This window comes from Thermasporomyces composti, from assembly GCF_003386795.1.
In the GTDB taxonomy this organism is placed as follows: Bacteria; Actinomycetota; Actinomycetes; order Propionibacteriales; family Actinopolymorphaceae; genus Thermasporomyces; species Thermasporomyces composti.
Genome location: NZ_QTUC01000001.1, coordinates 1263279 through 1318806 on the forward strand (window position 1 = coordinate 1263279; position 55528 = coordinate 1318806).

Here is a 55528-nt window from a genome sequence, read left to right on the forward strand (position 1 = left end):
GATGCCGCGCGTGGCCGCGGCTCTGCTCGCCGGAGCGGCCCTAGCGATCGCGGGCGTCACCGTCCAAGCCGCCTGCCGGAACCCTCTCGCCGAACCGGGGATCCTCGGGATCACCGCCGGCGCCAGCCTCGGCGCGGTGTCCCTCCTCACGTTCGTCCCTCTGGCGAGCGTGGTGGCCATGTCGGTGGCCGCCGGGGTCGGCGCGCTCGTGGCGTTCGCGCTCGTCTACGGGCTGGCCTGGCGGCGCGAGCTGAACCCGGACCGCCTCGTGCTCATCGGCATCGGCCTGTCCGCCGGGTTCACCGCGCTCACCACGCTCATCGTGGTGGTGCACGACCCCTGGAACACCGCCAAGGCGCTGACGTGGCTGTCCGGCTCCACCTACGGGCGGACCTTCGCCCAGGTCGTGCCGGTGCTCGTCGCACTGCTCGTGCTCACCCCGGTCGTCGTGACGCTGCGACGAGAGCTCGACTTGATGGCGCTGGACGACGACACGCCACGCGTTCTCGGTGTCCGCCTCGAGGTCACCCGACTCGCCGTCCTCACCGGTGCGGCGCTGCTCGCCTCCACCGCGGTCTCCGCTGTCGGGGCGGTGGGGTTCGCCGGACTGGTCGCACCGCACGTGGCGCGCGCCTTGGTCGGACCTCAGCACCGCCGGGTCATCCCCGTCGCGGCCGTGGTTGGCGCGCTCCTGGTCAGCCTCGCCGACACCCTCGGCCGGTTCGTCATCGCGCCCGCCCAGGTGCCGGCCGGCCTGCTGACGGCCCTGCTCGGCACGCCCTACTTCGTCTGGCTCCTGTGGCGCTCGCGGGCCTGACGGTGTCCGGCCCGTCGTCTGCGGAGGGCGGGACCCGCAGGCTGAGGGTCGGGTGATGACAGGATCTGCTCGTGCGCCCCGTGCTTCCGCTCCACGTCCCGCCACCCCGGCCCGAGCTCGCGGACGAGTTCACCGACGGCGAGTGCTACCCCGAGGCGCTGGTCGAGTGCTTCCTCGCCGAGTACACACGCCCAGGGGACGTGGTTTTCGATCCGTTCGCCGGCTCAGGGACGACGCTCGTCGTCGCCGAGCGCATGGGACGTCGCCCGCTCGGCCTGGAGATCGACCCTGACCGCGTGGACTTCGTCGCGGGCAGGCTCGCCGATCCGACCGCGATCCGACTGGGGGACGCCCGACGGCTCGACGAGTACGGCCTCCCACCCGTCGACTTCGTGATGACCTCGCCGCCGTACATGACGCGTCTCAACCATCCCGAGAACCCGTTGACGGGCTATGCGACGCGGGACGGCGACTACGAGCGCTACCTGGAGGAGCTCACCGACATCTTCCGGCGGCTTGGTCGACACCTGACCGCCAAGGCCCGGGTCGTGGTCAATGTCGCGAACCTGACCTACAACGACACCGTCACCCCACTGGCGTTCGACGTCGCGCGGTCGCTGTCGACCGTGCTGCGCTTCGAGCGGGAGATCGTGCTCGACTGGGACCGGACGATCGACTGGATCACCAACGACTACTGCTTGGTCTTCTCGACCATCCCCGCGGGCGCGCGGTGAGCAGGTCGCGGGCCCAACTGACCGGCCGAGCCGGCGCGCTCGATACTCGAGACACACGTCGCCATGTGAGATGGCACCCAGCGGTCGCCCGCGACCGGTTACGTTTCCCGCCTATGAGCGAGAGGTCCGCCACGTACGTCCACGGCCACCACGAGTCCGTGCTGCGCTCCCATCGTTGGCGCACGGCGGAGAACTCCGCCGCCTACCTCCTGCCGTCCCTCACGCCTGGGCAACGGCTCCTCGACGTCGGCTGTGGACCGGGGACGCTCACCGCCGACCTGGCCGATCGCGTGGCGCCGGGCACCGTCACAGCGATCGAGCCGACCGCTGACGTGCTGGAGATCGCCGCAGAGGAGGTATCCCGGCGTGGGCTGACCAACGTCGACTTCGTGGTGGCGGACGTCCACGCGCTGGCCTTCGCTGATGACGAGTTCGACGTCGTCCACGCGCACCAGGTCCTCCAGCACGTCGCCGACCCCGTGCAGGCCCTGCGGGAGATGCGACGCGTCTGTCGGCCGGGCGGCGTGGTGGCCGCACGTGACAGCGACTACGCGGCGTTCGCGTGGTATCCGCGCGTGCCGGAGCTGGACGAGTGGCTGGACCTCTATCGCACCGTCGCTCGCGCGAACGGCGGTGAGCCCGACGCCGGACGTCGACTGCTGTCCTGGGCTCAGGCCGCCGGTTTCGACGACGTCCGCCCCTCGGCCTCCGTCTGGTGCTTCGCGACACCGGAGGACCGCGCCTGGTGGGGAGGCATGTGGGCCGACCGCATCGTCGAGTCCGCCGTGGCCCGCCAGGCGGTGGAGATGGGGGTGGCGACCGAGGCGGACCTTCGCCGCCTGTCCGACGGCTGGCGGACCTGGGCCGGCGCGCCCGACGGCTGGCTCGTCATCCCGCACGGCGAGGTGATCTGCCGCGCCTAGTGGCTCGCGGGTGCCTTCGTCGCTCAGTTTTCGTGGGCCATCCGCTCGTCACGGCCTCGTTCGTGAGGGTCACCATGTGGTGATTCACAATCTCGGGCGTGGAAGCGACCGAGATCCGATTGCTTCGCGGCCTGCCGATTGCGCTGAGCCTCGGCAGCCTGACCCTTGTCGCCATGTGCGTCGCCGCCATGTTCGACCCACAGTCGGCATGGATCGCCATAGCTTTCACGCCGTTCGCTCTCATCGCCGCGGTGGTATGCGCGCTCCCACTCCTGGAAAATCCCCGCCTCCGTGTGGGACCTGACGGCGTGTCGGTTCGAGGACTCCGCCACCACGTCGCGTTCACCTGGCCGGAGATCCGGAGCGTGGGGATCGCTCGCTCGTCCGGCACGGAGTGCCTCGCTGTCTGGCTCGCGCCCGGTGTCAAGCCACCCGCACGCGAGAAATGGCTGTATCCGTCCTGGTCTCCGCGAGTCGGCGCGGTCATCATCGGGCGCCTCGACATGTGGGACACCACCCGGAGCGAGTTCCGCGCCGCCATATCGAACCACGCGCCGGACAAGTGGCGCGACGACTCCGCGCGCTGACGCCTTGACCTAAGGGAGGCGGCTTTCCCGGTAGGTCGACGTGAGTCGTGTGAGCGATTCGGAGCCTCCCCAGGTCATCCGACATCCGACGTAGGTCAACGTCCGCCATCGAGCCCACCGAGATCCGGGTGTTCGAAGTCACAATCCACCGGGCGCCGACCTGCGTCTGGCCCAGCGTCTCCTCGCCCTCCCCTCGTCGGCTCGACGATCCAAGCCGGCACGGAGCCCATGGCGCTGGCGTGTCTCACGCTGTCCCCGGGTACCGACACGTCGTCGACCGCGCGGCACGCAAGGAGGTCTCAATGTACGCAGTGGTGAGACGGTACGACGGGGTGACCGACCCGGCTGAGGTGGGACGCCAGGTGCGAGAGGGGTTCGTGCCCCTCGTCCGCCACGTCCCGGGCTTCGTGGCCTACTACTGGGTCGACGCGGGGGACGGGGTGCTGATCTCGACCAGCGTCTTCGAGGACCGCGCGGGCGCCGACGAGTCCACGAGGATCGCCGCCGACTTCGTGCGGGAGCACCTCGCGTCCCTGCTCCCGAACCCGCCTGAGGTCATGGCCGGCGAGGTCCTCGCGTCCGGGTAGGACTCTGTGAACGGCTCGCGGTCCTGGCTGGACCGCCCTACGACGGTGCGGCCGGCCGCCAGGAGGATCGCGCATGACGAAGGCGTACATCCTCTTCGACCACGACGGTGTCCTCGTCGACACCGAGTACTGGTACTTCGAGGCCGCGTGACGCGCCCTGGCCGACGTGGGCATCACCCTCGACAAGGACCACTACCTGCGGGATGTCGGCCAGGGCTTGGGCTCCTGGGCACAGGCCCGGGCGGCGGGCATCGACGAGCAGACCATCGCCAGGCTGGCCAAGGCGCGCGACGAGTACTACCAGGAGTACCTGAGAACGAAGGACATCGAGATCGACGGCGTCCTCGACACGCTCGCTGAGCTCTCACGCTACGCCCGGATGGCGATCGTGACGACCGCCAGCGTGCGGACTTCGAGCTCATCCACGCCGACCGTCGCATCACGCGGTTCATGGACTTCGTTCTCGTCCGCGAGGACTACCAGAACGCCAAGCCTCATCCCGAGCCCCACCTGACTGGCCTGCGACGCTTCGGCGCGGCCAGGGAGGAGGCGCTGGTGGTCGAAGACTCTCTCCGAGGGCTGAGGTCAGCCGTCGCGGCCGGCACCGACTGCGTCGTCGTCCGCAACGACTTCGCCAACGCCAGTGGGTCCGCTGACTTCTCGGCGGCCCGCTACCGCATCAACGCCTTGAGCGAGCTCACCGACATCGTGCTCGGTCGGGTGTGACGCGCCGCGCTCCGCCAGGCCAGGGGCCCTCAGACCGGGTCGCCCACGGCGGTGACCAACGGAGCCTGGGAGGGCCCTGATCGACATCGCTGGGGTGGGAGGACTCGAACCCCCATCATCAGATCCAAAATCTGAGGTCTTGCCCTTAGACGACACCCCATCGTCGGCGTCCCACAGCCTACGCGGGTACCGCCGCGGCCGTTTCACCCGGTTTGGCCGCAACGACCGGTTCGCCCAGCGTCACACGCAGGCGCTCCGCGTCGGCACGACCGCCGGCGAGCACGCTCCGGCGCTCGCTCGCACCGGGTGACAAGCCGCAGTCTACGCGGCGGGCCCCGCGCACCGGTCCGCCGACCGATCACGGCCGACCGTCGTGGCGGACCACCGGCGCCTCTGGTCCGGGCTCTGGGAGCACCGCCTATCCAACCTGCCAGGGTAGACGACACAATCGGAGGTCATGACCTTCCCAGACCAGCGCCGCCCCGACTCGCCGGACGACGAGCCGATGCCACCCGGCCACGGCTCGGTGGACCGCGACAGTGACCTCGGCGAGGAGGCCCTCCCTCAGCGGAAGCCCCTCAACCTCTCCGGGTGGGTCGCTCTCGTCCTCGGGGCCGTGGCGTTCGCCGGGAGCTTGCTGGTCGCCTGGACCGGCGCTGTGCTGCTCGCCGCGATCGCTCTCGCCTTGTCGATCACCGGCATGGTGCGGGTCTACCGTGGGCGCGCGACCAACAAGCGGGCGGCGGTCACGGCGTTCGCGCTGGCCCTCGGCACGGTCATCCTCGGCTTCATCTGGGCGGACCGGGCCCAACCGTGCATCCCCCTGGCCAACGACCCGGAACGCTTCACCGCCTGCTACAAGGAGCGCACCGGGCTGTTCTGACCGCCTCGCCTTGGTGGTCACCACACCGCTTCGGCCGCTCCGGCCACGCAGCAGTGTCCGACGACGCCATACCCTGACGACGCAGCACGTCACGGGAGCCAGCCGAGGTGGTCGCGCAGCAGGGCGTACCCCACGAACGCGACCACGTCGAGCAGGGTGTGGGCGATCACCAACGGCCACAGACGGTTGGTCCGCTGCCACAGGCGGCCGAAGATCAGCCCCATGAGGACGTTGCCGACGAAGCCGCCGAAACCCTGGTAGAGGTGGTAGGAGCCGCGGAGGATCGCGGACGCCACCAGGCTGACGTTCTCGGTCCACCCCCGTTGGCGCAGCCGGGTGAGCAGGTACCCGACGACCAGGACCTCCTCGGCCCAGGCGTTCCCTGCGGCCGCCAGCACCAGGACAGGCGTCCGCCACCAGTGATCGCCGAGCGCTGACGCCTGCACGGCGAGGTTGAGGTCGAGCGCCTGGGCGGCGAGGTAGAGGCCGAGGCCCGGGATGCCGATGAGGGCGGCGAGCCCGACGCCGACGGCCACGTCACGCCCCACTCGGGTCCTGTCGAGACCGACGAGCCGGGGGCCGATGCCGCTCCGCCACAGCAGGTACAAGCCGAGGCCTCCCCACGCGGCGAGCTGGACCACCCCGGCGAGCTGGAAGCCGAGGTCGACCAGGTGCTGCGCCGCGCGGGAGACGTTGAGCGCCACCGACTGCTCGCCGAGCGGCTCGGGCGCGAGCAACGCGTCGAGCAAGGACAGCACGCTGCGGAACCCGGACAAGCCGAGCGTCATGCTGAAGACCAGCACCAGCTCGACGAGCAACGCCCGCCGCTCGGCGGAGTCGGTGACGACCTCCGGTCGGTCCGGTCGCGACGGGGACAGCCAGGCGTGGACGACGTTCGGCACGAGCGCACGCTACCGATTCCTCGGCGGGACTGCCGCTCGACGGACGAGCCGGTCCGCGACGGCTGCACGCCCACGACATCGGTCAGCCACCGCCCGGGGACCACTCCACCTCGACCGCTGGTCGGGTGGTCGTCGTGCACCACCCGAGCCAGGGGTCGTCATCCGCCCGTCGCTACCGGCTCCCGTCGCGCGAGCCGTAGAGCATCCGGGCGATGTCGTCGGCGAAGCGCCGCTCGGAGTCGTCCTGCGGCTGGTAGCCGATCACCCGCCGGGCGTTGGTGATGCTCCAGAACGTCCGGGCGTTGTTGGAGACGCCGTAGAAGATGTGGAACGGGACGCCGTACTCGTCCGCGATGTCGGGCGTCTCGATGGACTTCACGAACAACTGCTGCAGGTCGCGTTCACTGATGTAGCCGGCGAGCTCGCGCACGTAGCGATAGGTCGGCTGGTCGACGAACTTGGCAGCGTCGACCTCGCGCGGCACCACGATCCGCACCTGGATCACGTCGAGCTTGCGGCCGAGGCTGCCGCAGGCGTAGAGGAAGCCGAGCGACTCGTACGCCGCCTTCGCCCAGCCGTAGAAGCTGTCCGGCCGGGGATAGTCCTCGGGACTCACCCGGTCCCGCAACCCTTGGAAGTACGGCTGCTCGTACCACTTCGCGGCCTGGTTGGTGCTGGCCGCCACCACACGCCGGACGCCCGTCTCGAGGGCAAGCTGGTACACCCGCTGCATCATGTCGACGTTGCGGCGTTCTCCCTCGTACCGCGACTGGGGGTCGTCACCGGTCGGCCGGTGGTACGCGGTGTGGACGACGGTGTCGACGCCGTCGAAGAGCCGCCGGAGATCGTCGGCGGGGTCGCTCAGCAGGTCCGCCACCTCGACACCCTCACCGGGGCTGAGGTCGACCAGTCGCAGGTCGTAGCGCTCCCGGAAGGCTGGCAGCAGCTGGCTCGCGATGTACCCCTTCGCGCCGGTCAGCAGGACCCGCCTCCGGGGTGCCGTTTCGTTGTTCGCCATGCGCGCAGCGTGACCTCTCGGGGGCCAGGACCTCCACCCGGTTGCCGTTGCCGTCCGCGGTGTAGAAGCGGCGGTAGCCAGGCAGGAGGTCGTCCCACTCAACAGGGAACCCGGCGCGGGCCACCTTGTCGGCCACGGCGTCGATGTCGTCGACGCAGAGCGCCGGATGCGCCTTGCGCGCCGGCCGGAAGTCCGGCTCGACGCCGACGTGAATCTCGACGTTCCCGTCAGCGGACCGGAACCATACTCCGCCGCGCGCCGCGAGGACTGGCGGCTTCTCGACCTCGGGGAGGCCGAGGGCGTCACGGTAGAAACGCCGGGCGGCGCCCTCGCCACCGGCCGGACAGGAGACTTGGACGTGGTGCAGCTTCACTCCTCCTCCTTCCCGACTCCTCCTTCCCGACGTGGCGCGTCATGGCGCGCCGAGGTAGAGCTTCATACCGACGTGGCTGGCGACGAAGCCGAGCCGCTCGTAGAACCTGTGGGCGGCCACGCGCGCGGCGTTCGACGTGAGCTGGAGGCGGACCGCACCACGTCGCCGGGCTTCGGCGATGACCCACTCCATGAGCGCCGTGCCGATGCCCCGCCCCCGCAGGTCGGCGGCGGTCCTCACCGACTCCACTTGGGCGATCAGCCCGCCGTGGTAGATCAGGTGCCGCTGGAAGTTCACCTGGCAGGTCGCGACGACCCGGCCGTCCAGCTCGCCGACGAGCAGCAGCGCCTGTGGGTCGGCCGTGATCTCCTCGAACGCCGCGACGTACTCGGGCGCCACCTCCTCGCCCGTCCCGACGTCCTCGGCCACCTCGCGGATGGCGTCGGCCGCGATGAGCGCCACGACGGCGGGGAGGTCGGCCCTCCGGGCCGCCCTGATGACCAACCCGCCAGCCGTCGTCGTGCCACTCATCGCGCCCTCCGCTGGGCGACCGCGAAGACGCGGCGGAACGGCAGGACCGTGCCGAACTCCTGGCGGGGGTAGGCCTGGCGCAACCGCGCCTTGTACTCCCGCTCGAACGCGGGCCGCACGTCCTCGGGCAAGGCCTGGAGGACGGGACGCGCGCCGGTCCCCTTGATCCACTCGAAGACGGGATCCTCGCCCTGCAGCACGTGGAGGTAGGTCGTCTCCCAGGCGTCGACGACGCAGCCTGCTCGGGCGAGCACCGCGAGGTAGGTCTCGGGACCGGGCGCATGGGCACGTTGGCGGACCTTCCCGTCGAGGTAGCTCGCCCAGGGCTCCTCGGCCGCGAGCGTGGAGAGGATCTGGTGGCTGGGACTGTCGAAGTTGCCGGGCACCTGCAGCGCCAGCCACCCGCCGGGCGCGAGGACGTCGACCCAGCGGGGCAGCAGCTCGAGGTGGCCGGGCACCCACTGCAGGGTGGCGTTCGTGACCAGGACGTCGACGGGCCTGTCCGGCTTCCAGTCCCGAACGTCGCCGAGGGTGAACGTCAGGCGACCAGGCTTGGTCAGTCGCTGGGCACGGGCGATCATCTCCGGCGAGGAGTCGATGCCCTCGACGTGAGCGCGCGGCCACCGGTCGCACAAGGTGGCGGTCAGCGTGCCGGGACCGCAGCCGAGGTCGACGACGAACCTCGGGTCGTCGGCCGCGATACGCGCGACCAGGTCGGCGAAGGGCCGGCCTCGCTCGTCGGCGTACCGGAGGTACTGGCCCGGATCCCACCGCACTCCAGCGGGCTCACCCACGGCCATCACGCCTCTCTCCAGGTATCTCCGGCGTATCTCCGGGTATCTCCGGCACGCTCTGGTGCCGCGACGCCACTCCGCATAGCTCTCCTCCAACGTGGTCCTCGTCGCGAGCGCCGTGACGGTCCACGGCGCCGGTGGTCGCCTGGCCGATCAGAGCGCTCGCGGTCGGGCCGCCGCGCCATTTGTCTTGACGTCGAGATAGCTTGCCGAAGCGATTGTCTTGATGTCAAGATTCTCGACCGCCGAGATACGCTTGGCGTTCGTGGAGACCGTTGCCCACGGGGAGGGTGGCCCGGAGCGCGAGGACGAGGTCGACCGCCTGGTGGCGGCGTGGCGCCGGGAACTCCCCGACCTCGACGTCTCACCCCTCGAGGTGCTGTCCCGCGTCACCCGACTCGCGCGCCATCTCGACCGCGCCCGGCGAAACGTCTTCTCCGCCCACGACCTGGAGCCCTGGGAGTTCGACGTCTTGACCGCGCTGCGGCGCGCGGGTCCGCCGTACGAGCTCTCGCCCGGCCGGTTGATCACCCAGACCCTCGTCACCAGCGGCACCATGACCAACCGCATCGACCGGCTGGCTGCCAAAGGGCTCGTCGAACGACGACCTGAGCCAGCCGACCGCCGCGGTGTACGGGTCCGGCTCACCCTCGAGGGCCAGCGCCGCGTGGATGCCGCGCTCGCGGCCCTCCTCGATCACGAGCGCACACTGCTCGCTGGACTCCCCGACGACGACCGCGCTCACCTGGCCGCGCTCCTGCGCAGCCTGCTCCTCCCCTTCGACGAGCGCACCTGAGGACACCTCCGAGCGACTGCCGGGACCTCGGCTCAGCACACGGCACCAGCCCCGGATGGCGCTGGCCGACAGCGCGGTAGGCCATGATGTGCGCGTGCAAATCTCGGCGCGAGCGGACTATGCGGTGCGAGCGATGCTCGAGCTCGCCGCCACCGATCACGTCGTGACCGCGGCTGCCCTAGCCGACGGGCAAGGGCTGCCTCACAAGTTCCTGGAGGCGATTCTCAGCGACCTGCGCCGTGCCGGGCTGGTTCGAAGCCAGCGAGGCGCCGACGGTGGGTACCGCCTGACCGCGCCCGCGGACCAGATCGCCATCGGCGACGTCATACGCGCCGTCGACGGCCCACTGGCGGGAGTGCGCGGCATGCGCCCGGAGGAGGCCCGCTACGACGGCGTCGCGGAGCACCTGCAGACCGTCTGGGTGGCGACCCGGTCCGCGATCCGCAGCGTCCTCGACGAGACCACGCTCGCGCACGTGGTGAGCGGCGATCTGCCCGAACACGTCCGTGGCCTGGCTGACGCTCCGGGCGCCTGGCAGCCCCGGTGAGTCAGCGCGGCGCCACGGCGAGGCAATACCGGTCCAAGGCGGATCGCTTCACAGGCGAGGGCTCGAGGCGATGTGAGCGCCTAGGTGAGGCGCAGAGTGGTGACGCACGTCGCACCCTCGTCGGTGGTGGTGAAGTCGGCGGTCCCGATGCGCCCATCGTGGCTGACCGTGATCGTGCCGTCGATATCACGAGGCAGCCAGAAGCCGACGAATCCGTTGTCGAAGGTGGTCGTCCGCTTGTCGACGAGAACCTCGCCGGTCTCGTCGTCGACGATCCGAACGTGGATTTCCTCGCCGGTGAGCTCGCCCTGGCACGTCGTCAGGCTGTGGTAGAAGCAGTCGTGCGTCCGGTCCACGTACGGGGCGACGGACAGGTAGTAGCGGTCCCTCGGCATGTCCAGGGCTACCTGTCGCTCTCCGTCGGAGAGCAGCAGCTCATCAGGGCGGACGGAGGCCGTAAGCTCCGTCGGCCGGTCGTCGGCTTCGATCCGGTCCAGGTGATCGATGATCTCCGTGACGTCCATCCCGCCGAGGCCGTAGGCGTCGAGGAAGCGTGCCTCCGCGCCCGTACTCGCGGGCTTTGCGGTGGAGTCCTCCGCCGAGCAGCCGGCAAGGATCATCAGGAGCGCCGCACCCGCTATCGACAGCCGCCTCACGTCGGTCTCCCTTGTTCTGGCCTCGAACTCGTGTGAGCAGCTCAGACGATAGCGAGGGGCCTCAGTGACGCCGATGTCAGGCCGGTTCCGGGCACGTCGACGTCGCACCGGCTTTGTGGGGCAGACATAGCCCGGTTCTGAAGCAGGATGAGCGGTATGGCCGCCCCACTGAAGATCACCGACGTCGAACGGATCGTTCTCAACGTGCCGTTCACTCCGCGCTGCGAGGAGTGGAACGCCCTGCTCGTTTGGAACTGGACCGTCGTCGAGGTCATCCGCGTGACCACCGACGCGGGTCTGGTCGGCTACGGCGAGACCCTGCTCCACTACAGCTGGGGCCGTGTGTCCGACGAGGCGGTCGCGCGTGTCCGTGGCGCGAACCCCGCTGACTTCCTGGGCGACGACTCGCTCGGGCCCGGCCTCCAGATGGCCATCTACGACGTGGTCGGCAAAGCGCTCGAGGTGCCGGTGTCGTCGCTGCTCGGGCCTCGCGTGCGCGAGTGGTGTCCCATCGCCTGGTGGAACACCAAGATGACGCCGAGGGCGCTCGCGGAGGAGGCACGCGAGGCGGTCGCGGCGGGCTACACATTCCACAAGTTCAAGGCCAGGCCGTGGATCGACGTCTACGAGCAGGTGGCCGCCGTCCGTGCGGTGACGCCGGACAACTATCGCCTCGACATCGACTGGAACGGCATGCTGCTCGACGCCGGCAACGCCGTACCGGTCCTCCAAGAGCTCGACCGCGACGACCGGGTGGCCATCTACGAGACGCCCATTCCCCACCCTGACCTGGAGGGTTACCGCCAGCTGCGCGGCAAGGTGGCCCGGCCACTCGCCGTCCATCTCAAAGCCCAGCCGTTCCAGGCGATGATTCGACAGGAGACGTGCGACGGCTTCGTCGTGGAAGGTGGCGTCGGTTCGATCCTCCGCCAGGGCGCGATCTGCGCCGAGTTCGGCAAGCCGTTCTGGCTCCAGATGGTCGGAACGGGCCTCACGACAGCGCTGTGCGCGCACCTCGGCGCGGTCCTCACCCACGCGCGCTGGCCCGCGGTCACGGCCCTCAACAACTACGCCGACGACCTTCTGGTGGAACCGTTGACGATCCGGGGCGGCTACCTCCGCGTCCCCGACGGACCGGGCCTTGGGGTCGAGGTGGACGAGGCGGCACTCGACCGCTACCGGATGACCGAGCCATACGAGCGTCCGGAGCGTCTGCACATCCTCACCGTCCGCTGGCCGAACGGTCGGGCCGTGCACTACGCGCGGATGGCCGACATGTGGACCGACTTCCTCGCCGGCAACCAGCCGGTGCAGGAGCGGGGCGTGTCGTTCGAGGTGTGGGTGGACGACGGCTCACGAGAGTGGGCGGACTTGCACTCCCGCGCCAGCCGGGGCCCGGTGCACAGCTGGTGGCGCTGATTCGAGGAGACAGACTGACTCGAGGAGACAGGCAGCCGACGAGCGGCGTCCGAGAGGCCGACGGGGACACCTGACGACGGGCGGCGATGAGGGGGCCCTCGGGCGTCGTCGCCCACCACCCGAGGGCCCGATGTCCTACTAAATGCTGAAATTTTGCCCGAAGTTGAGTGCGCTCAGCGCAGGTTGAACGTGCCCTTCTTCGCACCCTCGAGGAACGACGCCCACGCGCTGGCGCTGAAGACCAGGGCCGGGCCCTGAGGGTTCTTGGAGTCGCGCACCGCGAACGCCGAACCGAGGTCGGCGACCTCGACGCAGTTCTGGAAGCCAACCGATGCGCTCGCCTTGCGCCACTGAGCGCGGTGGAGATCAGGTGTCATGTTCGCCTCCTTGTGTGGTGGCCATCTCCGACACGATGGCCAAGATCTTCTTCGCCGACTCCGCGGGGCTGAGGGCGATGGCGGCGATGTGTCCGAACGCCACGTTCGCTCGCTCCACGTCGGCGGATTTCTCGAGGTAGGTGATGCCGGCCTGCCCGTCGGTGTAGACCACCGGCGAGTGGACGTCCTCCTCGAAGTCGAAGATGGTGAACGGTCCGATGGTGCCGGGATAGCTTCCAGCGTTGAACGGCACCACCTGCAAGATGCATCGCTCGCCGAGCTCCAGCAGTCGCATGAGCTGGCTGCGCATGACGTCCGGCTGCTTGCCGACCGGGCGGCGCAGCGCGGCCTCGTCGATGATCACCCAAAGTCGGCTGGGGTCGGTGTTGCCCTTCCAGAACGCCTCCTGACGAGCCAGCCGGATGGCCACGGCCCGCTCCTGCTCCGCCGGTGACGCGAAGGTGCACATGGCGTCGAGGGCACTCGCGTACTCCTCGGTCTGCAGCAGCCCGGGAATGATGAGCGGTTCGAACATCCGAATCCGCTGCGCCTCGGACTCCAAGGCGACGAAGACCGTATACGCCTTGGGCATGGAGCCGAGCGGCGCCCACCAGCCACGCTGCTTGCCGACCCGCTGGAGCTCCCGAAGCAGGTGCTTCATGTCGTCGGGGGCCTTGTAGAGGTCGAGCAAGACCTCGAGCTCGGCCTTGACGATGCCGACCTCGGCCGCCTCGATCTTGCGGATCTTCGACTCAGAGCACCCCAGCCGCTCGGCCGCATCGGTGAACGTTCGCCCTGCCTGTTCGCGCAGCTGCTTGAGCTCCTTGCCCAGCCGCCAGCGGGCGATCGTCGGACCGCTCACTCTAGGCATCCGAACCTCCCCGATGCGTAACTACGCCCAGTCTGGCCCTTTTGTGCCAGACGTGGCAAGCGTTTTCGCCCTACCCAATCGGGTCAGACCAGACTGAAGATCACTATCAGGGAGGACCGGTTGGGATCACGAAAATTTACATTGGAAGAGATACTTGACCTTACGTGGCGATCCTGTCACTCTAGGAGTCCCTACGGGCCGTCGTAGACCCCGGCCCATTCCCTGCGCGGCGGCCCGTAGGACTCCAATCTCACTGGAGGCCACCCAACAGGAGGCGTCCTGTGTCTCGACGGAGGGTTCTATGCCCGTCGCCACGTCAGCCATGCCGTGCCGGTTTCAGCTCTATCGACACCGTGATGTGAGCGGGGTATCGGGAACAGGCGTGGTGGCCTGGGGCACGGTGTATCCCAACGGGAAAGTGAGCCTCGTCTGGTGCGGTCCACGTCCGTCGGTGAACGTGTACGAGTCCCTCGCTGACGTGACCGCCATCCATGGCCACGACGGCTCGACCCAGATCATCATGTACGACGAGCTTCCTGACTCCGCGGCCGTGGGCTGGTGAGCCTCTCCCACCTCGGCACTGAACGCGCTCCCGCGCCGTCACCGTGTCCACCCGTACCAGCTCGGGCGTGCCCGCCAGACCACAAGCTGGCGTCACGCCAGTCCGGCTTCGGAAAGCACGAGGTCGACCAGCGCGTTCGGGTCCGCGACATCAACCGACAGCCCACGTGCGGTAAACCATTCACAGATCCGGCGCGCGTCCCGCTCGAGGAACGGGCGTCCCTGCGGGTTGACGGCCAGGTCGACGAGCTGCGGCACGTCGATGAACACGAGGTCATCGCCGTCGGCCAACACGTTGTACGCCGACAAGTCCCCGTGGGTGTAGCCGAGCCGCCCCATCGCCACCATGGCGGCCCGCATCACCTCCCACCAGTGACGCAGCTGGCCAGGTTCGGGGCGAAGCTGCGCCAGCCGGGGAGCCGGTGTCCCGTCCTCGTCACCGATGAACTCCATCAACACCTCGGTTCCCAGGCACTGCACCGGATACGGGACAGGGACGCCGGCCGACCAGAGGTGGCACAGCGCGGCGAACTCCGCGGTCGACCACTGCTGGGCGATGAGGTTGCGACCGAAGTTGGTGCGGCGGTCGATCGCCCGTTGGTCCCGCACTCGTCGCAGTCGCCGCCCCTCCAGGTAGCTGGCGTCACGGTGGAAGAGCCGGTGGTCGGCTCCCCGATAGCGTTTGGACGCCAACAAGCAACGCCGGTCAGAGCCGGGAACACCCCGTTCGAGTAGGTGGACGTCGGCTTCCTTGCCCGTCTTGAGCACGCCGAGGTCGGTGTCAACGGCGGCGAGCTCGGTGACCAACCATTCCGGATACGGCTCGGGGCCACGAGAGCCGTCATCCCACGTCGACCACCGAATCCCCGCCGGCGGCGCGTCGGCGGTCGCAGCGGCCTCGCGCTCCCGGGCGAGGCGCGCCCGCTGCTCCTCGGTCAGCCGCCCACGCGTGCCAGGAGACGGCTCGTTGTCGGCGCGACGGCGCCGCATCCGCACCGTCGTCGGCAGGTCGGCATCGACGTCGGCGAAAGGATCGATGTCCCCGTCGCTTTCCCACCACGACGCGACTCGCGGGCGGTAACGGCGAGGAAAAGAACTGCGCTCACGCATGAAAAGCTCCTTCGGAGAACACGTCCTCCGAAGGGCGATCAGCCTGGCGTCAGCCTCCCGGAGGACCGTCGAGCGAGGTACGTGCTCACCTGAGTCATGGCAGTGACGCACCTCCTCTCGAGATCTCCGGACACCTTGGGCACCGCCGAGTCGCGGGCCTTGGAGCAACCTTGCTGCATGGCTCGTCTCGCGCACAACAGGTTTCTCAAGCGTCCCGTGCCGCGGCGGCCCCTTCCTGGGCCATGACGTGTTGGGCGCGGCGTAGGCGACGCGCGGGTCGTCACTGCTCGGAGACGATGCGCGCGCCTGGGACCGGGCCGGTCGCGATCCGCACCGACGCGCACAGGCCCGACCCGGAGAGCCTCGCCGCGAGATCCGCCGCGTGGTCGGCGTCGCGAGCCAGGAAGGCGCAGGTCGGGCCGGACCCGGACACGATCGCGCCCACGGCTCCGTACTCCACGCCAGCACCGAGCAGGCCCGCCAGACGCGGCCGGCGCCGCAACGCCGCCGGCTGCAAGTCATTCGCGAGCGCCCGACCGACGCCTTCGGTGTCGCCGCTCCGCAGCGCGGCCATGAGCGGTCCAGGGACGCGAGGTGGGAGAACGACCAGGTCCCCGCGCATCCGGTCCAGCTCGGCGTAGACCTCGGGCGTCGACATCCCCTCGGTGTCCAGGCAGAAGACCCAGTTGTAGTGGCCACGCGCCAACGCCGGCGTCACCACCTCGCCATGGCCGGAGCCCACCGCTGTGCCACCGACCAAGCAGAACGGCACATCACTACCGAGTTCGGCGGCCAGCTCGACCAGTCGTGACCGGTCCAGTCCGGTGTTCCACAGGGCGTCGCAGGCGACGAGCGCCGCGGCGGCGTCGGAGCTGCCGCCCGCCATCCCACCCGCGACCGGGATCCCCTTGCGGATCTCGAAGCGGACACCGGCGTCGACGCCGGTCCGCTCCGCCAACAGCCTCGCCGCACGGATCGCGAGGTTGCTCGCGTCGACCGGAACCTGCGCGGCGCCCACACCGGTCACCGTCACCGTGAACTCGCCCGCCGGCGCGAGCGTCGCCCGCACATCGTCGAACAAGCTCACCGCCTGGTAGACGCAGGCCAGGTCGTGGAAACCGTCGGGACGGCGCGGGCCGACCATGAGCGCGAGGTTCACCTTGGCCGGCGTGCGGACGACCACCACACTCACGGTCGCTCGTTCCTCTCTGTGGACGACATACCCCGGTCCAACGCTTCCGCGATCCGCGCGAACGCCTCGATGTCCAGCCGTTCGCCACGCGTGGACGGATCCACACCGGCCGCCCGCAAGGCTTCTTCGGCCCTCGCCGGTGAACCAGCGAGGTGTGCGAGCGCGGAGCGCAACGTCTTCCGGCGTTGACCGAAGGCGGCGTCGACGATCTGGAAGACACGCTCGCGGGAGGCGGTCGTGCGCGGCGGCTCACGGCGGGTGAAGGCGACCAGGCCCGAGTCAACGTTCGGCTGTGGCCAGAAGATGCTCCGACCGACGAGGCCAGCTTGTCGAACGTCGGCGTACCACGCCACTTTGACGCTCGGCGCTCCGAAGATCTTCGAACCAGGCGTCGCTGTCAAACGCTCGGCCACCTCCACCTGGACCATCACCAACCCGTGACGGACGGAGGGAAGCCGCTCCAGCACCTCCAGCAGGACCGGCACCGCGACGTTGTAGGGAAGGTTGGCGACGAGTGCGGTCGGCATCACCGGTCCCTCTGGTCCGGGCACCGCGAGCGCGGACGCGGGGATGTCCTGGAGCCGCGTGGCATCGGCGACGATGACCGACAGACGCTCGGCTCGGTCAGGGGCGTAACGTCGGACCGTCTCCGGGAGCGCCTTGGCGAGGACCTCGTCGATCTCGACGGCGACGACGTGCCTGGCCACCTCCAGCAGAGCCAACGTCAGCGAGCCGAGGCCTGGACCCACCTCGAGGACGACGTCCTCGGGACCGATCCCCGACGCCCGAACGATGCGCCGGACGGTGTTGGGGTCGGTGACGAAGTTCTGGCCTCGCTGCTTCGTCGGACGAAGCTGAAGCCGCCGAGCCAGCGAACGCACGTCTGCTGGCCCGAGCAGCCCGACGGAGGTCTCCTCGCTCACGCCGGAACGCTACCGGGTCCCCCGGTACGTACGTGTCGACCGCCAGGGTCGTCACCAACAGCGTCAGGTGAACAGGCGACTCCCGCACACCGGCCACTGTCCGGCACCGGCCCTCTTGTAGAGCAGCTTGGCGCGGTAGGTCTGCTCCTCCGGTGAGGCGTCGATCGGATTGCCGGTGCCTCCGACGGACCGCCAGGTGGGCAGCGAGAACTGGTAGAGGCCGTAGTAGCCGGCCGGGTTGACCGCCCTGGGGTTTCCGCCCGACTCGCACTGGGCGAGCGCCGCCCAGTTCAGGTCATCGACGCCACCGCCGACCCGTCCACTACTCGAGGGTCGTTCCTTGGTGCCGACCACGACGATCTTGTCGACCGGCTTGGCGAGCACCCGCTCGGACAGAACCTCGACCTTGGCCTTGCGGCCGTCGACGTAGGTGACGCGCAGGACGCGCGCCCTGGTGCCGGGCTCCCCCGCACGCTCGACGCGGCTCTCGTCCTCATACATCGAGGAGTCGGTCCGGCGGATCGTCTTGAACGGGATGCGCTGGGTCACCGACTGCGTCGTGACCTTGATCCGGGTGATCGTGATCGTGTCGCCGTCCTCGAGCTGGGTCGGCGCCGGCGGCCGCACACGGTCGTCGGAGTCGACCCGGAGCCCGGCGGCCGCGAGCGCGTCGCGGACGGTGAGGACGGGTGCGGACAACGTCGTGGTGGTCTTGTCGTGCTTGATGGTGATGTCCTTGAGCGTCCTCAGCTCGACGTCCAGCCCACGGCGCGCGATGCCCATGGACCGGCTCACCGACAGCGTCCCGCCCGTGGCGCGTACTCCGAGGTCCTCGAGGGCTTGCCCGACGTTGCGCGCCGTCACCCAGTGGGTGCGGGTCTCGCCGTCGATGGTGAGCGTGAGAGGACGTGCGTACCGGACGGCGATGCGAGTGCCGTCGCTGATCGAGGCGGAGGGTGCCGGTGCCACCACGTCACGTGGGCCGACCGAGATGTCGGCCTCCCGAAGGGCGTCGGCCACCGTGGAGCCGAAGGTATGGTGGGTCTGGACTCTGCCGTCAACGGAGATGGTGACGGCCTTGTCGAGCGCCGCGTACACCGCGCCTCCGATCCCCAGCGCACCGAGGATCCCGAGGCCGATGGCGGCGACCAGTCTCTTGCTTCGCACGCTGCTCCGATGCTCGAAGGTTCCGGGCACGGGGCTCGAAGCGGCGACCGGCGGGGTGCCCCACACCCGCACCGGACACCGGTCATCGGACCGGCACGGTGGGTACGGCATCCCCCTGGTAAGCCGCCCGAGGCCACCCGACCCCGGCCAGCGTGTCGCGACACTAATCGAGCATCCGGCATCGAGCAACCCAGTGTGAAAATTGTCAGTCGAAAATATTACTCTGCGTAATCAGAGCGCCATGATGTCGTGAGAACGACGGCGAGCACAGCGGCTCCGCGTCCGCTCTTGGTCGTCGTCACAACCGCTCCTGCCCGGCGTCGTACACGAGGCCATCGTCGGCCCGGCGGGCCAGCTCGCTCGGTTCGTGCCGAACCAGCCGACCGTCGTGAAAGAGGTGCCAGACATCGACGTCGCGCACCAGCACGAGGTAGTCGGCGACCATCTGGCGATGGCAGCGCCACCACACCGCCTCCGCGCACATGACCGCCGTCCGCTGCTGGCTCGCCTCGCTGAGCAGGTCATCGATCGCCGCCGCGAACTCGGCCGAGCGCATGTGCGCGGCGTACCCCGCGAACGCACGGTGCCGCAACGCGACGTCAGGGCTGTCGGCGGGCGCCTTCCGCCAGCCGCCGAGGCGGCGTTCCCACCGGTAGCTAATGCCGTGCGCGGGCAGCCACTCCTCGAGCGCGGCGCGGGCGACGTGGGGGTTGCGCCGACTGCCCGGTGCGGTGCGGATGTCGACCAGCCGCTCGACCCTCGCGTCCCGAAGCAGGTCGACGATCCGGTCAGCGCTCGCGGTGCCGTGCCCGAAGGTGAGAACCTCCACCGCACCCCCTGCGCTGGTCCCCGGCGCCGCGACCCCTCGTCCCAGGACTCCCGTCTCAGGCGGCTTCCCAGCTGCCGAAGACCTCCTCGGTCGCGGCCGCGATCGCCGCGCACAGGGTCTCCTCGTCGACGTCCTTCACCCGCGCCATACACCGCACGGTGAGGGGGATGAGGTAGCTGGCGTTCGGCCGACCTCGGTACGGCACCGGCGTGAGGTACGGGGCGTCCGTCTCGACCAGGAGCCGCTCGAGGGGGACGACGGCGAGCGCGTCCCTCAAGTTCTGGGCGTTCTTGAACGTCACGTTGCCCGCGAACGACAGGTAGTAACCACGCCGGACACACTCCCGCGCCATCGCTGGGTCGCCCGAGAAGCAGTGCATGAGCACCCGGTCAGGTGCGCCCTCCTCGGCCAACACCCGCAGGACGTCCTCGTGGGCGTCGCGGTCGTGGATCACCAGCGTCCGGTCGTACTGCTTGGCCAACGCGATGTGGGCGCGGAACGCCTCCTCCTGGACCTTCCAGCCCTCCTCGGTGGTCCGGAAGTGATCCAGGCCGGTTTCGCCGACCGCACGGACCCGGGGATTCGACCGGACGAGCTCCTCGATCTCCGCGAGCGCGGCGTCCAACTGCCCAGCGGCCGCAAGGCGAGGGGCCTCGTTGGGATGCAACGCGACCCCCGCCAGCAGGGCGGGGTGTCGGGTCGCCGCGTGCGACGCCCACCGAGCGCCGCGCACGTCGCAGCCGATCTGGACGACGCGCGGAACCCCGACCGCCGCTGCCCGCTCCACGGCCGCCTCGACGGCCGCCCAGTCGTCAGGCCCTTCCGCGATGTCGAGGTGACAGTGGGAGTCGGCCACCGGGACCGGCAACGGCTCCGGAGGCTCCGGTCGCCCACCGCGGCGGCTCGACGCCTGCGTCACGACGTCTCGGACTCCTCGATCCGCGGGAACAACGGCTCACCCTTGGTGAGCACAGACCCCGGCGGCAGGATGCCCCACCGACCCGCGTTGGTGAGCGGCTGAGCCTCGATCGGACCGAGGTCGGACTCCGCGCCGAGCTGCTTCCACAGCGTGGTGGTGGCCTTCGGCATGAACGGATGGTGGAGCACCGCGATGCCCCGCAGCGCCTCGGCGGCCGTGTAGAGGATGGTGGCGAGGCGCTCCTGAGCCTGCGGGGAGTCGTCCTTGGCGACCTTCCACGGCTCCTGCTCGGTGAGATAGCCGTTGACCGCGTCGACGAGCTCGTCGATCGCCGCGAGCGCCTCGTGGAACCGAAGCCCCACCACCGCGTCGTCGGCCACCCGCACGGTCTCGGCCAGCTTGTCGGCGATCGCCTGCTCGGCCGGTCCGACGCTGGCGGCGGCCGGGAGCACGCCGCCGAAGTAGCGCCCCACCATCGCGGTCACCCGCGCGGCGAGGTTGCCCAACCCGTTGGCCAACTCGGAGGAGTAGACGGCGCTCAGGTGCTCCCACGAGAACGAGCCGTCGGAGCCGAACTGGATCGCCCGCAGGAAGTAGTAGCGCAGCGCGTCGGCGCCGAAGGTGTCGACGATCTGGCTGGGCGCGATGCCGGTCAGCTTCGTCTTGCTCATCTTCTCCCCGCCCACGAGCAGCCAGCCGTGGGCGAAGACGGTCTTCGGCAGCGGAAGGCCCGCCGCCATGAGCATCGCCGGCCAGATGACCGCGTGGAAGCGGAGGATGTCCTTGCCGACCAGGTGGACATCGGCCGGCCACAGCCGCTTGAACAGCAGCGGATCGGTGCGATACCCGGCCGCGGTGACGTAGTTGAGGAGAGCGTCGATCCAGACGTAGAGGACGTGGTCATCGTCCCACGGCACGGGGATACCCCAGTCGAACGTCGACCGGGTGATCGAGAGGTCCTGCAACCCCTGCTTGACGAACGCGATGACCTCGTTGCGAGCGCTCTCCGGCTGGATGAACTCCGGATGCTTCTCGTAGTGGTCGAGCAGCTTCTCGGTGTACTCCGAGAGCCGGAAGAAGTAGTTGGTCTCCGACAGCATCTCGACCGGACGACCGTGCACCGGGCACAGGCGCGCGCCGTCCTCCCCCTCCACCAGCTCCGAGGGGATCTTGAACTCCTCGCAGCTGACGCAGTAGGGCCCCTCGTAGGTACCCGGGTAGACCTGACCGGCGTCGTACAGATGCTGCCAGAACTCCCGGACCCGCTCGGTGTGCCGGCTCTCGGTGGTTCGGATGAAGTCGTCCGGACTCGCCTCGATCGTGTCGAGCACCGGCTTCCAGGCGCTCTCCACCAGCCGGTCGGCCCACTCCCGGGGCCGCATGCCCTTGGCCTCGGCACTGCGCATGACCTTCTGGCCGTGCTCATCGGTGCCGGTGAGGAACCACACCGACTCGCCGCGCTGCCGATGCCACCGGGCCAGGACGTCGGCCGCGACAGTGGTATAGGCATGCCCGATATGCGGCGCGTCGTTCACGTAGTAGATCGGGGTCGTGACATAGAACGCCTTGCCTTCGCCGGCGTTCGGGCGCTGCTTCGCGGCGGCATCCTCCATATGCGCGATCCTAGGGACTCCTGTCACACTCACTCGACCGGGTCAGGGTTTCGCGGTGAGTCACCGCGTTCGCGGGCGGTGACGACCGCTGCGTAGACCTCGCGCCTCCGCACACCAGTCTCGCGCGCCACGTCGGCGATCGCGTCCCGCTGGGTGGCGCCGTCGGCCACGCGGGCGGCGACCAGGCGAGCGAGCTCCGCTTCGTCGACCGCGGCCGGCGCTGTCGCCGGTGCCCCTCCGACCACGACGGTCACCTCGCCGCGCACCCCCTGGCGAGCCCAGTCGAGCAGGTCGGCGAGCGAGCCGCGGCGCACCTCCTCGTGCATCTTGGTGAGCTCGCGGCAGACGGCAGCCGGGCGGTCCGCGCCGAAGGCCTCGACCATCGCCTCCAAGGTCGCCGCCAGCCGGTGCGGCGCCTCGAAGAAGACCATCGTGCGGCGCTCCTCCGCCAGCTCGCGCAGCCGTGTCCGCCGCTCACCCGCCTTGCGGGGAAGGAACCCCTCGAAGCAGAACCGGTCGACCGGCAGGCCGGAGACCGCCAAGGCCGTGGGCACCGCCGACGGGCCCGGGACGGCGGTGACCGGAATCCCCGCGTCGATCGCAGCCGTCACCAGCCGAAACCCCGGGTCGGAGACCGACGGCATCCCGGCGTCGGTGACCACGACGACCTGGAGCCCGGAGCGCAGCGCCTCCACGAGCTCGCGGGTTCGACGCGCCTCGTTGCCCTCGAAGTACGAGACGATCCGTCCCTTCGCGGTGACACCTAGCCCGGCCAGCAGTCGGGACAGCCGACGGGTGTCCTCCGCGGCGATGATGTCGGCCTCGGCGAGCGTGCTCCGCAGCCTCGGCGAGGCGTCGTCGAGCGTCCCGATCGGGGTCGCGGCCAAGACCAGGACGCCGGCGCCGTCACCGGCCGGCACCTCGCCGCCCTCCTCTCGGTCGCGAGCGGACAGGTCGCACAGCAGCCGTCACCGCCCCATCGTCCCACCCGGAGTGGCGCCCGCATCGCCCGACCGAGGTCCGTACGATGGCCCGGATGACGACCACGGCCTCCGATCACCTAGGCGAGTCGTCCTCCGGCCCTCCGGACGCGTGGGTCGTGGCGGGCCGCGACGTCGACGGCCGCCCGCTGCCGTCCCTGCGCCAGCGTCTGTGCCCTCCCATGCCGGAGGACCGGCCGTGGGACTGGCTCGGGCCCGTGCTCGTCGCCCTCTTCGCCGGCCTGGTGCGGCTGTGGGACCTCGGTCGGCCGGCGAGGTTCGTCTTCGACGAGACCTACTATCCCAAGGACGCCTTCGGCCTGCTGCGCTTCGGCGTCGAGCAGCAGTTCGTCGACAAGGCCAACGAACGCATCCTCGCCGGCGACCTGGACGTCTTCGCCGGTCCAGCGTTCGTGGTCCACCCGCCCGCCGGCAAGTGGATGATCGCCCTCGGCGAGTGGGTGTTCGGCATGAACCCGTTCGGCTGGCGCATCGCGGTCGCCCTCCTCGGCACGGTGTCCGTGCTCGTCATGGCGCGCGCGGTCCGTCGGCTGACCCGATCCACGCTCCTCGGCTGCTTGGCCGGGTTCCTGCTGGCCATCGACGGTCTTCACCTGGTCGAGAGCCGCATCGCCCTGCTCGACCTGCCGACGATGGCCTGGACACTCTTCGCCTTCGCGGCCCTCCTCGTCGACCGAGACTGGGCGCGGCGACGACTGGCCGACGCGGTGGAGCCGGACGGCCAGGTTCCGCCGGACGGCTGGGGCCCACCTCTGCTGTGGCGGCCGTGGCGGCTGGTCGCTGGCCTGTGCTTCGGTGTCGCGGTCGCGACGAAGTGGAACGCCGCGGTGGTGCTCGCCGCGTTCGGCCTGCTCACCTGGGCGTGGGACATCGGTGCCCGCCGCGCGATCGGAGTGGCTTTCGACCGACTCTCCAGCTGGATCCGGCTGGCCCTCGACACGCTGGTCGCGTTCGTCACCGTCGTGGGCAGCGCGCTGGTCGTCTACATCGCCTCGTGGGCCGGTTGGTTCGCCTCCCCCCACGGCTACGGACGTCACTGGGCCGAGTCCAACCCCGCGAGCGGCCTCGCGAGCCTCGTGCCCGACGCGCTGCGCTCGCTGTGGCACTACCACGCCGAGATCATGTACTTCCACACCACCCTGACCGACGAGCACCAGTACGCCTCGTCGCCGTGGGGCTGGCTCATCGTGGCCCGGCCGGTGTCGTTCGACTGGGTCGACAACATCGGTCCCGACCAGGGGTGTCCCACCGACCGCTGCGTCCAGGAGATCCTCGGCATCGGCACGCCGGTGCTCTGGTGGGGCGCGGTCCTCGCCCTGGTGGCGAGCTTGGTCTGGTGGCTGGGCGCACGGGACTGGCGGTTCGGCGTTCCTGTGGTGGGCGTCGCCGCCACCTGGCTGCCGTGGTTCCTCTACACCGACCGGCCCATCTTCTACTTCTACGCGGTCATGATCCTGCCGTGGCTAGTCATCGCGGTCACCCTGGTCTGCGGCAAGCTGCTCGGGCCTGAGGACGCGTCCCCGCGACGACGCGTGTGGGGCGCGGCGGCGGTCGGCGGGTTCACCTTGCTCGTGCTGGTGAACTTCGCCTACCTGTATCCCATCCTCACCGACCAGGTGATTCCGTACGAGGACTGGCTGCGGCGGATGTGGTTCCGCTCCTGGGTCTAGCGCTGTCTCGTCACGGCTGTCGCCGCTCGGATCGACCCTTTCCACAGAGGACCTTCGGCCCTACGTCGTCCACGCATCGACGGCGAAGGTGGCAGGTGCGCGCGAGGTGTCCGACATACCTCGCCGCTGGCCGTTCTAGGCGGAGGGCGGCCGACATGGCGCTTGCCTCGCTGTGGTGAGCGTCCGCGGAGGAACGGCAACCGATCGCGCGGAAGAGGGCCGGAGAATGCACGCCTCGATCGGCGACCGAATCATCGTTCAGACCGAAACCCTCGGCAAGACTCCGCGTCAAGGCACCGTCGAGGAGGTCTTGGCCGGATACGACGCCGAGCACTACCGCGTCCGTTGGGACGACGGTCATGAGTCGCTTCTCTTCCCCGGGCCGGACACTCGGGTACTCAAGCCGGCCGAGTCGACGAGCGGGACCGTCATACCGGAGCAGCGTCAGGCTCCCCGGCCCAGCGCGCCGACGCCCGACGATCCGGTACGGCGCATCATGGGAGCCCCGCTCATCACCGTCGACGCCCACGACAGTCTCCGCAACGCCGCCCGCACGATGGCCTACGCCGACGTGGGCGCGCTGGTCGTCCTCAGCGACGAGGTCACTCCGCTCGGCATCGTGTGCGAGCGGGACATCGTGCGCGCCCTGGCCAGCGAAGGGGACCCCGACGAGGTGTGGGCCGCGGACGCAATCGGCGCGGACACGGTGTGGGCCGATCCTTCCGACTCCATCGCGGACGTGGCACGGCTCATGCGGGATTCCGGAGCTCGGCACGTCCCGGTGCACGTCCAGGACGCCGTGGTCGGGATGGTGTCCATGCGCGACGTCCTTGACGTGATGGGGCGCCGATGAGTGCCGGCCTGCTGGTCTCAGCCGGCCGGGTCACGGGCGCTCCCGCGTCCTGTCGCTGGCCCGGCGCCCCAGTTCGGCGCGGACCATCCGGGCCACCGCCGCGACCGCGGCGTCCGCGACCGGCGAAGCGGGATGCTCGACCGCCTCGTCCTGGTCAGGCTGGCCGACCTCGACGGAGAAGATGACGACTCTCCGCGGCAGGCCGGACGCCGCCAGGAGGCTGAGCACCCCGATCCCGGCGTGAGCGCCGGGACCGCCCCCGGCGCCGACCTCCAACACGGTCTGGCGCACCATCCCGGCCAGCCCACCATGGGAGATCCCCTCGATGACCACGAGGCGGTCGAGGTGGGGGATGCTGTCCCACAGCCGACCGGGAACCGTCGTCTCGGTTCGCAAACAGACGTCGTCGAGTTCGTCCACTGAGTCGGCTGCGAGGAGCTCGACCACTCGGGGACCGATCGACCACGGGCGCCGGGTCGTGCCACCGATTCCCACGACGAGGGTGGACATGGCCATCCCCTCTCCCGCGCGAGCCCGCGGCAGGGCGAGCTCGTCGACGACGTCGACAACCCTGCCACGGCAGGACCCTGCCGGTGAAACGAGGAAAACCTCTTCGGCGCGCCAGGTCGGACACTACCTCGTACCCCCCGCTGCCCGAGCCAGCGCCGAAGAGGTTTCCCTTGTCCCTTACTTCACCATTGCGGGGGTGCGGCCGCGCAGAGCCATTAGTCCTGGAAGCCGGTGACGTTCGGGTGCGCACGGTCGGTCACTGCGTCACTACCAGGCATGGCGGTCAGAACGCTCGTGCCGGACGTACCGCAGCGGAGCCGGCCCTCGTCACCAGCTGGTCTCGAGCGGCATGCCCTCGGCGAAGCCGGCGTGGGTCTGGACGCCGACGACCGCACGGGCGTGGAACTCCTCGAGGTTCGCCGCGCCGACGTAGGTGCACGCACTACGGACCCCGGCGACGATGGTGTCGATCACGTCCTCGACGCTGGGACGCTCGGGGTCGAGGTACATTCGCGCGCTGGAGATGCCCTCTTCGAACAGGCCTTTGCGGGCCCGTTCGAACGGCGTGTCGGACGCCGTCCGCAGGCGCACCGCACGGGCCGACGCCATGCCGAAGCTCACCTTGTACATCCGGCCCTGGTTGTCGCGCTGCACATCGCCGGGCGACTCGTACGTGCCGGCGAACCACGAGCCGATCATCACGTTGGACGCGCCCGCCGCCAGGGCCAACGCGACGTCCCGCGGGTACCGGACACCGCCGTCGGCCCAGACGTGCTTGCCGAGCTCGCGCGCCCGGGTGGCGCACTCCAACACGGCGGAGAACTGCGGACGTCCCACCGCGGTGCGCATCCGGGTGGTGCACATGGCACCGGGACCGACGCCCACCTTGACGATGTCGGCCCCCGCCTCCACGAGGTCCGTCACACCCTCGGCGGTGGTGACGTTGCCGGCGACCACGGGGACCGGAGGCGACAGGGCGCGGACTCGCCTGAGCACCTCGAGCATGCGCTCCTGGTGGCCGTGTGCGGTGTCGATGACGAGCACGTCGATCCCGGCGTCGAGCAACGCCTTGGCCTTGGCCTCGACGTCCCCGTTGATGCCGATCGCGGCGGCCACGCGCAGCCTGCCCTGGGCGTCGACTGCCGGCCGGTAGAGGGAAGCGCGCAGCGCCCGCTGGCGGGTGAGGATGCCGACGATCCGACCGTCGCCGTCGACGACCGGCGCGAGCCGGTGCCGGCCGCTGTGGAGAGCGTCGAAGGCCTCCTCGGCCGCGATCCCCGCGGGAAGCGTCAGCAGCTCGGTCGACATGACGCTGCTGAGCTGTGTGTAGAGGTCGACGCCTTCACAGTCGGCCTCGGTCACCACGCCCACGGCCCGACCGTCTTCGACGACGATGACGGCGCCGTGGCCACGCTTCGGCAGGAGGTTGAGCGCTTCACCGACCGTCCCGGTCGGCGCCATCGTGATCGGCGTGTCGTAGACGGTGTGGCGTGACTTGACCCAGGACACGACCTCAGCCACGACATCGACCGGAATGTCTTGTGGGATGACGGCCATTCCCCCGCACCGGGCGATCGTCTCGGCCATCCGGCGGCCGGACACCGCCGTCATGTTGGCCGCGACGACTGGGATCGTGGTCCCGCTGCCGTCGTTGGTGGCGAGGTCGACGTCGAGCCGGGAGGCCACCGCGGAGCGGTTGGGGACGAGGAACACGTCACTGTAGGTGAGGTCCTGCTCGGGAACCCGGTCGTGAAGGAAGCGCACGTCCACCTCTCAGCGGGCGGTCCGGTTGGGATCGACGAGCACCTGGGACGCCGGCCACCGCACGCGGAGCCCGACCTCAGGTGCAGCTGTCGCAACACTATGAGGTCTGTCGGAACACTACGAGGTTACGTCGGGCGTTCGGCAGGTGGACGGACTGCCCGGGACGAACCGGACGCTCGGCTCCCGCGACGGTCGTCGCCGCTAGGCGGACCGAAGACGCCGGCACGGGCGGCGCGGGCGGCGGCCCGCGCGGCACGGACGGCAACGTCATGGTCGACGGGTTCACGGGTGAGGAGGAGCCGGTAGTACAGCGGGGCGACGGTCGCGCGGATCACCTCGTCGGCCTCGGTCTGCGGTGGAAGCTCGCCACGATCGATCGCTCGAGTCACGACGACGGCGGCCTGGGCGTGTCGCGCGGCGAAGAACTCCGCGAGCGCGTCCGCGGCCACCCGCGACCGGGAGGCCGCCCGAATGGCGGCCATCGACATGGCCCCGACGTGCGGGTCGGTGAACGTATCGACGACGAGTGCCGCGAGGCCGCGGAGGTCGCCGTCGAGTGAGCCGGTGTCGGGAACGGGCCACGGTTCACGGGCCGCGTGCCGCAACGCGTCGGCGACCAGCCCGTCCACTCCGCCCCACCGACGGTAGATCGTCGCCTTGTGAACCCCGGACCGGGCCGCCACGCCCTCGACGGTCAGCTGGTCATACCCGTGTTCGGCCAGCTCCTCGAAGGTCGCCGCGACGACAGCCGCGCGCACCCGGGCGGTGCGTCCACCCGGTCGCGTCGAACGAGGCGCACCGGTCGCCACGTCGGCTCCTCCGGGTAGGTCGGACGGCGAGGTCGTGGACAGGGCACGGCGCTCGCGCGCAATCGGGTTGCACGGGAGAGGGCTGTCTGGCAGCGTTCAGCTTAACGCGACTCCAGTCGCAATTAGCTCTCACCGTCCGACGGGTTCGGTACTCGTGGACGACGCTCAAGGAGGCCCGGTCACCGATGCCCGTGATCCCCGACCCCACGACCCGCCATCCCGTCCCGGGCCAGCGGCGGGTGGTGTTCTTGCGGTCCGTCGTCACCGACCCACGCGTCGAGGTCGGCGACTTCACCTACTACGACGATCCCGACGGCGCGACGAACTTCTGCGAACGCAACGTGCTCTACGCCTACGGGCCCGAGCGGCTCCGCATCGGGAAGTACTGCGCCCTCGCTACCGGGACCCGATTTCTCATGGCCGGTGGGGCCCATCCCACGGTCGGTGTCTCCACATTCCCGTTCACGATGTTCGGCGGCGAGTGGGCCGATCGGACGCTCGACGTGGTGACGTCCCTGCCCAGCAAGGGCGACACGATCGTCGGCAATGACGTGTGGTTCGGGTACGGCGCCCTCGTCATGCCCGGTGTTCGCATCGGGGACGGCGCCATCATCGGCGCGGGATCGGTCGTCACCTCCGACGTTCCGCCGTACGCCGTCGTCGCCGGAAACCCGGCGCGCATCGTCCGGCAGCGCTACGACGACGCCGATGTGGAGCGCCTGCTCCGCGCCGCGTGGTGGAACTGGCCCGTGGAGGTCGTGACTGAGCACGTCCGGACGATCATGGCCGGCACGCCCGCCGACATCGAGAAGATCGCCACATCGTTGTGAGACCTGGGGGTGCCGTCCGTCACGGAGCGGGCGGCGCCACGTCGCCGCAGGAGCCTTATCTCAACGGCGCCGACGCGGCGGGCGCGGCCTGCGGAACCGATCAGAGACCGCACTCGAACTCGGTGAGCCGAGCGGGGTTGGCGGCCGCGAGTCGATCGAGCGCCTTGGCGATCGTTCGCAGCTCTTCGGTGTCGAGATGGTCGGCGAAGAAGGTGGAGACCACCGCGTCGACGACGGGTTGTGCGGCGGCGAGTTTCTCCCGACCCGCGGGAGTGAGCTCCGCCCAGGTGGCCCGCCGGTCCGTGGGACTGCTGGTGCGGGCGACGAGGGAGTCCTTCTCCAGCTTGGCGACCAGACGAGTGGTGCCGCTGCGCGAGATCATCAACTCGTCCGCCAGGGGCGCCATGCGAAGACGTCCACCGGCCCGATCGAGAGCCGCCAGGACCTCGCGCTCGAAGTACGTGATGCCGAGCTTGGCGCGCAGCTGGTGGTTGAGGTGGGCGAACAACAGCGTGTCGGCGCGGTACAGCGCGCGCCACGCCGCCAACTGCGCCCGGGTCGCCCGCGTGGTCACCACGTCCTGAGCCTACAGACCAACTGTTGACACGTGAACTATCGGCACCTATCGTTCACATGAGAATTGTTCACATGCGAACTATGGAGATCTCGTGACCCATGCCGGGTTGTGGACCGTCCTGGAGCACCGGGTCGAGGGCGACGACGCCCAGCGAGCACTCATCGACGCGCTCGCTGTCGTCCACGAGCGCTGGCTGCCCAGGTTCCCCGGCTACCACTCGACCCAATTCCTCGCCAGCCCAGACGGCCGCCGCGTGCTCAGCATCGTGCGCTGGACGAGCGAGGCCGACCTCGCGAGCTTCGAAGCCTCTGGCGACCACCAGGCCGTCATGGCCGACGTCGAGGCCGCGCTCGCGACGGTCCCTGGCCTGCTCGACGCCAACCTCAGTCGCTTCCATCCCGTGCGCCAGGTCCAGGCCCTGACCGACCCCACCCGACCATGACCCAACCCGTCCCAGCAGCCAACGGCCGCGTCGACGTCTACTTCGACGTCATCTGCCCCTGGTGCTACATCGGCCACCGTCGCGTGCGGACCGCGCTCGCCGCCATGCCGGACGACAGACGCCCGCTCGTCGTTTGGCGAGCGTTCGAGCTCGGGCCGGATCTCGGCCGGGTACCCGGCACGACCGCGGCAGAGCAGATGGCCGCGGAGTCGTGGTGGGGCCCGGACGCCACCGCGAGAATCGCTCACATTCGCGGCGTCGGCGCAGCTGAAGGGCTGCGGCTCAACCTCCACCTCGCCCGACCGGTCAACTCCTTCGACGCTCACCGGCTGGTCAAGCTCGCCGCCGCGCGTGGCCGCGTCGACCATGTCCTCGAGGCCGTGATGCGGGGCTACCACACCGACGGCCTCAACATCGCCGACCATGCCGTCCTCGAACGCATCGGTGCCGCGAGCGGACTGGACCGCGACGACATCCGCGCCATGCTGAACGGGGACACCTTCGCCGTGGACGTGCGAGCCGACGAGCGTCTCGCCCAGCGCATGGGAGTCGTCTCAGTCCCTTCTCTCGTGGTCGGCGGCCGACCACCAGTCAGCGGCGTTCTGGCCGCTGACGCGCTGCGGCGAATCCTTTCCACCGCGACCTCGGTGTCAGCACCCTGACGCACACGCCGGCGCCTGTTGGGTGGCCGAGGTCTGAGCGGTAGCCGAGGCGCAGCAAGCAGCGGTCTTCTCCAGCCGGTCAGAGTCGGCCTTCACGGTGTAGAACTCCCACGGTTCACCACCGGGTCCGCGTACCCAGACCTTGTCCTGGAGGGCGTAGCAGCACTCCGTGTCCTTCTCCTCCACCGCGACCAGGCCAGCGTCGGAAAGACGCTTGGTCGCGGCGTCGACGTCGTCGGTGCTGAACACCTCCACGCCCAGGTGGTCCATGACGGTGGGCTGGTCAGGCTCACCCTCGAGAAGCACCAGCTTCAAGGGCGGGTTCTCAACGGCGAAGTTGGCGTAGCGGGGACGACGCTTGGCCGGCTCCACTCCGAACAACGTCGTGTAGAAGGCGACGGACCGATCGAGGTCGGACACGCGCAGGGCGAGCTGGACACGAGACATGACGTTCCCCTCACGAGCTCGGCGGTCGTCGGACGATCACGACACCGCTGTCTAGAAGTTCATCGAATCAATGCCTCGCAGCATGGCACCCTGCTTTGAAGTTTGTCAAGATAGAGGCATGTCGAAACAATGGTTGCCGATGGTGGACCTCAACGCGGTGGCCTGCTGCCCTCCGCTCGCAGCCCGCCCACTCGAGGCGGAACAAGCGGCGCTCATCGCCCCGATGTTCAAGGCCCTCGGCGACCCAGTCCGGCTACGACTGATGTCGATGATCGCGTCAGTGCCGGAAGTGTGCGTCTGCGATCTGACCGCGGCCTTCGACCTGTCCGGGCCGACCATCTCCCACCACCTCAAGGTGCTGCGAGAGGCCGGCCTCGTCGACGCCGAGCGGCGCGGCACCTGGGTGTGGTACCGCGTGAAGCCGGACGCGCTTCGCCAGCTCAGCGCACTGCTCGACGTCTCCTCTACCACTCGGGTGCGCGCCCGAACGACGAGCCGCCCGTGATTGCGGCACGGCTCGACCGTCTCGTCCGGCAGGTCCTGCTCAGGCCTCCGCGGTGACGAGGGATTCGAGCACAGTGGCGATTACGTGCTCAGAACGCCATCTCGTGGCTAAGGAACGCTGGCGCGACCGAGTGGCGGAGGCACGCGACCGCGAGTCCCGCTCACGGTGACGGGACAGGCCGGGCCTCTCGTATCGGTCACATCACCGCCGGTGCGCCGTGCCTCGTCGTCGCTCTTGGTGCAACCTCGCCGCGTGTGGTCTCATCGAACGCGGATGCTTCGAGGCCATGTCGAGGAACTGCGTGCGGCTCCGTTCCCGGAGTGACCACCCACGAGGGCCCTACCGCCCGAAGGAGGACATGATGGCCAAGTACCTGCTCCTCAAGCACTACCGGGGCGCGCCAGCACCGGTCAACGACGTGCCGATAGACCAGTGGACGCCGGAGGAGGTCGCGGCCCACCTCCAGTACATGAGCGACTTCGCCGATCGACTCAAGGACACCGGCGAGTTCGTCGACGCCCAGGCGCTGGCACCGGAGGGGACGTTCGTCCGCTACGGCGGCGACGGCCAGCCGCCGGTCGTTGCCGGCCCATTCGCGGAGACCAAGGACCTGATCGCCGGCTGGATGGTGATCGACGTCGAGAGCTACGACCGCGCGCTCGAACTGGCCGCCGAGCTGTCCGCGGCTCCGGGCGCGGGTGGACGGCCGATCCACGAATGGCTGGAAGTGCGCCCATTCCTGACAGTGCCGCCCACCCCCACCACGTGACCCACTAACACGGCAAGGCTCCCTTGCTCACGTCCGACCGTGAGCCACATCCTCGTCCCCCGTCGAAGCGGTCCGCCGCTCGCGCTCAGCCCCCGTACATCTCGGCGACCGCGGCGAACGCGGCCTTGGGTTCCCACCGCATATCTGGGTAGGTCCGGCCGTACCGGTCCTCGAAGACCTTGACGATGCCGGGACTGGCGAGGTCGAGGTCGTCGCGAGGATCGCCGTCCGGCCGGTGGGGATGGGTCTCCAGCGCGAACAGGTACACGAAGGCACCGTCGACTCCTTCGGTCTCAAGCACCTCCAGCACCTCGCGGAGATAGGTGGCCTGACCGACCTCGTCGCGGACGTAGTCGCCGTTCAGACGGAGAGGCGTGAGCGTGGACGTGTCGTACTCGGCGATCTCCATGCCGCGAGCGCCCGCGTCACCAGCGCCCTGGTAGGTGGACGCACCGAAGCCGGTGATCGCGACCGGCATCCCCTGCGCGGCAAGGGCACGGACACCCGCTCGGTATCGATCGGCGACCTCCGCGGACCGGATCAGCTCGACGGACATGATGTCGAAGCGGGTCCAGTCGATACGTTCGAACGGGATCGCCGCATAGGTGACCCGACCGTGGAAGTGCTCGCGCACCGCCGCCACGGCCCGGCCGAGGAAGTCGTCGAGTCGGGCGCTGGCCTCGCTGATCCGCTCCTGCCGGCCATCGGCCTCGTTGAGGAGGCGCGACAGTCGTTCGTGAAGGCTGTCGCCAGGCAGGAAACCGTGGTTCATGATCGTCAGCTCAACGCCCGTGACGAAGACGATCTCGGCTCCCGCCTGGCGCAGCCGCTCCGCGCGTCGTGCGCAGTCGATGAACAGCGACAGGGTCTCGTCCTCGGTCAGCTGGAGCGGGTAGGGCGAGAACCACACCTCCAGCCCGAGCTCGGCGGCGGCCGTCGCGGCAAGCTCGAGCCGTTCCGGATCTCCGCCGATGATCTGGACGGCGTTGCAGTGCAGGTCGTCGCGAATGATGGTCAGCTCACGCGTGACAACGGCGGGATCGAGGCTCGTCCGCGAGATCTCGCCGTCACAGACCAGCCCAGTGTCGTAGGCGATGCCCTTGGCGCGCATGTCACTCCTCTCGATCGAAGACGAAAAGCAGCGTACGCGCAAACTTGCGCATGCGCAAAATTGCGCAAACGCAAGGGGTCATGGGATGCTGAGACACGTGACGGCGCGACCGAGCGGGCTACGGGAGCGGAAGAAGCAGGCAACCAGGAAGGCGCTGCGTGAGGCGGCGCTTCGGCTCGCGCTCGAACGCGGGCCGGAGAATGTCCGCGTCGACGACATCGCCGAAGCGGCCGGGGTCTCCCCGCGGACCTACAACAACTACTTCTCCAGCCGGGAACAGGCGATCGTCGCCGCCATCACCGCGGATCGAGAGGCACGGGTCGCCGCCGCGGTGGCCGCCCGACCCTCCGACGTCCCGCTCGCGGACGCCGTCGTCGACGCCATCGTCGAGCAGTACACCGAGCCTGACGAGACCACGCGGGACGTCCTGCTCATGGTCACGACGCGCCCTGCGCTGCGCGACGCGTTCATCGATGCCGCCCGCTCGATCGAGCGCCCCCTCGCCGACGCCATCGCGAGCAGACTGGGCGACGCCGACAGCGTCACTCCTCACGTCCTCGCCGCGAGCGTGGCCGCCGCCGTTCACGTCGCCCTGGAGCGGTGGGTGACGCCGGAGCTCCCCTCCCCGACCGGACTCGTCGTCCCCAGAGGCTCCCTGCCTGACCTCCTGCGCTCCGCACTCGCACCTCTCCGACCCGCGCTCGACGCCGCCGACACGCGTCAGGAGAGATGACTCCCTGGCGGTAGGGCGTCGAGCGCTTGGCGGATCTCAGGCAGCGTCAAGCCCACCTACGGCGAATATCGCGCTTCTCATCGACGAGCTCTTCTCCGCGGATCCGTGGCGTGTCCGCGGGCTGAGCGGTGTTTCGGGAAGGTTCAGGTTCCCGAGCGCACCTCCGCTCGGATGCCGGCGAGGAGCAGATCGAGCCCGGTGACGAACTGCTCGCGGTCGTCGTGGGTACGGATCTCCGTGGCGATGCGACGGAGGAATGGGTAGGCGTGCGGGTCGGCCGCCTGGTATCGAGCCGAGAGCTCCGTTAGCCAGTCGTCTCGCGTGTGGCTCGGAACGGCCGCCAAGGCGTTCCGAGTCATCTGTGCCGCGGTGCCCAGCACGTACGTGAAGATCGCCGTCGCGACCAGGAACTGCCGGTCGGCAGGGACGCCGAACGAGGCGAGCAGGGTACCGATGCGGTCGAGTGTGCGTAGCGCGCTCGGAACTCCGCTGCTGCGAGGTAGGTGCGCGCCGATCCACGGGTGAGCGTCGAGCGTGTCGAAGAGCGGCAAGGCGAGAGCTCGGATCGCGTCGAGCTCGTCACCGTCGACGGGCACCTCGACGGGCTCGCTCTCGCTGAGGACGGCGTCACAGGCCAGGTCGAGCAGCTCCTCGCGATTCGCGACGTGCCAATAGATCGCGCCGGGCCCGGTGCGCAGGTGGTCGGCGAGTGCGCGGAAGGTGAGCCCGCGTTCACCGGACTCGTCGAGGATCTCGATCGCGGCCCGCACAACGGCGTCGCGCGTGAGCGATTCGCCCTTCGGTCGGCGGCCCGCGGTTCGCCGCACGGTCATGGAACCATCTTGACACGAATGGAACGACGTTCCACTATGCCGTTATGGAACGCCGCTCCATAACTGCCGCGCCGCCGAGCGCATCGCCTGATCGCTCCGAGCACCCACAATCGCTCCGGGCCGCGTGGGTCGCGGTCACCGGCCTCGCGGCGGTGTTCTTGATCGAGATGCTCGACACGTCCGTGCTCACCGTCGCGCTGCCGACGATCGCGCGTGACCTGTCCGCGTCCGCGACCGAGGTGCAGTGGGTGAGCGGCGCCTACGCGTTGGTCTTCGGCGGCTTCATGCTGGCCTTCGGGTCAGTGGCCGATCGCTTCGGCCGGCGCCGGGTCATGCTGCTCGGACTGACGCTTTTCGGCCTGGCGAGCCTGTCCGTCCTGCTGGTCACCGAACCGATGGGTCTCATCGCCGTCAGGACGGTCGTCGGCATCGCCGCGGCGATGACCGCCCCGGGCTCGATGGCCTTGTCGTTCCGCCTGTTCGACGACGACGCGCTCCGGGTCCGAGCAACGGCGCTGATCTCCACCGTCGGGTTCATCGGCTTGATGATCGGCCCGACCGCGGGAGGGCTCGTCCTCTCGATCGCCCCCTGGCAGGCACTGCTGCTGGTCAACGTGCCCATCGCCGCGCTCGCCATCCTCGGCATCCGGTTCGGGATCCGTCCCGACCGGCCCGAGGAGCTCCACCGCGTGCCGATCGACCTGCTCGGCGCCGTCCTCGGCACCGCGGCGGTCGTGCTCACCCTGCTGACGCCGACGCTGCTCGTCGACCGCGCTGGCACGATCCGCTGACGTGGGTCGCGGCTCTCGCGGCTGTCGGAGCGATCGGCGGCTTCCTCGTCCGACTGCACGTGGCCGAGCACCCCCTCATCGACGTGTCATTGCTGCGACACCCTCCGGTCGCGTCCGGACTGAGCATCCAGGCCGCGCTGGGGCTCGCCACCGCTGGCGTCGGCTACACCGTCACCCTGCAGCTCCAGCTCGCCTGGGGATGGCCGCCCGTCCTCGCCGCGCTCGGCACCCTCCCGCAGGTGCTCACGATGATCGCCGTCGCGCCCTTCGTCGAGCGCGTGGTCAGGAAGGTCGGCCTGGACCGTGCCGGTGTGATCGGTTCGGCCGTGGTGCTGGTCGGGCTGCTCGACTACGCACTGCTCGGCCGCTTCCACTACGTGTTCATCGCTCCGGCCCTCGTCCTCATCGCCGCGGGCATGCGCGTCGCCATGATCACCGCCACCATCAACGTCATGCGCGGGCTCCCCAGCGAACGCACCTCGATCGGCGCCGCGCTCAATGACACGGCTCAGGAGATCGCCGGCGGCATCGGCATCGCTGTGGTCGGACTGGTGATCGCCGCGTCGGTCACCGGCGGCCTCACCCGGACGCCGTGGGGTGCCGAGCGGGTGGCCGCCTTCGAGAACGCGGTCACCCTCGGCGCCCTCCTCCTCGCCGCCGTCGCCGCCGCGCTCCTCGCGAGTGCCGCCGTCCGGTCCGCGCGAGGACGCGTTCCGTCGCCGTCGACCACCGAGTGACCAGGACGTCGTCCACGTAGAACGCTTCTCACGCCTTGCGCATGTAGGCGCGGATGGTCAGGGGCGCGAAGACGGCGACGAGACGGCGGCACCAACGAGGGTCCAGCCGACATCGGCCCCGACGACACCGTCGTTGGTGAGCTCGCGCACCGCGGTGACGAGGTGCGAGATCGGGTTGACGTTCGCGAACCAGGCGAGCCACCGGGGCAGGGTGTCGACGGGGACGAAGGCGTTGGAGAGGAACGTCAGCGGGAAGAGGATCATGATGCCGATCCCCTGCACCGCACCCGCGCTGCGCAGGACGACACCGAGGAGCGCCCAGATCCAGCTCACCGCCCACGACGTGACGATGACGAGCAGACCGGCGAGCACGAGCCACCACCCGCCCTCCGGTCGCCACCCGATGGCGAAGCCGACCAGGAGAGTCATGCCGGTCCCGATGGCGTAGCGAAGGGTGCCGGTGAGCAACGCTCCGGCGAGCGGTGCGCTGCGGGCGATGGGCAGCGACCGGAAGCGGTCCAACACCCCCTTCTCCATGTCCTCGCGCAGCTGGGAGCCGGTGACGATCGATGTCGCGAGTTGCTTACTACCGCCCTCTGTCAACCCGAGTTGCTTACCTCGCACTCTCACTCTGCTGCCACACATCCGTGGAGGCTCGGGCATCCCTGGGGTCTCGGGCATACCTGGGGACGGGTAGGAGCCGGGGCCTTCCAGATCGATCTGGTCTCACGAACGATCGGAGCGTCGACGAGATGGCGGTGCCGTTCACGCCGCGCGCTTCGCGCCTGGGAGCGCCGCCCACGACGCGCGCGGAGTGATCTCGCGTTGGGACGTGCTCTGCCGCCGTCCTTCGCTGCTGGACAAGCAGAAAACCCTGCCGGAGCATCCGACAGGGCCTCTGACCTGGTGGAGCTGAGGGGATTTGAACCCCTGACCCCCTCGATGCGAACGAGGTGCGCTACCGGACTGCGCTACAGCCCCAAGCCGACCGACGGCAAGGCTCTCACGTAGCCCCGCAGTGGCCGATCGAAACGATAGCACGCGGGGCCAACCGGGCGCCGCACGTGGCCTGCCACGACGCGAGAGCCGGACACCCGCGGTCGTCCCAGGCGCTTGCGCCACGATCGGGCGAACGTGGCCATCCCGGTACCGCCCCGGTCAACCCGTGCACCACCACGCGACGTGGCCCGCGCTCCGGTCCGTGCGGTCCACTGCCAGGGGCACCGAGGAAGCGCACCGAGGGCGCGTGTCAGTCGCCGACAGCCCGGCGCCGGGCGGACTCGGGGACGTCGCCGTTCCCTTCGCGCGAGTCGCTCGGCTCGGAGGCGTCGAGCAGAACGTCACGCGACTCGACCGACCTGGATTCCTGCTCCCTCCCAGGGAGACGGCCGGAGGTCCAGGTGCCGGGCGAGCCGAGCTCGACCGTCCGCACCGTGCGGGGCGCCTTCGCCTTCGAGAGGTAGAGGGGTAGCGGAACCTCCACCGGGTCCCAGCGTCCGTCGTCCCTCGCCTCCGATCTCCTCGGCGCCGGCCGAGGTGGCGGCAACAGGCGCTCCGCCGAGGCGCCCGTGGACTGCTGTTCCGCGGTGGGTCGGGGCCGCCCGTCGGACGATCGCCTCGGAGAGGCGGTGCGCTGCGCGACCACCCTGACGCGTCGCTCCGCGGCCCGGCTCGCACCTCGCCGAGCGCGCCGCGCCGCCACGGCCGAGACGACGAGCATCGCGAGCGTCGCCGCGAACGGCACGGACGGTGCCCACACCGGTGCCCGCCCGAGGATCGCGAGCACCCAGACCACAACCGTCAGCATGAGCAGGGCCACGACCGTCCGGCGACGACGAGCGGCCGGGGAGAGTCCACGTCGGCGGAGACGCAGCCGACGGAAGCTCGGCCGACGGAGGCGGGAGCGCGCCAGAGCCCGACTGCGGAATCCTCGCCCGACCTTCGCGGGGGGCCCGTCACCGCGGGACTGAGTCGGAACGGACACCACCCGTTCGGCGCCCTCGTCCACGGATGTGCCGTGAGTGGCCTGACGTCGCCGCCGCCGGGGGAGCACGCGCGCACGTGGATCAGCGGCAGGCTCGGACGGCCGTGCCGCGACCTCCTCGTCGTGTTGACGCAACCAGAGAGGGACGAGGTAGGCGGCCCACACGGCCACGATCGCCGCATAGATCAGGCCTGTACCCACGAGTAGAAACTACGCAAGCACCGCCGTGAACCGTCGCAGGCGCTACGGTGTGTCGTCAGACTTGGCGATGTCTCGACCTTGGCGATGCCTCGACGCGGCGACGCTTCGCCGCCACCGGTTGAGCAACCCCTCCGGCACCTCCTCGGCGTGCAGCGCGAACGTCAAGTGATCACGCCAGTCGCCGTCGATGTGGAGGTACCTCGGCCGTCGGCCCTCGAACCGGAAGCCCAGCTTCTCCACCACGCGAAGGCTCGGAGCGTTCTCTGGCCGGATGTTGATCTCGATGCGGTGCAGCCTGAGGACGTCGAAGCAGTAGTCGGTCGCGAGCGCCACCGCCGTCGGGGTGATACCGCGCCCGGCGTAGGCCCGGTCGATCCAGTAGCCGATGTGTCCCCACCGCGCGGAGCCGAAGGTGATCCCGCTGACGGTCAGCTGACCGACGAACCGCTCGGTCCCGCCATGCTCCTCGTCGGGCTCGGTGTAGGTGATGGCGAAGGGCAGGCACTGACCCGCGCGCGCCTGGGCGCGGAGGTCGCGGAGCATGGCTCCGAAGCTGCGTGGACGCGGTTCACACCCAGGCGGCGGTGTGGGCTCCCACGGCTGGAGCCAGTCGCGGTTCCGGGCGCGCACCTCGCGCCAGGCTCGGGCGTCCCTCCGCCGGAGCGGCCGGAGGCCGACCGGCCCTTCTGACAGTCTCACTGGCCACGCCTTGCTCAGCTGGCACCTCCCACACCGGTCCCGGGCGCGTCGCCGCCACCGTCGCCGGCACTGGGCGTACCGGCCCCGTGCTGACCGCCACCCGGGCCGGATGGCTGCGCGCCCTCGCGGGGAGGGTCCCCGGCGTGGTCACCACTGCTCGGATGGTCGACACCGTGGACCTGCTCGACCGCGTGATGGAGCACCGGCCCGAGAACGGCGATGCCGTCGCGGGCGGCGCCGACCGAGCCAGGCAGGTTGATGATGATCGTCGAGCCCGCCAGCCCGGCGACCCCACGGGAGAGGGCCGCCCCGGGGATGCCCTTCGAGACGCCGTAGGCCCGGATCATCTCGGCGATTCCCGGGATCTCGACGTCGACGAGCCGCCGGGTCATCTCAGGCGTCTGGTCCGTCGGGCTCAGGCCGGTGCCGCCCGTGGTGAGAACGACGTCATACGCCGCCGCGACTGCCTCTCGCAGGGCGGCCAGCACCGGCTCGCCGTCGGGGACAACCTCGGGGCCGTCGACCGCGAACCCCAGCGCACGCAGCCCGTCGACCAGGATGGGGCCCGCCCGGTCCGGGTAGACGCCCTGGGCGGCCCGGTTGGAGACGGTGAGCACGTACGCTCTCACTCCGGTCGCCTCCAATCGCCGGACGCGCCGCCGGTCTTCTCCACGACCCGCACGTCGGTCACGACCGCCGCGGGGTCGACAGCCTTGACCATATCGACGAGCGCCAGGGAAGCGACCATCACCGCGGTCAGGGCCTCCATCTCCACACCCGTCCGGTCGGTCGTGCGCGCCACAGCGGAGACCTCGACCCCGTCGTCGCGGACGTCGAGGTCGACCTCCACCCCGGTCAGTCCGATCGGATGACACAGCGGCACCAGGTCGGGTGTCTTCTTCGCCCCCATGATCCCGGCGATCCTGGCGACCGCGAGCGCGTCGCCCTTGGCCAGCCCGCGCTGCCGCAGGAGCTCGACCACCTCAGCGGAGACGACGACCTTGCCGCGCGCACGGGCGGTTCGGGTACTGACAGCCTTCGCCGACACGTCGACCATTCGGGCGGCGCCGGTCTCGTCGACGTGCGTCAGCGTCGGCTTGGCGGTGGCGCCGGGCGCCGGCTGTTCAGACATCGCACTTTCCTCGCCGATCCGGTGCGCGTCCACGCACCGACCGTCCTGTCACGACGACATCGTCGCGTCGCGCGAGCCAGCTCAGCCCAGATCCGCTGGTCAGGGGTCGAGGAGCATGACCTCCAGCGTGGCGCCCGCCGGCACCTCGCCCACGTCCTCCGGGACGATGGCGAGGGCGTTGGCGCGGCCGAGACCCGTCACCAGGTGAGAGCCGGCCCCGCTGACCGGGCGCACCAGCGCCGATCCGTCCGGCGCGACGGTGTACGCCATCCGAGCGTACTGCCGCCGACCCACCGAGCTCCGCCAACCGGCCGTCGTCGTGGCCCGCACAGTCGGCCGGACGTACGGCGTCACGCCCATCATCTTGCGGAGCGCCGGGAGCACGAAGACGTGGAACGACACGAAGGCGCTCACGGGGTTCCCCGGCAGCGTGAAGATCGGGGTCTCGTCGTCGCCGATGACACCGAACCCCTGCGGCATCCCCGGCTGCATCGCGACCTTGGTGAACTCGACCGTGCCGAGGTGTTGGAGAGCGAGCTTGACCGTGTCGTAGGCGCCGACGCTGACCCCTCCACTGGTGATCACCAGGTCGGCGCGGACCAGCTGCTCCTCGAGGACGCGCAGGAACCGCTGCTCGTCGTCGGGAACCACGCCGACCCGGTAGGGGATCCCGCCGGCCTCGCGAACCGCGGCGGCGAGGGCGAAGCTGTTGGCGTCGTAGATCGTCCCCTCGCTGAGCGGCTGGCCGGGCTCGCGGAGCTCGGATCCGGTCGACAAGACCACGACCCGCGGCCGCGGCCGCACGACGACGGCCTCCCGGCCGAGCGCGGCGAGCACCGCCACCTTCCGCGCGTCGAGGCGGGTGCCCGCCCAGGCGATGGGCTCGCCGGCGCGGACGTCCTCCCCACGTCGCCGGATGAAGGTGTTGGGGCCGGGCTCGCGCTGGATCGCGACCTTGGCGATCCCACCGTCGGTCCACTCCACCGGGATCACCGTGTCGGCGCCAGACGGAATCGGAGCGCCGGTCATGATGCGCATGGCCAGGCCGGCCGGGAGGACCTGGACCGGTCCTTCCTCGGCCGGCACGTCGCCCACGACGGGGAGGACCACGGGACGGTTCGGTCGCGCGCCGATCACGTCGGCCCGGTGGACCGCGTAGCCGTCCATCGCGGCGTTGTCGAACGCCGGCAGGTCGAGGTTCGCGACGACGTCCTCGCAGAGCGTGCATCCGTGGGCGTCGAGGAGACGCTGCTCGATCGGCGGCAGCTCACGGATCCCCGCGAGCACGGTCGCGAGGTGCTCGTCGACGGTCCTCACGCGCGATCCGCCCCATTCGCCGGGTCGCCGGACCGCTCGGCGACGAAGTCCTTGAGCCACGCGAGGAAGGAGGGCCCGAGGTCCTCACGGTCGCAGGCCAACCGCACGATCGCGCGGAGGTAGTCGGCCTTGTCGCCGGTGTCGTACCGCCGACCACGGAACAGGACACCGTGGACCGGACCACCGTCGCTCTCCGGTCGACGCGCGAGCGTGCGGAGCGCGTCGGTGAGCTGGATCTCGCCCCCTCGCCCAGGTGGCGTCTCCCGAAGGATGTCGAACACCTCCGGCGTGAGCACGTAGCGGCCGATGATCGCCAGATTGCTGGGGGCGTCCTCGACGTCGGGCTTCTCGACCAGGTCCGTGACCCGGACCACGCCCTCCTCATCCGTCGGCTCGACCGCGGCGCAGCCGTAGAGGTAGACCTGGGACGGATCGACCTCGATGAGCGCCACGACGCTCCCGCCCTTGCGCTTCTGCACCTCGATCATGGTGGGCAGCAGCGGGTCGCGTTCGTCGATGAGGTCGTCTCCGAGCAGGACCGCGAACGGCTGCCGCCCGACGTGCTTCTCCGCGCACAGCACGGCGTGACCGAGCCCTTTCGGATCGCCCTGCCGGACGTAGTGGACGTCAGCGAGCTGACTGGACCTCTGCACCTCGGCGAGCTTGTCCATGTCGCCCTTCTGACGTAGCTCGTGCTCGAGCTCGTATGCCCGGTCGAAGTGGTCCTCCAGCGCCCGCTTCCCCCGACCGGTGATCATGAGGATGTCGTCGATCCCGGCGGCGACTGCCTCCTCGACGACGTACTCGATCGCCGGCTTGTCGACGACGGGGAGCATCTCCTTCGGTGTCGCCTTCGTCGCGGGGAGGAACCGTGTGCCCCGCCCAGCCGCGGGGATGACGGCCTTGGTGACAGTGCGCTGCGCTGAACCATTCTGGGCCATGGCTCGCACCCTAGTGGGTGAGACCGCCCGGCACGGCTCACACCGCCATTCCTGGCCAGCGCCTACGGTGGGTAGGGGAGATCCGCAGAAACGATCACTTTGCGTGCTCAGCGCTGGAAATTCCCGTGCAACGTGTCCGACCGGCGCACGGGTTTGTGGAGATCGGCTTCGACCGCGCGAAGGTTGAGGGATGATAACGGACCATGCGGGGTGGGCGCTTCATGCCGTACAACGTCCGCGCGGAGAAGGAGCGACTCCGGCGAAAGATCCTCCTCGCGCGGGGCAGGCTTCGACCCGCGGACCTTCAGGCCGCGGCGGTCGCGCTTCGTGACGTGTTGCTCAGCGTGCCCGAAGTCAGTCGTGCCGCGGTCGTGGCCGCGTATGTCGGAGTCGGCACCGAACCGGGAACCGGGCCGATCTTGGACGCGCTGCACCGCCGCGGTGTGCGCGTTCTCTTGCCGGTGCTGCGCCCGGACCGCGACCTCGACTGGGGCGTCTACACAGGTCCCGAGGCGCTCGCCCGCGCGCACTTCGGGTTGCTCGAGCCGACCGGACCCCGCCTGGGACCGCAGGCCGTGGCGACCGCGGACGCCGTCCTCCTGCCCGGCCTCGCCGTCGACCGCACCGGCATGCGGCTCGGTCGCGGTGGTGGCAGCTACGACCGGGTCCTCCCCCGCGTCGCGCCCGAGGCCTTCACGTGCGTGCTCCTGCACGACGGCGAGCTTCTCGAGGGCCCCGTGCCGAGTGAGCACACCGACCAGCGGGTCCGCGCCGCGGCCCTGCCGTCCGGCCTGCTCCGCTTCCCGGCGACACCGAACGACGCGCTCCCCTAGCCGACGTCCCCTAGCCGGCGTCACCTACCCGGCGTCCCCTACCCGACGTTATCGCCCTCGCTCACCGACGTCCTCTTCGCTCCTTACGGGTTGAGGACCAGAACGTGGTGGGCCGCCCGCTGAACCGCCGCCTGGGAGAACGCCCAAGGCAGGAGCCGACCGCCCAACCACGCCTCGAGTTGGTCGGTGTAGTGCCTCGACGAGGGATGGCCGGAGACACCCGTGAGGTTGACCCATCCCGACCGGTCGAAGTCGCCGAGGTCCACCACCATGCGCATGGAGGGGACCGAGGTCACCGCGTATCCCCGCTCGGCGTGCCATCCGGTGGAGAGCACAGCCTCCGACCCGCCCGGCATCTCGAACGGACCGCGGTTGAACAGCCGCTCCAACGGCGGGAAGCCGCTGTTGCCGAAGGAGGGGTTGACCAGCGTCAGCTGGTGCATCCGTCCCCAGCTCCATCGCTCAGGGTTCCGAGCCATGATCCGGGTGAGCTCTTTGCGGGCCTCCACCATGGCTTGGCGCAGGATCGTGTCGCGGTCCTCCTTCACGTCCTTGGTGCGCCGGTCGTCCCACCATGGGTTGTCAGGGTCGGCGACCAGTCGACGGACGACCTCGTACCAACGGTCGCCGCCATTGGGCCGCACCCCCGCCGGCAGGTCGTCGTGGAACGTGAGCACGAGGAGGTTTCGCCAGACGGCGTTGAAGAACGCCGCCGCCGGAGACTCGACCTCCTGCGTGAACGCCCAGCCATCGAGCAGGGCCTGCCCCTCAGCGGTGAACTCGTCCACGCGAATCCTGCGGAGGTATGGGACCAGGAAGGCGGCGTTGGCGTCGTAGGTGTCGAGCTGGATCTCCCGCATCGCCTCGACGTCCAGCTGACCTCGCCGGACCCGGTCCCGGACCAGCTTGCTGATGCGGTCGGCTCGGTAGCCGTAGTCCCAGAAGTCGGCGAGCCGATACGGGTAGGACGGCGTGGCGACGGCATTGTTCGCCGTCACGATGAAGCCCTCCTTCGGATTGAGCAGGTGGGGAAGGTGCTCGAACGGCACCCATCCCTCCCACTCGAAGCGGCTCGACCATCCCGGCACCGGCCACTGCCCGGTCCCGCCTCGCCGGATCGGGATCCGCCCCGGCGCCTGGTACCCGATGTTGCCCTCGACGTCGGCGTACACCATGTTCTGCGCTGGGACGTCGAACAGCGCCGCCGCGGCACGGAAGTCGTCCCAGTCCCGCGCGGTGTTCAAGCGGAAGATGGCCTCGGCGGTGGTCCCGGGCTCGAGCGCGGTCCACCGCAGCGCCACACCCACCTCGTATCCCCCGGCCCGGGCCCGCTGGGCGATGTCGGTGCGGGCGACCGCCCGCCGTACTTCCTCGTGGACGTCGGAGAGCAGCGGCCCGTGGTGCGTGGACCGCACGCGGATGCGCACCGGCTGGGCGTCCCGAACCCGGATGGTCTCCTGTCGGACCGTCAGCGGACGGCGACCCTCGTCGTAGAGATAGGTGTCGTTGTCGAGTCGCTCGACGTAGAGGTCCATGACGTCCGGGCCGAGGTTGGTGAAACCCCAGGCGATGCGGTCGTTGTGGCCGATCACGACGCCCGGCAGACCCGCGAAGCCGAACCCCGCGACGTCGTAGCGGCAGGCGTCCGAGAGCCGCCGGCAGTGCAACCCGATCTGGTACCAGATCCCCGGCATACCTGGAGCCAGATGTGGGTCGTTGGCCAGCAGCGGCTTTCCACTCACGGTGAGCGCCCCCGACACGACCCACGAGTTCGACCCCAGACCCGCACCGACGCCGGCGCTGTCGGGCAGCGCACTGGCATCGAGGAGAGCGCGAAGGCGACGGAGCGCGTCCTCGGTGCCTGCTGGTAGCGGTGGCCGCCGGGCGATGGTGGCGGCGGTGCTCGGTGGGACAGCGACGATGGGCGGGTGCCGGTCGTACGGGTACTCCGGATAGAGCTCGGCCACCCGCTCCTCGGGGAGGCGTGCGGCGGTGAGCGCCCGATCGATCTCGTCGTCCAGGTTTGACCGCAGGTCCCACGCCATGGCCTTCAGCCACGCCAGGGAGTCGACCGGCGTCCACGGCTCTGGGCGCTCCGGAGGTCCCAGAGCGCCGAAGGTGTACTCCACGGACAGGCGCGAACCACTGTGCTCGGCGAGGTAGGCGTTGACGCCCTCGGCGTAGGCCTGGAGGTAGCCCCGAACTTGGGGGGAGAGCGTCGAGAGCTCCCGGGCGGCTGTCCGTCGCCAGCCGAGAGTGCGGACCAACGCGTCGGTCTCCACCAGCTCCTCACCGAACCACTCGGCGAGCCGACCGGCGGTGAGGTGTCGGCGGAAATCCATCTCGTAGAAGCGGTCCTGGGCGTGGACGTAGCCCTGGGCCCGGAACAGGTCCTCCGGGGTGTCCGCGTAGACCTGGGGGATGCCGTGGGCGTCACGGTGGATCTGGACCTTCGCGGTCAGACCCGACAGGCTGGCCTCACCGTCGTAGTCGGGGAGCGACCGGCGTACTCCGACCACGACACCCGTCGCCCCGCCCACGAGGGCGATGGCCACGAGAATCGCGACCGCCATCGCCAGCCGCACCAGGACTCGTCGATACACCTTCCGCAGCCTAGTGGCTACCGACCGCTGTCGGTCACCAGATCACCAGAGGAGACATCGGAGGCGACGAGGCCCCACCTTGTGGACCACTCCACGAGTGCCGCGTGACTCGGCGACCGTGCGCCCGAACACCCCCCCAGCGAATCACACGTCGCCTCACCTGTGTCATTTCGAAGACATTCTCTCCAGAACGATTGTGGTATCACGAATTGCTTTCCGAGATCCGGCGATGAAATTCAGCTAGAACACGAGGAAACAATCCCTCGAAAATACCGGAGGTGAGCGCGACAGAATCGACAGAACGAGCTCGAGTACACAGACCTCTAAACGCGAGAGGCGATTCCTACGGGAGGGCTCCCGCTGGCCCGGGAGCGGCCGACCCAGGACGCGGCGAGGGTCTCGCCGCCGCCCCTCGTCCGGCCGGACGACCACGATCCGGCTGACCGGAATCGGCCAGCCGGATCCGGTCACTCCTCTTGTCAGGTCCTCTGCCACAGCTCTCAGCGCGGCGAATTCGCCAGGCCAGGCACCGCGAGAGCCGACCTGGCGCCACTCTTCTCGCTCCGCAGCGACGACCTGACACCAGGTGAGGGCGTGTACGCCCAACTCTCTGAGATCGCTCCCAGACCGGCATAACACACCGCCGAAAACGGTCGCCTTCCGTCATAGCCCGATTACCTGAGGTAGCGACGAGCCGAGAGAAGATGACAACTCGATGTCCCCCTCTTGGAACGCAGGCCGCCTGGCCTTAACATGCCCGAAAATTGAGCGGCCCTGGAGTCTCCCCGGGCCGTGCCTACACCGTGTCCGGAAGAGGTAACGAGACGGTCGCGACGCAATGACGGAGCCAGCACGCGCAACGGAATGGGACCGCAGCGGGAGTACCTCCTCAGGCCGCGGCACCCTTTCTTGCCCGTCCCCGGCTCGTCGCCCCGCGCCCGCCTCGCCGATCTTCGTGAGCTGTGCATGACCCACGTCACGACACCAGGCGTCCCGCTCGCGGCAGGCCATGGTTGCCTCCGAGCCGGGACCCCGGCGGTCATGACCGACAGCCCACGACCCTCTTCCACCAACCTGCGCACACCGATAACCAGCGCACACCGAAGCGGCCGGGGTGTCCGCGACGGCGCCCCGCGGTGGGGCCGCTTTGGTGGTCGATCCACGTGGAGCCCGCGCCTCCAGGGGACTGGGAGCACGCGGGCTCGTGGCCCCTTGGACGAAAGGGCACACCCTGATGACTGAGAAGGCGACGCTTGACCGTCGTACGTTCCTCTACACTTCCGCCGCCGCCGCGGGCGCCGTCATGCTGGGCGCCTGCTCGAGTAACGCAAACAACCAGACGGGTTCCTCCGGGCAGGGTGGCGACAACGGCAAGGCCACCAGCGACCCGTCCCAGAAGGGATCCGAGACCAAGCCCTTGCCCAAGCCGGCGTCCTTCCAGGAAGCGCCGATGCTGAAGGAGCTCGTCGAGAAGGGCGAGCTGCCGCCGGTCGAGGAGCGGCTCCCGGAGAACCCGTACGTGATCCCGCACCGTTGGGTGAAGCCGGGCAAGTACGGCGGCCAGCTGCTGATGATCAGCGACAAGGCCAGCGGTGGCGCCATCGCCGCGTCGAACAAGGAGTACATGTACGGGCACTCCCTGCTCCGCTGGCTCAACGACGGACTGGACATCGGGCCCGGCCTGGTCGAGAGCTGGGAGTCCAACGAGGACGCCACCGAGTGGACCCTCCACTTCCGCAAGGGTCTGAAGTGGTCGGACGGCCACCCGTGGACCACCGCGGACATCATGTTCTGGTGGGAGGACATGGTCCTCAACGAGGAGCACACCGACACCCCGCCAGATGAGTGCAAGTCCGGCAAGGGCACGGTCGCCACGCTCGAGGCTCCCGACGACTACACGCTCGTCATGAAGTTCGACGCGCCCGCGCCGCTCACCGCCGACCGCCTGGCCATGTGGGTCAAGGGCACGGTCGGCAACGGCCCCAAGTGGATGGCGCCGGCCCACTACGCCAAGCAGTTCCACCCCAAGTACAACCCGAACGTTCCTAAGAACTGGGCCGAGGCCGGCGGGTTGTTCGAGCAGAAGGTCGACTTCTCGCGCAACCCCGAGTGCCCCACGATGAACGGGTGGAAGCTGAAGTCCCACACTGAGGGCCGCTCCATCGTCTGGGAGCGCAACCCGTACTACTACGCCGTGATGCCGAACGGCGACCAGCTGCCCTACATCGACCAGCTGACCATGTCGATCGTGGCCGACAAGGAAGTCGGCAAGCTGCAGATACAGCAGGGCAAGCTGGACTACGTCCACGGCCCCTTCTACTCCACGGACGTCGCCGACATCTCCACCATGAAGCGGACGGAGTCGACGTCCAACCTGGAGGTCATCCTCTGGGACGGCGGCTCGGGTACGGGGTCGATGTTCTTCTTCAACTACGACCACCCCGACGAGAAGTTCCGCAAGCTCATCCGTGAGCCCAAGTTCCGCAAGGCGCTCTCGCTCGCCGTCAACCGCGCGGAGATCCAGAAGTCCGTCTACTTCACCACCGGTGAGCCCACGACCGGGACGCTGAGCCCGAAGGCCATCGAGTACGTCATCAACGACGAGGGCAAGCGGATCTACCAGGAGTGGCGCGACTCGGCGGTCAAGTACGACCCCGAGACGGCCAAGAAGATGCTCGACGAGCTCGGGGTCGTCGACAAGGACGGCGACGGGCTCCGGGAGTTCCCCGACGGCTCCAAGCTGCGGATCACGCTGGACTACCCAGCCAACACCGCCCAGGAGCACATCCAGAAGAACCAGCTCCTCGCCCAGCACTGGAAGGCGATCGGTATCGACGCCCGACTCAACCCCGTCGCGCCGGAGGGCTGGAGTGACCAGTGGAAGGCCGGTCGGCTCACCTCCACCACGGCGTGGGAGGTCGGCGACGGCCCGAACCACCTGGTCTACCCGCAGTGGCTGGTGCCGATCGAGTCCGAGCGGTGGGCGCCGCTCGAGGGTCAGTGGTACAACGTCCGCGGCACCCCCGAGGAGAAGACCGAGCTCGATGTCGACCCGTACAAGCGGACTCCGCCGCGGATGGAGCCCGAGCCCGGCGGGCCGATCGAGCAGCTGTGGAAGCTCTACGACCAGACCCGGGTCGAGCCGGACGAGATGACCCGGCACCGCTTGGTCTGGGACATGATCAAGATCCACATCGAGCACGGTCCGTTCTTCATGGGCACCGTGGCCAACACGCCACGCGTCATCCTCGCGAAGAAGGATCTGCGCAACGTCCCGCGCCGGGAGAACCTCGCGCAGGGTGGCTTCGCCAACCCGTGGATCCACCCGACGCCCGCGGTCTACGACCCGGAGACCTACTACTGGGAGAACCCGGAGCAGCACCAGCCGTAGGCGCGCCGTGGTGCGACTAGGGGGCCGCCCCTCGGAGCGGCCCCCTACCGCGCCCCCGACGAGCACCTGTCAGACCACGAGCCAACTGACTGGGGGAGACACCCGCGATGGTTGCCTTCATTGTCCGGCGCTGCCTCTACATGGTGGTGACGCTCTTCGTCATCTCGATCGTCAGCTTCATCCTCATCGAGGCGCCTCCCGGCGACGCGCTGACGGCCGAGATCCAGCGGCTGCGCAGCATCGGCAACAACGTGTCCGAGGACCAGATCAAGGCGCTCGAAGAGCGCTACGGCATGAACGATCCCGTCCTGGTGAAGTACGGCAAGTGGGCTAGCGGCTTCATCGTGGGCGACTTCGGGCAGTCGTTCACCCACCGGACCGAGGTGTCCGAGCTGATCTGGGGCCGGATGGGCTACACCGTCCTGCTCGCCGGCACCTCGCTCATCCTCGCCTGGCTCATCGCGATACCCATCGGTGTCTACTCAGCGACCCACCGATATTCGCCGCTCGACTACGTCATCACGCTCTTCCAGTTCATCGGTGTCGCCATCCCCGAGTTCCTGCTCGCTCTGATCGTGCTCGTCTTCGCGGCGCGGTTCCTCGGGATGGACGTCGGCGGGCTCTTCTCGGTTGACTTCGAGGAGAAGCCGTGGAGCTTCGCGAAGTTCGTCGACCTCCTCAAGCACCTGTGGATCCCGCTCGTCGTCATCTCCGCGAGCAGCACCGCCTGGCTCACCCGTGTCATGCGAGCCAACCTGCTCGACGTCCTCAACCAGCAGTACATCCAGACCGCGCGCGCGAAGGGGGTTCTCGAGCGCCGGGTCATCTGGAAGCACGCGGTGCGGAACGCCGTCCACCCGCTGATCATGGCCGCGGGTACGACGCTCCCGGTCATCATCTCCGGCGAGGCGATCGTCGGCATCGTGCTCAACCTGCCGACGATCGGGCCGTTGTTCCTGGACGCTCTGATCAACCAGGATATGTACCTCGCGGTGAGCGTCCTGATGCTCCTGTCCATCCTGTTGGTCATCGGCAACCTGCTTGCCGACATCGCGCTGGCCTGGGTCGACCCGCGGGCCCGTTCGGCGGAATGAGAGGGAGCCACTGATGGCAATCGTTCAGGAACCCACCCACGACCCCACCGCCCAGCCCACCGAGCGTTCGAGCGATGTCGGCGAGGTCTCGCAGTGGCGGCTGATGTGGCGGCGCTTCAAGCAGAGCAAGCTCGCGGTCGCCGGTGGCCTCATCCTCCTGGTCATGTACGTGATCGCGCTGTTCGCGCCGTTCCTCGCCCCGAACGACCCCAACCAGGTCGACTCCGACAACAAGAACACCGCCCCGTCGCGGCTCACCTGGGACGGCGGGCTCGCGATCTGCGGACAGCGGCAGGAGCTCAACGAGGAGAACTTCGAGTTCGTCTACGTCGTCGACTGCAACACCACCCACAAGATCCAGTGGTTCGGCAAGGGGTGGGAGTACAAGTTCCTCGGCCTGTTCACCACGGACCGACACCTGATGACGGTCGAGGAGCCGGCCAAGCTCTACCTGTGGGGTGCCGACCTCGATGGCCGTGACGTCTTCGCCCGGACACTCATCGGGTCCCGGGTGTCGCTCACGATCGGTCTGTTCGGTGTCGCGATCGGCACCATCCTCGCCGCGATCATCGGCACCATCTCCGGCTACTTCGGTGGGATGGTCGACAACATCATCCAGCGGCTGATCGAGATCATCCTCTCGGTCCCGACCCTGCCGCTGTGGGCGACGATGGCCGCGGTGCTGCCCCGAGACATGTCGGTCACCAAGCGGTACTTCCTGATCACCTTGATCCTGTCGCTCGTGGCCTGGGCCGGTCTGGCCCGGCAGGTCCGCGGCAAGGTCATGTCGTACGCCTCCGCCGACTACGTCGCGGCGGCTCGCGCGGCCGGCAGCGGCCACACGCGGATCATCCTGACGCACATGGTGCCCAACTCCGTGAGCCACCTGGTGGTCGTCACCATGCTGGCCATCCCCGGCACGATCATCGCCGAGACCTCGCTGTCGTTCCTCGGCATCGGCATGCTGCCACCAGCGGTGAGCTGGGGTGTCCTGCTGCAGGACGCCCAGAAGGTCCAGGTGGTCACCCAGTACCCCTGGATGCTCATCCCCGCGCTCGCGGTCATCATCGCCGTCACCTGCTACCAGCTCCTCGGTGACGGCGTTCGGGACGCGGTGGACCCGTACGGCTGATCCGCGACGGTCCCGTGAGCAAGCGACCAACCAGCGAAGAGGGCAGGGTCCGGACAATGACTGAGGCAACGGTCAGCACCACCACCGACGTCGAGATGCCGAGCGACACGGTCGTGAGCGTTCGCGACCTCCACGTGGAGTTCCCCACCCAGGTGGGCCTGGTTCGCGCGCTGAACGGCGTGAGCTTCGACGTCCCACGGGGCAAGGTGCTCGGCATCGTGGGCGAGAGCGGGTGCGGCAAGAGCGTGACCGCCCGGGCGATTCTGCGGATCATCGAGCGGCCCGGACGCATCGTCAGCGGCAACATCTACTTCCGGCCGCAGCGCCACTTGCGGGACGAGCCCGGTGGCACGCGCCGTTCCGAGAAAGGCCAACGGAAAGGCGGCCAGGAGCACTCCTTGGACGGCGGCATCGTCGACCTGACGGCGATGGACCCGAACAGCCCGGAGATCCGAGCGATCCGCGGCCAGGAGATCTCGATGATCTTCCAGGAGCCGATGACGTCGCTCAACCCGGTCTACACCGTCGGGAACCAGATCGAGGAAGCGATCCTGCTCCACCAGACCTCCGACCGCGACGAGGCGCACCGGCGAGCGGTGGAGATCCTGCGTCGGGTCGGCATGCCGAACCCCGAGCGGATCGCCCGCAGCTACCCGCACCAGCTCAGCGGTGGTATGCGCCAGCGCGCGATGATCGCGATGGCGTTGTCGTGTACGCCGACCCTGCTCATCGCCGATGAGCCGACGACGGCGCTCGACGTGACGACCGAGGCCCAGATCCTGGAGCTCATGCGGGAGCTCCAGGCCGACTTCGGGATGTCCATCATGTTCATCACCCACAGCATGGGCGTGGTCGCCCAGCTGTGCGACGAGGTGGTGGTCATGTACCTCGGCCGGGTCGTCGAGCGGGCGAACGTCGAGGACCTCTTCTACAACCCGAAGCACCCGTACACCGTCTCCTTGCTGCGCTCGATCCCTCGGCTCGGCGTCAACCGTGGACAGAAGCTCGAGGTGATCAAGGGGTCCGTCCCCGACCCCTACTCCCGGGTGCCCGGCTGCCCCTTCCATCCGCGTTGCCCGAGTGCGATGCCGGGCCTCTGCGACAAGGTGCTGCCGTTGGAGACCCCGGTCCCCGGCGACACCGCCCACACGGTGCGCTGCCACCTCTACCCCGGCAGCACACCCGCGGACGCCGCGTCTAGCACCGCGCCGAACGCCCAACCGTCCACCGCCGCGCCCTCCGGCACCGACTCCCCCGCGGGCAACTAGGAGGAATCGATCGTGAACGACACTCTGCTCGAGGTCAAAGGACTGAAGAAGTACTTCCCGATCAAGCAGGGATTCCTCAGGCGTGTCGTGGGCCACGTCCGGGCCGTCGACGGTGTCGACCTGACCATCAAGCGCGGGGAGACGTTCGCCATCGTGGGCGAGAGTGGGTGCGGCAAGAGCACCACCGGCCGGACGATCCTGCGGCTGGAGGAGCCGACCGAGGGGGAGGTCATCTTCCACCACAGCGAGCTGGGTCCGGTCAACGTCGAGAAGGCCGACTCGAAGACCCTGCGGCGGATCCGGCCGGAGATGCAGATCATCTTCCAGGACCCCTTCTCCTCACTGGACTCCCGGATGACCGTGGGCCGGATCATCGCCGAGCCGATGATCATCAATAACACCCTGAGCGGGCGCGCGCTGAAGGACCGGGTGGCCGAGCTGCTCACGGTGGTGGGTCTGCGTCCGGAGCACGCCAGCCGCTACCCGCACGCGTTCAGCGGTGGCCAGCGCCAGCGGATCGGTATCGCTCGCGCCTTGGCGCTGAACCCGAAGCTGATCGTGTGCGACGAGCCGGTCTCCGCGCTCGACGTCTCCGTCCAGGCGCAGGTCCTCAACCTGCTCGAGGATTTGCAGGAGCGGTTCGACCTGACGTACCTGTTCATCTCCCACGACCTCAGCGTCGTCGAGCACATCGCCGACCGCGTCGCGGTGATGTACGTCGGTCGTGTGGTCGAGGTCGCGTCGACCGACGAGCTCTTCTACAACCCGAAGATGCCGTACACCGAGGCGTTGCTGTCCGCGCTGCCCAAGCCGGACCCGCGAAACCGGGTACGGCCGACTGTCTTGTCCGGCGAGGTGCCGAGCCCGGCCAACCCGCCATCGGGGTGCTACTTCCACCCCCGCTGCCCCTACGCCCAGGAGATCTGCAAGAAGGAGACTCCGCAGCTGCGGGACGTTGGCGGGAACCACCTGGCCGCGTGCCACTTCGCCGACCAGCTCCAGCTCAAGGGTGCGACGCCGTTGACGGAGGTTCCAGCTCCGCCGGTCCTCTCCACGCCCACGACACAGGAGGCGACACAGTGACGAAGACGGCGCGCGAGGGCCGCCCCCGGTTCACCGGTGTCAGCACGTACCAGGACCCGCTCGGCCGGTTCACCTTCCGCTACCCCTGGGACTGGCACCAGTACGACCTGGACGGCGACCGCGAGGGAGTCATGTTCGCTCCCGAGGAACCGCCGGACACCTACTTCGCCGCCTGGGTGAGCAAGCTCGACGAGCACGTCGTCGCCGAGGATCTCGACGTCCTGCGTGAGGGCGTCGAGGCCGGCCTGGCCCAGCTCGCCAACTACCAGGTAGAGAAGGCCAAGGACGACGTGCTCAGCAACCTCGTCAAGATCGAGCGGATCTACACCTTCGACGACGGCGGGACGACCCGGAAGCGTCGGGTGTGGATCCTCTACGTCGACACCTGGCAGATGGTCCTGGTGTTCCAGGGTGCGACGCCGGAGGACTACCACTACTGGCTGCCGATGGGCAACTACATCTTCGCGACGTTCCAGCTCCCCGAGGCGCTGTGGTTCGCCACGGACCGGGACCTGCGGGCGTACGACAGCTACGACGGCTGAGCCCTTAGCAGTCACACTAGAAGAGTGCTAATCTGAGCGCGCGTGTGCCCGCCTTCGTGGCGGCGTCTACGACATGGAGGGGCAGTGCCGACATACCAGTACGCCTGTGTCGAATGCGACGAGAGGCTCGAAGTCGTCCAGAAGTTCACCGACGAGCCGCTTCGCGAGTGCCCCAGCTGCCAGGGACAGCTGCGTAAGGTCTTCAGTCCCGTCGGTGTGGTCTTCAAGGGCTCGGGGTTCTACCGCACCGACAGCCGCTCGGACAGCAACGGAAAGAAGAGCAGCTCCTCGTCGAGCTCGTCGTCCGACAGCTCCAGCAGCTCGGACAGCTCGAGCTCGTCGTCCTCGTCCGCGGCCTGAGTCGGCCGGCGGGCACCGCGATCGAGCCACGCCCTGGGCGGCCCGCGCC

At 69.3% G+C, this 55528-nt stretch carries 60 protein-coding genes and 2 tRNA genes (1 of these 62 running past the window's edge); 29 read left to right on the plus strand and 33 right to left on the minus strand.

Going from position 1 to position 55528, the window contains the following annotated elements:
• The 7 genes from DFJ64_RS05475 to DFJ64_RS19645 all read left to right on the plus strand — a co-directional run.
• Window positions 1-817 carry the end of an iron ABC transporter permease gene (locus tag DFJ64_RS05475; RefSeq protein ID WP_245940958.1) on the plus strand. 1289 nt of this gene lie to the left of the window's left edge, so the window shows 817 of its 2106 coding nt (coding positions 1290-2106); its start codon lies off the left edge, out of view; the stop codon is at window positions 815-817.
• Window positions 818-888: 71 nt separating this feature from the next.
• Complete coding sequence (locus DFJ64_RS05480) at window positions 889-1551, plus strand: DNA methyltransferase (protein WP_170152507.1); 663 nt, start codon at window positions 889-891, stop codon at window positions 1549-1551.
• A gap of 113 nt (window positions 1552-1664) precedes the next feature.
• Complete coding sequence (locus DFJ64_RS05485; RefSeq protein WP_115849466.1) at window positions 1665-2474, plus strand: class I SAM-dependent methyltransferase; 810 nt, start codon at window positions 1665-1667, stop codon at window positions 2472-2474.
• 98 nt (window positions 2475-2572) lie between these two features.
• Window positions 2573-3061 carry a PH domain-containing protein gene (locus tag DFJ64_RS05490; RefSeq protein ID WP_115849467.1) on the plus strand — a complete coding sequence of 163 codons (489 nt, stop codon included), beginning with the start codon at window positions 2573-2575 and terminating at the stop codon, window positions 3059-3061.
• A 302-nt stretch (window positions 3062-3363) separates the two neighbouring features.
• The gene (locus DFJ64_RS05495; RefSeq protein WP_115849468.1) at window positions 3364-3648 is read left to right on the plus strand and encodes a hypothetical protein; all 285 of its coding nucleotides are present in this window, start codon (window positions 3364-3366) and stop codon (window positions 3646-3648) included.
• A 166-nt stretch (window positions 3649-3814) separates the two neighbouring features.
• Entirely contained in the window at window positions 3815-4162 is a 348-nt protein-coding gene (locus tag DFJ64_RS19640) for an HAD family hydrolase (RefSeq protein WP_211310501.1), read from the plus strand.
• Complete coding sequence (locus DFJ64_RS19645) at window positions 4099-4374, plus strand: HAD-IA family hydrolase (RefSeq protein ID WP_245940959.1); 276 nt, start codon at window positions 4099-4101, stop codon at window positions 4372-4374. Before DFJ64_RS19640 ends, DFJ64_RS19645 begins: the two co-directional genes overlap by 64 nt.
• Before the next feature lie 89 nt (window positions 4375-4463).
• Here the strand turns inward: DFJ64_RS19645 and DFJ64_RS05505 are convergent.
• A tRNA-Gln gene (locus tag DFJ64_RS05505) sits at window positions 4464-4534 on the minus strand.
• Window positions 4535-4831: 297 nt separating this feature from the next.
• Here DFJ64_RS05505 and DFJ64_RS05510 point away from each other — a divergent pair.
• Window positions 4832-5257, plus strand: a complete 426-nt coding sequence (locus tag DFJ64_RS05510; RefSeq protein WP_115849469.1) for a hypothetical protein — start codon at window positions 4832-4834, stop codon at window positions 5255-5257.
• Window positions 5258-5346: 89 nt separating this feature from the next.
• Here the strand turns inward: DFJ64_RS05510 and DFJ64_RS05515 are convergent, their stop codons facing one another.
• The 5 genes from DFJ64_RS05515 to DFJ64_RS05535 all read right to left on the minus strand — a co-directional run bounded on the left by DFJ64_RS05515 (window position 5347) and on the right by DFJ64_RS05535 (window position 8881).
• Window positions 5347-6159, minus strand: a complete 813-nt coding sequence (locus DFJ64_RS05515) for a CPBP family intramembrane glutamic endopeptidase (protein ID WP_115849470.1) — start codon at window positions 6157-6159, stop codon at window positions 5347-5349.
• A 172-nt stretch (window positions 6160-6331) separates the two neighbouring features.
• A complete protein-coding gene (locus tag DFJ64_RS05520; RefSeq protein WP_245941272.1) occupies window positions 6332-7141 on the minus strand; it encodes an NAD-dependent epimerase/dehydratase family protein in 810 nt (269 codons plus the stop codon).
• A complete protein-coding gene (locus DFJ64_RS19845; protein WP_115849472.1) occupies window positions 7047-7550 on the minus strand; it encodes a VOC family protein in 504 nt (167 codons plus the stop codon). Before DFJ64_RS19845 ends, DFJ64_RS05520 begins: the two co-directional genes overlap by 95 nt.
• Window positions 7551-7589: 39 nt before the next feature.
• Window positions 7590-8081, minus strand: a complete 492-nt coding sequence (locus DFJ64_RS05530) for a GNAT family N-acetyltransferase (RefSeq protein ID WP_115849473.1) — start codon at window positions 8079-8081, stop codon at window positions 7590-7592.
• Complete coding sequence (locus DFJ64_RS05535) at window positions 8078-8881, minus strand: trans-aconitate 2-methyltransferase (protein ID WP_115849474.1); 804 nt, start codon at window positions 8879-8881, stop codon at window positions 8078-8080. The genes DFJ64_RS05530 and DFJ64_RS05535 overlap by 4 nt, the downstream gene beginning before the upstream one ends.
• A gap of 259 nt (window positions 8882-9140) precedes the next feature.
• On the opposite strand from DFJ64_RS05535, the gene DFJ64_RS05540 reads away from it, so the two are divergent.
• Entirely contained in the window at window positions 9141-9671 is a 531-nt protein-coding gene (locus DFJ64_RS05540; protein WP_245940960.1) for a MarR family winged helix-turn-helix transcriptional regulator, read from the plus strand.
• Window positions 9672-9765: 94 nt separating this feature from the next.
• Window positions 9766-10218, plus strand: coding sequence for an RrF2 family transcriptional regulator (locus DFJ64_RS05545; RefSeq protein WP_115849476.1), 453 nt, complete (start codon window positions 9766-9768; stop codon window positions 10216-10218).
• A gap of 80 nt (window positions 10219-10298) precedes the next feature.
• On the opposite strand, the gene DFJ64_RS05550 is transcribed toward DFJ64_RS05545, so the two are convergent.
• A complete protein-coding gene (locus DFJ64_RS05550) occupies window positions 10299-10874 on the minus strand; it encodes a CueP family metal-binding protein (protein ID WP_115849477.1) in 576 nt (191 codons plus the stop codon).
• Between the two features lie 156 nt (window positions 10875-11030).
• On the opposite strand from DFJ64_RS05550, the gene DFJ64_RS05555 reads away from it, so the two are divergent.
• Window positions 11031-12293: a mandelate racemase/muconate lactonizing enzyme family protein gene (locus DFJ64_RS05555; protein ID WP_115849478.1), complete on the plus strand. Its 1263-nt coding sequence runs from the start codon at window positions 11031-11033 to the stop codon at window positions 12291-12293.
• A 173-nt stretch (window positions 12294-12466) separates the two neighbouring features.
• On the opposite strand, the gene DFJ64_RS05560 is transcribed toward DFJ64_RS05555, so the two are convergent.
• The 10 genes from DFJ64_RS05560 to rsmI all read right to left on the minus strand — a co-directional run bounded on the left by DFJ64_RS05560 (window position 12467) and on the right by rsmI (window position 22775).
• Window positions 12467-12670 (minus strand): DUF397 domain-containing protein, encoded by a 204-nt coding sequence (locus tag DFJ64_RS05560; protein WP_115849479.1) that lies wholly within the window; start codon window positions 12668-12670, stop codon window positions 12467-12469.
• Window positions 12660-13541, minus strand: coding sequence for a helix-turn-helix domain-containing protein (locus DFJ64_RS05565; RefSeq protein WP_115849480.1), 882 nt, complete (start codon window positions 13539-13541; stop codon window positions 12660-12662). The genes DFJ64_RS05560 and DFJ64_RS05565 overlap by 11 nt, the downstream gene beginning before the upstream one ends.
• A 654-nt stretch (window positions 13542-14195) precedes the next feature.
• Window positions 14196-15212, minus strand: a complete 1017-nt coding sequence (locus DFJ64_RS05575; RefSeq protein WP_115849482.1) for a serine protein kinase RIO — start codon at window positions 15210-15212, stop codon at window positions 14196-14198.
• Window positions 15213-15492: 280 nt separating this feature from the next.
• Window positions 15493-16404: a 4-(cytidine 5'-diphospho)-2-C-methyl-D-erythritol kinase gene (locus DFJ64_RS05580; RefSeq protein WP_115849483.1), complete on the minus strand. Its 912-nt coding sequence runs from the start codon at window positions 16402-16404 to the stop codon at window positions 15493-15495.
• Window positions 16401-17327 carry a 16S rRNA (adenine(1518)-N(6)/adenine(1519)-N(6))-dimethyltransferase RsmA gene (rsmA, locus tag DFJ64_RS05585; RefSeq protein WP_115849484.1) on the minus strand — a complete coding sequence of 309 codons (927 nt, stop codon included), beginning with the start codon at window positions 17325-17327 and terminating at the stop codon, window positions 16401-16403. The genes DFJ64_RS05580 and rsmA overlap by 4 nt, the downstream gene beginning before the upstream one ends.
• 63 nt (window positions 17328-17390) lie before the next feature.
• Complete coding sequence (locus DFJ64_RS05590; protein ID WP_170152508.1) at window positions 17391-18494, minus strand: resuscitation-promoting factor; 1104 nt, start codon at window positions 18492-18494, stop codon at window positions 17391-17393.
• 298 nt (window positions 18495-18792) lie between these two features.
• Window positions 18793-19323: a DUF488 domain-containing protein gene (locus DFJ64_RS05595; protein WP_115849486.1), complete on the minus strand. Its 531-nt coding sequence runs from the start codon at window positions 19321-19323 to the stop codon at window positions 18793-18795.
• A gap of 55 nt (window positions 19324-19378) precedes the next feature.
• On the minus strand, window positions 19379-20242 hold the full coding sequence (locus DFJ64_RS05600; protein ID WP_115849487.1) for a TatD family hydrolase: 864 nt from the start codon (window positions 20240-20242) through the stop codon (window positions 19379-19381).
• Window positions 20239-21855 carry a methionine--tRNA ligase gene (metG, locus tag DFJ64_RS05605; RefSeq protein WP_115849488.1) on the minus strand — a complete coding sequence of 539 codons (1617 nt, stop codon included), beginning with the start codon at window positions 21853-21855 and terminating at the stop codon, window positions 20239-20241. The genes DFJ64_RS05600 and metG overlap by 4 nt, the downstream gene beginning before the upstream one ends.
• A 29-nt stretch (window positions 21856-21884) precedes the next feature.
• Window positions 21885-22775, minus strand: coding sequence for a 16S rRNA (cytidine(1402)-2'-O)-methyltransferase (rsmI, locus tag DFJ64_RS05610; protein ID WP_211310502.1), 891 nt, complete (start codon window positions 22773-22775; stop codon window positions 21885-21887).
• Window positions 22776-22891: 116 nt separating this feature from the next.
• On the opposite strand from rsmI, the gene DFJ64_RS05615 reads away from it, so the two are divergent.
• On the plus strand, window positions 22892-24526 hold the full coding sequence (locus DFJ64_RS05615) for a dolichyl-phosphate-mannose--protein mannosyltransferase (RefSeq protein WP_211310503.1): 1635 nt from the start codon (window positions 22892-22894) through the stop codon (window positions 24524-24526).
• A 226-nt stretch (window positions 24527-24752) separates the two neighbouring features.
• Complete coding sequence (locus DFJ64_RS05620; RefSeq protein ID WP_115849491.1) at window positions 24753-25379, plus strand: CBS domain-containing protein; 627 nt, start codon at window positions 24753-24755, stop codon at window positions 25377-25379.
• A gap of 30 nt (window positions 25380-25409) precedes the next feature.
• On the opposite strand, the gene DFJ64_RS05625 is transcribed toward DFJ64_RS05620, so the two are convergent.
• The 3 genes from DFJ64_RS05625 to DFJ64_RS05635 form a co-directional block, all read right to left on the minus strand.
• Complete coding sequence (locus DFJ64_RS05625; RefSeq protein ID WP_115849492.1) at window positions 25410-25895, minus strand: hypothetical protein; 486 nt, start codon at window positions 25893-25895, stop codon at window positions 25410-25412.
• Window positions 25896-26216: 321 nt separating this feature from the next.
• Window positions 26217-27653 carry a GuaB1 family IMP dehydrogenase-related protein gene (locus DFJ64_RS05630; protein WP_115851846.1) on the minus strand — a complete coding sequence of 479 codons (1437 nt, stop codon included), beginning with the start codon at window positions 27651-27653 and terminating at the stop codon, window positions 26217-26219.
• Window positions 27654-27778: 125 nt separating this feature from the next.
• The gene (locus DFJ64_RS05635) at window positions 27779-28462 is read right to left on the minus strand and encodes a TetR/AcrR family transcriptional regulator (RefSeq protein WP_115849493.1); all 684 of its coding nucleotides are present in this window, start codon (window positions 28460-28462) and stop codon (window positions 27779-27781) included.
• A gap of 185 nt (window positions 28463-28647) precedes the next feature.
• Here DFJ64_RS05635 and DFJ64_RS20070 point away from each other — a divergent pair, with 185 nt between their 5' ends.
• Window positions 28648-29292: a CatB-related O-acetyltransferase gene (locus DFJ64_RS20070; protein ID WP_147304608.1), complete on the plus strand. Its 645-nt coding sequence runs from the start codon at window positions 28648-28650 to the stop codon at window positions 29290-29292.
• Window positions 29293-29392: 100 nt separating this feature from the next.
• On the opposite strand, the gene DFJ64_RS05645 is transcribed toward DFJ64_RS20070, so the two are convergent.
• Window positions 29393-29869, minus strand: a complete 477-nt coding sequence (locus tag DFJ64_RS05645) for a MarR family winged helix-turn-helix transcriptional regulator (protein WP_115849494.1) — start codon at window positions 29867-29869, stop codon at window positions 29393-29395.
• A gap of 91 nt (window positions 29870-29960) precedes the next feature.
• Between DFJ64_RS05645 and DFJ64_RS05650 the strand changes: the two genes are divergently transcribed.
• Both DFJ64_RS05650 and DFJ64_RS05655 read left to right on the plus strand, forming a co-directional pair.
• Window positions 29961-30311, plus strand: a complete 351-nt coding sequence (locus tag DFJ64_RS05650; RefSeq protein ID WP_170152509.1) for an antibiotic biosynthesis monooxygenase family protein — start codon at window positions 29961-29963, stop codon at window positions 30309-30311.
• Window positions 30308-30973, plus strand: a complete 666-nt coding sequence (locus DFJ64_RS05655; RefSeq protein ID WP_115849496.1) for a DsbA family oxidoreductase — start codon at window positions 30308-30310, stop codon at window positions 30971-30973. The genes DFJ64_RS05650 and DFJ64_RS05655 overlap by 4 nt, the downstream gene beginning before the upstream one ends.
• Here the strand turns inward: DFJ64_RS05655 and DFJ64_RS05660 are convergent.
• Entirely contained in the window at window positions 30962-31420 is a 459-nt protein-coding gene (locus DFJ64_RS05660; protein WP_115849497.1) for an ArsI/CadI family heavy metal resistance metalloenzyme, read from the minus strand. The two genes, DFJ64_RS05655 and DFJ64_RS05660, sit on opposite strands and share 12 nt — an antisense overlap.
• A gap of 118 nt (window positions 31421-31538) precedes the next feature.
• Between DFJ64_RS05660 and DFJ64_RS05665 the strand changes: the two genes are divergently transcribed.
• Window positions 31539-31925, plus strand: a complete 387-nt coding sequence (locus DFJ64_RS05665; RefSeq protein ID WP_115849498.1) for an ArsR/SmtB family transcription factor — start codon at window positions 31539-31541, stop codon at window positions 31923-31925.
• Window positions 31926-32286: 361 nt separating this feature from the next.
• Window positions 32287-32694, plus strand: a complete 408-nt coding sequence (locus DFJ64_RS05670; protein WP_115851848.1) for a YciI family protein — start codon at window positions 32287-32289, stop codon at window positions 32692-32694.
• Window positions 32695-32779: 85 nt separating this feature from the next.
• On the opposite strand, the gene DFJ64_RS05675 is transcribed toward DFJ64_RS05670, so the two are convergent.
• The gene (locus DFJ64_RS05675; RefSeq protein WP_115849499.1) at window positions 32780-33805 is read right to left on the minus strand and encodes a glycoside hydrolase family 113 protein; all 1026 of its coding nucleotides are present in this window, start codon (window positions 33803-33805) and stop codon (window positions 32780-32782) included.
• A 97-nt stretch (window positions 33806-33902) separates the two neighbouring features.
• Between DFJ64_RS05675 and DFJ64_RS05680 the strand changes: the two genes are divergently transcribed.
• On the plus strand, window positions 33903-34538 hold the full coding sequence (locus DFJ64_RS05680; protein WP_245940961.1) for a TetR/AcrR family transcriptional regulator: 636 nt from the start codon (window positions 33903-33905) through the stop codon (window positions 34536-34538).
• Between the two features lie 143 nt (window positions 34539-34681).
• On the opposite strand, the gene DFJ64_RS05685 is transcribed toward DFJ64_RS05680, so the two are convergent.
• Window positions 34682-35371 (minus strand): TetR/AcrR family transcriptional regulator, encoded by a 690-nt coding sequence (locus DFJ64_RS05685; RefSeq protein WP_115849501.1) that lies wholly within the window; start codon window positions 35369-35371, stop codon window positions 34682-34684.
• A gap of 44 nt (window positions 35372-35415) precedes the next feature.
• Between DFJ64_RS05685 and DFJ64_RS19650 the strand changes: the two genes are divergently transcribed.
• Both DFJ64_RS19650 and DFJ64_RS19655 read left to right on the plus strand, forming a co-directional pair.
• Window positions 35416-36162, plus strand: coding sequence for an MFS transporter (locus DFJ64_RS19650; RefSeq protein ID WP_211310504.1), 747 nt, complete (start codon window positions 35416-35418; stop codon window positions 36160-36162).
• Window positions 36163-36221: 59 nt separating this feature from the next.
• The gene (locus DFJ64_RS19655; protein WP_211310505.1) at window positions 36222-36899 is read left to right on the plus strand and encodes an MFS transporter; all 678 of its coding nucleotides are present in this window, start codon (window positions 36222-36224) and stop codon (window positions 36897-36899) included.
• A gap of 57 nt (window positions 36900-36956) precedes the next feature.
• On the opposite strand, the gene DFJ64_RS05695 is transcribed toward DFJ64_RS19655, so the two are convergent.
• The 8 genes from DFJ64_RS05695 to galU form a co-directional block, all read right to left on the minus strand.
• Window positions 36957-37523, minus strand: coding sequence for an ABC transporter permease (locus DFJ64_RS05695; protein ID WP_211310506.1), 567 nt, complete (start codon window positions 37521-37523; stop codon window positions 36957-36959).
• Window positions 37524-37803: 280 nt separating this feature from the next.
• Window positions 37804-37880: transfer RNA gene (locus DFJ64_RS05700), tRNA-Ala, on the minus strand.
• Window positions 37881-38148: 268 nt separating this feature from the next.
• On the minus strand, window positions 38149-39084 hold the full coding sequence (gene sepX / locus DFJ64_RS20280; RefSeq protein ID WP_484417987.1) for a divisome protein SepX/GlpR: 936 nt from the start codon (window positions 39082-39084) through the stop codon (window positions 38149-38151).
• Window positions 39085-39126: 42 nt separating this feature from the next.
• Window positions 39127-39783, minus strand: a complete 657-nt coding sequence (locus DFJ64_RS05710; protein WP_115849503.1) for a GNAT family N-acetyltransferase — start codon at window positions 39781-39783, stop codon at window positions 39127-39129.
• Between the two features lie 14 nt (window positions 39784-39797).
• Window positions 39798-40412: a MogA/MoaB family molybdenum cofactor biosynthesis protein gene (locus DFJ64_RS05715; RefSeq protein WP_115851850.1), complete on the minus strand. Its 615-nt coding sequence runs from the start codon at window positions 40410-40412 to the stop codon at window positions 39798-39800.
• Window positions 40409-40915 carry a cyclic pyranopterin monophosphate synthase MoaC gene (gene moaC, locus DFJ64_RS05720; protein WP_115851849.1) on the minus strand — a complete coding sequence of 169 codons (507 nt, stop codon included), beginning with the start codon at window positions 40913-40915 and terminating at the stop codon, window positions 40409-40411. Before moaC ends, DFJ64_RS05715 begins: the two co-directional genes overlap by 4 nt.
• 99 nt (window positions 40916-41014) lie before the next feature.
• On the minus strand, window positions 41015-42232 hold the full coding sequence (glp, locus tag DFJ64_RS05725; RefSeq protein WP_115849504.1) for a molybdotransferase-like divisome protein Glp: 1218 nt from the start codon (window positions 42230-42232) through the stop codon (window positions 41015-41017).
• Window positions 42229-43173, minus strand: a complete 945-nt coding sequence (galU, locus tag DFJ64_RS05730) for a UTP--glucose-1-phosphate uridylyltransferase GalU (RefSeq protein ID WP_115849505.1) — start codon at window positions 43171-43173, stop codon at window positions 42229-42231. The genes glp and galU overlap by 4 nt, the downstream gene beginning before the upstream one ends.
• 203 nt (window positions 43174-43376) lie before the next feature.
• Here galU and DFJ64_RS05735 point away from each other — a divergent pair, with 203 nt between their 5' ends.
• Window positions 43377-44006: a 5-formyltetrahydrofolate cyclo-ligase gene (locus tag DFJ64_RS05735; protein WP_115849506.1), complete on the plus strand. Its 630-nt coding sequence runs from the start codon at window positions 43377-43379 to the stop codon at window positions 44004-44006.
• 83 nt (window positions 44007-44089) lie between these two features.
• Here the strand turns inward: DFJ64_RS05735 and DFJ64_RS05740 are convergent, their stop codons facing one another.
• The gene (locus DFJ64_RS05740; RefSeq protein WP_211310507.1) at window positions 44090-46609 is read right to left on the minus strand and encodes a penicillin acylase family protein; all 2520 of its coding nucleotides are present in this window, start codon (window positions 46607-46609) and stop codon (window positions 44090-44092) included.
• A gap of 1234 nt (window positions 46610-47843) precedes the next feature.
• On the opposite strand from DFJ64_RS05740, the gene DFJ64_RS05745 reads away from it, so the two are divergent.
• The 7 genes from DFJ64_RS05745 to DFJ64_RS05775 all read left to right on the plus strand — a co-directional run bounded on the left by DFJ64_RS05745 (window position 47844) and on the right by DFJ64_RS05775 (window position 55479).
• Window positions 47844-50000 carry an ABC transporter substrate-binding protein gene (locus DFJ64_RS05745; protein WP_115849507.1) on the plus strand — a complete coding sequence of 719 codons (2157 nt, stop codon included), beginning with the start codon at window positions 47844-47846 and terminating at the stop codon, window positions 49998-50000.
• Window positions 50001-50107: 107 nt separating this feature from the next.
• Window positions 50108-51094 (plus strand): ABC transporter permease, encoded by a 987-nt coding sequence (locus DFJ64_RS05750; protein WP_115849508.1) that lies wholly within the window; start codon window positions 50108-50110, stop codon window positions 51092-51094.
• Window positions 51095-51107: 13 nt separating this feature from the next.
• Window positions 51108-52226, plus strand: coding sequence for an ABC transporter permease (locus tag DFJ64_RS05755; protein ID WP_115849509.1), 1119 nt, complete (start codon window positions 51108-51110; stop codon window positions 52224-52226).
• A gap of 56 nt (window positions 52227-52282) precedes the next feature.
• Window positions 52283-53494 carry an ABC transporter ATP-binding protein gene (locus DFJ64_RS05760; RefSeq protein ID WP_115849510.1) on the plus strand — a complete coding sequence of 404 codons (1212 nt, stop codon included), beginning with the start codon at window positions 52283-52285 and terminating at the stop codon, window positions 53492-53494.
• Window positions 53495-53506: 12 nt separating this feature from the next.
• Window positions 53507-54577 carry an ABC transporter ATP-binding protein gene (locus tag DFJ64_RS05765; protein ID WP_115849511.1) on the plus strand — a complete coding sequence of 357 codons (1071 nt, stop codon included), beginning with the start codon at window positions 53507-53509 and terminating at the stop codon, window positions 54575-54577.
• Window positions 54574-55119 (plus strand): hypothetical protein, encoded by a 546-nt coding sequence (locus DFJ64_RS05770; RefSeq protein ID WP_115849512.1) that lies wholly within the window; start codon window positions 54574-54576, stop codon window positions 55117-55119. Before DFJ64_RS05765 ends, DFJ64_RS05770 begins: the two co-directional genes overlap by 4 nt.
• A gap of 84 nt (window positions 55120-55203) precedes the next feature.
• Complete coding sequence (locus DFJ64_RS05775; protein WP_115849513.1) at window positions 55204-55479, plus strand: FmdB family zinc ribbon protein; 276 nt, start codon at window positions 55204-55206, stop codon at window positions 55477-55479.
• The last annotated feature ends 49 nt before the right edge of the window (window positions 55480-55528 follow it).

Excerpts from the sequence above, each read along its gene's own strand:
- DFJ64_RS05485 (WP_115849466.1), top strand. The coding sequence starts at position 1,665 with ATGAGCGAGAGGTCCGCCACGTACGTCCACGGCCACCACGAGTCCGTG.
- DFJ64_RS05495 (WP_115849468.1), top strand. The coding sequence starts at position 3,364 with ATGTACGCAGTGGTGAGACGGTACGACGGGGTGACCGACCCGGCTGAG.
- DFJ64_RS19645 (WP_245940959.1), top strand. The coding sequence starts at position 4,099 with ATGGACTTCGTTCTCGTCCGCGAGGACTACCAGAACGCCAAGCCTCAT.
- DFJ64_RS05510 (WP_115849469.1), top strand. The coding sequence starts at position 4,832 with ATGACCTTCCCAGACCAGCGCCGCCCCGACTCGCCGGACGACGAGCCG.
- DFJ64_RS05530 (WP_115849473.1), bottom strand. The coding sequence starts at position 8,081 with ATGAGTGGCACGACGACGGCTGGCGGGTTGGTCATCAGGGCGGCCCGG.
- DFJ64_RS05535 (WP_115849474.1), bottom strand. The coding sequence starts at position 8,881 with ATGGCCGTGGGTGAGCCCGCTGGAGTGCGGTGGGATCCGGGCCAGTAC.
- DFJ64_RS05555 (WP_115849478.1), top strand. The coding sequence starts at position 11,031 with ATGGCCGCCCCACTGAAGATCACCGACGTCGAACGGATCGTTCTCAAC.
- DFJ64_RS05560 (WP_115849479.1), bottom strand. The coding sequence starts at position 12,670 with ATGACACCTGATCTCCACCGCGCTCAGTGGCGCAAGGCGAGCGCATCG.
- DFJ64_RS05565 (WP_115849480.1), bottom strand. The coding sequence starts at position 13,541 with ATGCCTAGAGTGAGCGGTCCGACGATCGCCCGCTGGCGGCTGGGCAAG.
- DFJ64_RS05575 (WP_115849482.1), bottom strand. The coding sequence starts at position 15,212 with ATGCGTGAGCGCAGTTCTTTTCCTCGCCGTTACCGCCCGCGAGTCGCG.
- metG (WP_115849488.1), bottom strand. The coding sequence starts at position 21,855 with ATGGAGGATGCCGCCGCGAAGCAGCGCCCGAACGCCGGCGAAGGCAAG.
- DFJ64_RS05615 (WP_211310503.1), top strand. The coding sequence starts at position 22,892 with ATGACGACCACGGCCTCCGATCACCTAGGCGAGTCGTCCTCCGGCCCT.
- DFJ64_RS05620 (WP_115849491.1), top strand. The coding sequence starts at position 24,753 with ATGCACGCCTCGATCGGCGACCGAATCATCGTTCAGACCGAAACCCTC.
- DFJ64_RS05625 (WP_115849492.1), bottom strand. The coding sequence starts at position 25,895 with ATGGCCATGTCCACCCTCGTCGTGGGAATCGGTGGCACGACCCGGCGC.
- DFJ64_RS20070 (WP_147304608.1), top strand. The coding sequence starts at position 28,648 with ATGCCCGTGATCCCCGACCCCACGACCCGCCATCCCGTCCCGGGCCAG.
- DFJ64_RS05655 (WP_115849496.1), top strand. The coding sequence starts at position 30,308 with ATGACCCAACCCGTCCCAGCAGCCAACGGCCGCGTCGACGTCTACTTC.
- DFJ64_RS05660 (WP_115849497.1), bottom strand. The coding sequence starts at position 31,420 with ATGTCTCGTGTCCAGCTCGCCCTGCGCGTGTCCGACCTCGATCGGTCC.
- DFJ64_RS05665 (WP_115849498.1), top strand. The coding sequence starts at position 31,539 with ATGTCGAAACAATGGTTGCCGATGGTGGACCTCAACGCGGTGGCCTGC.
- DFJ64_RS05670 (WP_115851848.1), top strand. The coding sequence starts at position 32,287 with ATGGCCAAGTACCTGCTCCTCAAGCACTACCGGGGCGCGCCAGCACCG.
- DFJ64_RS05675 (WP_115849499.1), bottom strand. The coding sequence starts at position 33,805 with ATGCGCGCCAAGGGCATCGCCTACGACACTGGGCTGGTCTGTGACGGC.
- DFJ64_RS05685 (WP_115849501.1), bottom strand. The coding sequence starts at position 35,371 with ATGACCGTGCGGCGAACCGCGGGCCGCCGACCGAAGGGCGAATCGCTC.
- DFJ64_RS19650 (WP_211310504.1), top strand. The coding sequence starts at position 35,416 with ATGGAACGCCGCTCCATAACTGCCGCGCCGCCGAGCGCATCGCCTGAT.
- moaC (WP_115851849.1), bottom strand. The coding sequence starts at position 40,915 with ATGTCTGAACAGCCGGCGCCCGGCGCCACCGCCAAGCCGACGCTGACG.
- galU (WP_115849505.1), bottom strand. The coding sequence starts at position 43,173 with ATGGCCCAGAATGGTTCAGCGCAGCGCACTGTCACCAAGGCCGTCATC.
- DFJ64_RS05735 (WP_115849506.1), top strand. The coding sequence starts at position 43,377 with ATGCGGGGTGGGCGCTTCATGCCGTACAACGTCCGCGCGGAGAAGGAG.
- DFJ64_RS05745 (WP_115849507.1), top strand. The coding sequence starts at position 47,844 with ATGACTGAGAAGGCGACGCTTGACCGTCGTACGTTCCTCTACACTTCC.
- DFJ64_RS05750 (WP_115849508.1), top strand. The coding sequence starts at position 50,108 with ATGGTTGCCTTCATTGTCCGGCGCTGCCTCTACATGGTGGTGACGCTC.
- DFJ64_RS05755 (WP_115849509.1), top strand. The coding sequence starts at position 51,108 with ATGGCAATCGTTCAGGAACCCACCCACGACCCCACCGCCCAGCCCACC.
- DFJ64_RS05760 (WP_115849510.1), top strand. The coding sequence starts at position 52,283 with ATGACTGAGGCAACGGTCAGCACCACCACCGACGTCGAGATGCCGAGC.